We start from the raw sequence: 55,386 nt of genomic DNA on the forward strand, positions 1-55,386 counted from the left end.
CCCACTTGGGAGCGCCGGCCGCCCCCACATCCGGCAAGACAGGTCTGCGCGCTGCTTGTCCAGCAACGACGCCGGTGGCCACGTTCAGAACTTGTAGCTGAGATTGATGCCGACCGTGTTCAGTTTCACGCTCTGATCGCGGTCGTTGAAGGGGGCCGGCGCCTCATGGTTCTCTGAGCCGAAATCGTAATAGCGATATTGCGCGCCGACGACGAACTTGTCGGTCAGCGCGTAGTCGACGCCCGCGCCCACGGTCCAACCGACATTTGTGCGCGTGTTGTCAAACCCTGGCCCCGAGGTCTGCGACGTCTCGATGTCGGCAAAGGCTATGCCGCCGATGCCGTAGACCAGCAGGCGGTCCATGGCGAAGCCGGCCTTGGCGTTGACCGAGCCGAACCACTTGATTTCGGCGCCGAATGTGTCTCCCAGGACCGATTGCGCCGTGCCGTCGACCGAGGAATAGTTGAGGTCCGCCTCGGCGCCCAGCACGGCCTGATCGAACTGCCAGAGGCCGGCGACATGCCCACCGACGAATCCGCCGTCGACGTCGGGCGTGATGGAAAACGGCGCGCCTTCCGTTGTGGTGATCTCGGAGCGGCCCCAGCCATATCCCGCCTGCAGGCCGGCATAGTAGCCGGTCCAGTCGAAGCCAGGCGCGGTCATCGGCACGTCGACTGTCGCGTCGGCAGCGAAAGCCGGCACGGACAGGACTGCAAGAAGACCGGCACTTGCGACCAGGCGATGCATCGAACCCCCCGAGAAGAGTCAAATATCCTGGATCGGAACATAACCTGATCTGCGGCAAAACGGAATCGGATTTCTGCAAAGGTGATTAGGGCGAGGTCGAGCGCATCGCCGAGCGGATTTCAGCCGGCAACGCCAAGGTCGAAGTCGACCTGAAACCCGAGTAATCCGGCAATCTCTAGGCAAATCCTTTCTTCCTCGCTGGCCAAAACGCCGTCGGCTTGGCACAGTCGGGCAAACAGGAGTCTTTGATGGCCACGAAGCCGCCCGCCCGCGCGACGAAACCCAAACCGTGGACCGAAATGGCGACCGATCTGGTCGATGTCGCGATGGGCCGCAAACCCGCCGATCTCGTCATCCGCAACGGGCGCTGGGTGAACGTCCATTCGGGCGAGATCATCGCCGGCACCGACATCGCCATCTCAGGCGGTCGCTTCGCCTATTGCGGGCCGAATGCCGGCCACACGATCGGGCAGGGCACCAAGGTGGTCGACGCGGGCGGACGCTATCTCGTGCCCGGCCTTTGCGACGCGCACATGCATGTCGAGAGCGGCATGGTGACGGTCACCGAATTCTGCCGCGCCGTCATCCCGCACGGAACCACCTCGATGTTCATCGATCCGCACGAGATCGCCAATGTGCTGGGCCTGCCGGGCGTGCGGCTGATGCATGACGAGGCCGTGGCCATGCCCATCAACGTGCATGTGCAGATGCCGTCCTGCGTGCCCTCGGCGCCTGGGCTCGAACATGCCGGCGCCGAACTGACGGTCGCCGATGTCGCGGAAGCGATGGGCTGGGAAAACATCATCGGACTTGGCGAGGTGATGAATTTCCCGGGCGTCGCCGCCAACGATCCGGTGATGTCGGGCGAGATCGCCGCGACGGTCAAAGCCGGCAAGACGGTTGGCGGGCATTATGCCTCGCGCGATCTTGGTCTGCCGTTCCACGGCTATGTCGCCGGCGGACCCGAGGATGACCACGAGGGCACGCGCGCCGAGGACGCAATCGCCCGCGTACGCCAGGGCATGAAGGCAATGCTGCGGCTGGGCTCTGCCTGGTACGACGTTGCCTCGCAGATCAAGGCGGTGACGGAAAGCGGCATCGATCCGCGCAACTTCATCCTGTGCACCGACGACAGCCATTCGGGCACGCTGGTGCATGAGGGACACATGGACCGGGTGGTGCGCCACGCCATCAGCCAAGGTCTGAAGCCGGTGACCGCGATCCAGATGGCAACGCTCAACACCGCCCTTCATTTCAAGCTGGAACGTGAGATCGGTTCGATCGCGCCCGGGCGGCTGGCCGACCTGCTGATCGTCTCCGATCTCACCCAGATGAGCATCGACGAGGTCTATGCGCGTGGCGTCAGGCTGGCCAAGGGCGGCAAGCTCGACATCGATATCCCGGCCTATGATTATCCGAAGACGGCGAAGAACACCGTCAAATTGGGCAAGAAGCTGAAGGCCGGCGATTTCGATATCGCGGCACCCAAGGGCGCCAACGAAGTGCGGGTGCGGGTGATCGGTGTCATCGAGAACCAGGCACCCACGCGCGCGCTGGAGGCCGATCTGCCAGTCGAGGATGGGCTGGTCGCCATGGATCGCCGCAACGACATTTGCCAGATCGCGCTGGTCGAGCGGCACAGGGGCACGGGTGCCGTCACCAATGCCTTCGTCTCCGGTTTCGGCTACATGGCCGACTGCGCCATGGCCTCCAGCGTGGCCCATGACGCCCATCACATCATCTGCGTTGGCACCAACAAGCAGGATATGGCGCTGGCCGTGAACCGGCTGGGGGAAGTCGGCGGCGGGGTCGTGCTGTTCTCCAAGGGCAAGGAATTGGCGCTGGTCGAAATGGCGATCGCCGGGCTGATGTCGGACGAGCGCGCCGAGATCGTCGCTGCCAAGGCTGAGAAACTGACCGAGGCAATGCGCAAGATGGGCTGTTCCCTGAACAACGCCTACATGCAGCACTCGCTGCTGGCGCTGGTGGTAATTCCGGAGTTGAGAATTTCCGACGTCGGGCTGATCGACGTAACGACGTTCCAGAAAGTCGATCTATTCGTCTGAAACCAGCCGTCCGCTCTTGGTTGCTCACCCGCCGGTGGCGATGGTCAGCACCTTGAACGGCGTCGTGATGATGACTTCGGCAGCCGAGCCGACGACCTTTCCCAGGCCTTGACCGATATCGGTGAGCTGTGCCGGGTCCTCATCCGCGGCGAGGCCCGCCGGCGTGCGCAGCCTATTGCCGAGCAATTGCACCAGGAACGGGTTGTCGGCGAATTTCGCGTGGTTGAGGCCGCCGTCGCCGCCCTTGGTCTTGGTTAGGTCGACCACCGACACGCCATAGGAGGCGAGGTCGGCGGCATTGCCATAGTCGCCGACGCGCGGTTTGTCGCCAGAGATGAACGAGGACAATTTGAGAGCCCGGTCGTCGCCTGAAAGCAGCACGGCGAACGGCTTGTCGGGCTTGCCATAACGGATCATCTGCTTCTTGAACACGTCGACGTCGATATCCGGTGAGGCAAGGATGACATAACCCAGCTTGCCGCCGAGATCGCGGTCGCCGGTGATGGCGAGTTGGCGCAGCGCCTCCATCGTCAACCACGTCCCCATCGAATGGGCGATGATGTCGATGCTCTTGACCCGCGTCTTGGCGAGCATCCTCAGCGTTGCCTCGAGATCGTCACGGGCGGCGGTGGAACTGTCCTTGTCGTAGATATAGCCCGTCGTCTTGGCGCTCGACGCCCACGAGAATAGCACAGGCGTACCCGGATATTTCGTGTCGTGGGCGATCTGCGTCAGCCGGTAGATGCCGTCGTCGAAACCATTGTTGAAGCCATGCACGAAAACCAGCGCACGGTCGCCGCGCATGGCGATGTCGGCGCCGATCGCCTTGGCGAATTGCGGCGCGCCTTCGTAGAAGGTGACATCCCTGGCTGTGAAATCCTTGGCCGGGTTGCTGTTGGCCGAACCCTTGGCGCGCTCGATGTTGCCGACCTGATGGCTCTTCGGAACCGTGACATCGACCCGCGCAAAGCTGGTGGTCAGGGAACGGTCGCCGTCGAAGACCTGCCGTGGGTCCTTCGCCGCCTTCTGGCGGGTGGTGGCGACAAATATTTCATGGGCGGCCGCAATATCGGATGCCGGCACGGTGACCGTCGTCTTGTTGAGCAGATCATGCGTATTTCCAGCGCAGCCAGCGACCAGCAGCGCGAACGCGACGACACCATGACTCTTCAAGCGCAAGGCCACGCGTCGGCTCCCGCATAAGGGGACGTCAAACGCATGACGTCGCTCGATACTCCGATAAGGCCAGAGACGGGCGCGGTCCAGTTCAAAGTAGGCCAATGGTTCGGCGATGGTGAACGGGCACGGCGAAAACCGCGGCGCCGCATCTACTGTCCAAGCAGGCTGATGCGGTCGGTCACGTCCCGGTCGCTGGCGAAACCATCGTCCTCGCGCAGCCGCTGGCCGATCATCTTCACCAGTGCCGGATTGTCGGCGAATTTCGTATGATTGAAGCTGTCGCTGCCTTTGACCTTGGAGAGATCCACGACCGTCACGCCGTAGGAGGCAAGGTCGGCGGCATCCTTGTAATCGCCGACGCGCGGCCGCGAGCCGGCGATCAGGCCGGACAACCTCAGCGCGCGGTCGTCGTCCGACAACAGCAGGATGAACGGCTTGTCGGGCTTGCCGTAGCGGCGCATCTGGCTCTTGAACACATCGACATCGATGTCGGGAGAGGCCAGCACCACATCGCCAAGCTTGCCGCCAAGATCGCGATCGCCGCTGATGGCCATCTGGCGCAGCGTTTCCATTGTCACCCAAGTTCCCATCGAATGAGCGACAATATCGATGCGCCGCGCGCCGGACTGCTGCAGCATTCGCAAGGTCACTTCGAGCTGGTCGCGAGCGGCACTGGCGCTTTCCTTGTCATAGACATAGTCGGTGGTCTTGGCGCCCGAGGCCCAGGAAAACAGCACCGGCGTCCCGGGATAGCCGGAATCATGGACAATCTGGGTCAAGCGGTAGACAGCGTCGTCGAAGCCGGTGTTGTAGCCATGGACGAAGACCATCACGCGGCCGCCGCGCGCCGCTATGTCGGCGTTGAGCGCGCTGGAGAATTTCGGCTGGGTATCGTAGCCGACGACCTCGGAAGCCATGAAGTACTTTGCCGGATCGTCCGACTTGCCGCGTGAACGCCGCTCGATCTGGCCGGTCGTGTGGAGCCCGGGAACGGTGACATTGACGCGGGCGTAGTTGAGCGTCGCCGAGCGTTCGCCGTCGAAAACCTTGTTGGGATCGTCGGAGGGCTTGCGGGTCGTGGCAATGAAGATCGAGTGGTTGCCCGCGATTTCCGTCACCGGCGCCGACATGACCGCGCTGCCGAGCAGTTCCTCGGTTTTGCGGCCGCCGCAGCCCGCCACCAGCAGCGCAAGCGCAAGAATGCAAATCGTCTTCAAATGCACGATAAAAATTCCACTCGATCCCAAACAAGGGCCGTCCACCCTCCGCGATATCTCCCCAGCAGGCCAAGTGCGGCGGAAGTAAGTCGCGTCCAGCCGAAATGCGGTCGGCGCCTCGCGACGGCCTTCGCACTGTTGCGCGAAGGCCAAAGCGGCAGCAAGGCCGTAACGCCGCAGAGGGCAGGCGCCTGCATCTCGGCCGGATGTCGAATTCAGGCGCCCACCAATGCGCGGCTCGGCTCGATGCGAGAAAACATGAACAAACGTCCCCAAGTGCCTGCTAGCATTTCGGGACGGCGCCGTTGCGGGCGCGGGCTCGACCGGGCAATGGCCTTGCCGGGCCGGATGTGTAATAGGGTTATTGTCTAACTCGCCCGCGGGCGATCCCGGGATGACCTTGTCATGACCAGCTTTTCCTCGCGCGTCGCCACCGCCGCCTCTGCGATCCGCCAGATATTCCCGGAGACACCGCTGCAGGAAAATGACTATCTGTCGAAAAAGACCGGCGCCCGGGTGCTTTTGAAGCGCGAGGATTTGAGTCCGGTGCGCTCCTACAAGATCCGCGGCGCCTTCAACTTCTTCCGCAAGGCGCTTGGCGAAGGCAACCAGGCCGAGCTGTTTGTCTGCGCGTCCGCCGGCAACCATGCGCAGGGCTTTGCCTTTGTCTGTCGCCATTTCGGCAAGAAGGGCGTGGTCTTCATGCCGGTGACGACCCCGCAGCAGAAGATCGACAAGACCAGGCTGTTTGGCGGCGACTTCGTCGAGATCAGGCTGGTCGGCGATTTCTTCGACGACTGCTATCGCGCCGCCTTCGAATTCACCGAGAGCTCCGGTGGCCATATGGTGCCGCCCTTCGACCATAAGGACATCATTGAGGGCCAGGCGACGGTCGCCCATGAGATCGCGGACCAGATGCCGGGCGCGCGCATGCCCGACATGGTCATGCTGCCGGTGGGTGGCGGCGGTCTGGCTGCCGGGGTGACACACTATTTCGCCGATCAGGGCCGTGAGGCCCAGTTCGTGTTTTGCGAGCCTGCCGGCGCGCCGAGCCTGCGCGAGAGCCTTGCGGCGGGAAAACGGCTGAAGCTCGCCAAGGTCGACAACTTCGTCGACGGCGCGGCGGTCGCCGAGATCGGCCGCGAACCTTTGCGCTATCTCAAGGAGTTTGCCGCAGACAGCGTGCGGCTGGTCCCGGAAAACCGGCTCTGCGCGACCATGATCGAGATGCTCAACGTCGAAGGCGTGGTCCTGGAACCCGCCGGCGCGCTTGCGATCGATGCGCTGAAGGATTTTTCCAGGAAGGAAATCCGGGGCAAGACCATTGTAGCGGTAGTATCAGGTGGCAATTTCGATTTCGAGCGACTGCCGGACGTCAAGGAACGGGCGCTGCGCTTCGAAGGCCTGAAGAAATATTTCATCATCCGCTTTCCGCAGCGGCCGGGCGCGTTGCGCGACTTCCTCGACATGCTGGGTCCGGACGACGACATCGCCCGCTTCGAATATCTGAAGAAGTCGGCGCGCAATTTCGGCTCGGTCCTGATCGGCATCGAAACCAAGGATCGGCGCAATTTCGACCTGCTGAAGGCGAATTTCGAGGCCGAGGGCGTCCAGTATCAGGACATCACCGACAATGAGACACTGGCGGGTTTCATAATATGAGCGGCAAGATCTTCATCGCGCTGTTTTCCGGCATCAATGTCGGCGGCAACCGCATCGTCAGGATGGCGGAGTTACGGTCGTTCTTCGAGGGCCTCGGTTGTTCCGATGTCTCCACCTACGTGCAGAGCGGCAATGCCGTATTCCGCGCTGACAAGGGCGACGCCGCCGCGCTGACCAAACAGATCGAGGCGGCTTTCGAGGAAAAATGGGGTTTCCATTCGCGCATCATGGTGCGCGATTTCGAATGGTTCGAACGGCTGGTGCGCGAAAATCCCTATCCGGAAGCGGCCGCTGATCACACGAAGCTCCACGCCTATGCGCTGGAGCGTGAGCCGACCGCCGATGAGGTGGCGCGGTTGGCGGAAAGGTGCACGGGTCCCGAGCGTTTCGAGGTCAAGGGCGATGTGCTCTATCTCAGCGCGCCGGACGGGCTCGGCAAATCGGTGTTCGCCAGCCTCATTCCGCGCACGTTGAAAGTGCCGGGCACGGCCCGCAATTGGCGCTCAGTGCTAGCGCTGCTGGAAATGGCGCGCAAGTCCGGAAGCGATTGATCCACGCGTCTCGCCGGAAATGCGCGGCGACACGCATGAACGAACTACGCCGCCTCGGCGCGTTTCCAGTCGAAGGCCAGTTCTTCGCGGAACGCAAAGCGTTTGATGTGGTCGGCAACGACATTTTCGAGGCGCTCGATCGAAGCGGACTCGTCGGTCGAAACCGTGATGTGCAGCGCTGCCCCGTCGGCGTCCATGACCGTGCGGCCCAGTGAAAGGTCGATGACGCCGTGATTGGGGTCGAACTCGACGGGAAACTTGTGCGCCCAATGTTTGCACAGCTGCTGCAGATAGCGGCTTGCGTGCGCCGTGGAGACATTGGCGTGGCTGATCGGCATGAAGGGTTCTCCGAAGCTATCTCAAGACGTGGCGCTGCTCTTCAGGGCAGGCGCCATAGGCGCATAGATAGGCACAACCTGGCGAAACACCATGGAGTGGCCGCCGGCCACTTGAAAAGATGATCGATTACCAGCTTCCGGTATTCGCCATCGACGCCCACGGTTCCGCCTTGGCCTTGGCCGGACCCTTCTGCAGAAGCTCGATCGAGATGCCGTCCGGCGACCTGATAAAGGCCATGTTGCCGTCGCGCGGCGGCCGGTTGATGGTGACGCCATTGTCCATCAGTCGCTGGCAGGTGGCGTAGATGTCGTCGACCTCGTAGGCGAGGTGGCCGAAATTGCGCCCGCCCTTGTAGTCTTCCGGATCCCAATTGTAGGTCAGCTCGACCAGCGGCGCCTTGTCGGCGATGCCGCTCTGCTCGTCTTCCGGAGCGGCCAGGAAGATCAGCGTGAAGCGGCCCTGCTCGTTTTCATAGCGGCGAACTTCCTTCAGCCCGAGCTTGTTGCAATAGAAATCGAGCGAGGCATCGACATCGGCGATGCGGACCATGGTGTGCAGATAGCGCATGTTGTTTTCCTCGATCTGTTGGGTTGCGGCGCAACATAGGGTCGGCCCGGTCAAAGGGCAATCGCCGGGGTCAGGCAGCGCCGGCAAAGAACAAATCCGGTATTCCCGCAATGAACCGTGAAAAAAGGCGCGTCAGGTCTTGCACATACCGGAAGCCGCGGTGTTAATCTGGTGTCAAGAATCAGTTGCGGTGTTCTTGAATAAAGGGGGCATTCTTATGGGGGAAAAGGCCTCTTTGACGGGGCGGGCCAATACCCTTGGCGACGCCTTGACACGCGACGAGGGCGGCGACGCCGCCGACCTTGCCGAAATTGCCGGCGCCATCAAGTGGTTCGATGTGGCCAAGGGCTATGGTTTCATCCTTCCGGATGACGGTGTTTCGGGCGATATCCTCCTCCATGTGACTTGTCTTCGACGGGACGGCTTCCAGACAGCCTTGGAAGGCGCGCGCGTGGTCTGTCTTGTGAAGCAGGGCGAGCGCGGGCTGCAGGCCTTCCGTGTGCTTTCCATGGATGTCACCACCGCCGTCCATCCCGCGGAAATGCAGGAACAGCGCACCCATGTCTCGGTGACGCCGGAGAGCGGGCTCGAACGCGCTCTGGTCAAATGGTTCAACCGCACCAAAGGGTTTGGATTCCTGACGCGCGGCGAGGGCACCGAGGACATTTTCGTTCATATGGAGACCTTGCGCCGCTACGGCATCACCGAGCTTCGGCCGGGCCAGGTCGTACTTGTCCGTTTCGGCCGCGGTGACAAAGGCCTTATGGCTGCCGAAATTCACCCCGATATGGGCACCTTGCCGGTCTCGCACTAGGGCGATCCGGCCGAGGATTTCATATGAGACACAGGAACGGGCTGACGACGGGCGTGGTATGCGCTGTGGCCGCCGTCATAGTCGCTGCAGCCGCATTCTTCTATTTCCAGGTACCCAGCGCGGCCGATGGCCGGGCGATGATCCTTCCGGTCGATCCCGTGCCGCTGGTGGTTGTGACCAAGAATGGCAAACGCTCCTTCTCGATCGAAGTCGCCGATACAGAGGCCGAGCGGGAAGCCGGCCTGATGTTTCGCGAGGACATGGCCGCCAATCATGGCATGCTGTTCGTCTTCGACGAGACACGCGACGTCAGTTTCTGGATGAAGAATACGCCGATGCCGCTCGATCTGATCTTTGTCGGTCAGGACGGCAGGATCCGCGCGATCAAGCGAGGCGAGCCGCAGTCGGAGGCAATTGTTTCGCCGGGCGAGCCGGTTCGCTTCGTGCTCGAACTCAAGGCTGGCACTGCCGCCAGGGACGGCATCGCGGATGGCGACCTGCTGCGCCATCCGGCGATCGGCACGGCACCGGGTCCTGGCATGCCGCCCGCGGACAAGGGCGATTCTCCGAACGTCGATTCTGATTGAGCGCCGGGACCGCCTTCCGATGCAGTTTTTTTCCCATGGCGGGTTCGATCTAGCCTTCCTCGACCGCCAACCGGCATCGGGCGAGGGCGATCCGGTGCTGATGATCCATGGCTTCGCCTCGAGCCACTATGTCAACTGGGTGTCGCCCGGCTGGTTCAAGACGCTCAATGATGCCGGCTATCGCGCCATCGCCTTCGACAATCGCGGCCACGGCTCGTCATCCAAGAGTTACGACGAGGCCGATTATACACCCGCGAAAATGGCTTCGGATGCCGCTGCCTTGCTCGATCACCTCGGCATCGAACGGGCCCATGTCATGGGCTATTCGATGGGCGCGCGAATTGCTGCCTTCCTGGCACTGTCCGACCCGGACAAGGTGGCGACGCTGGTCTTTGGCGGCCTCGGCATCGGCATGATTGACGGCGTCGGCGATTGGGATCCGATCGCCGCCGCTCTCCTTGCCGAGGATCCGGCCGCGACAACCCATCCGCGCGGCCGCTCTTTTCGCGCCTTCGCCGACCAGACCCGAAGCGACCGCCGGGCGCTTGCCGCCTGCATCGTCACCTCACGGGAATTGCTTGGTGAAGAGGATATCGCCCGCATAGCCCAGCCGACGCTGGTCGCGGTCGGTACCACCGACGACATTGGCGGATCGCCGGACGAGCTTGCGGCGCTGATGCCCAACGCCAGGGCCTTCCACATCGAGGGCCGCGACCATATGCTGGCCGTCGGGGACAAGACCTTCAAGCAACGGGTGCTGGAGTTCTACGCCGAAAATCCGCTCTGAGGCTTCGATTTCTTTTGGACCAAGGATCTCGGGGCGCGAAATTGACCTAGGTCAGGGCCTGCAGGGACCGTGCGATATTTTGTCTGGCTTGTGGTTCGAAGCGCTGCCGGAACTCCTGCGTGTGAAAAATATGCGGTCGGGCAAGGAAGGTCTTCAGCACCGCACCGCGGTCGGCACGCCATATCGACTCCTCCACCCAGCCATATTCGCGGCGGACCGCGCGTTCATAGGCGTCGAACGCCTCAGGCGCGGCACCCAGGATCGACAGATCGATGTCGAGAAACAGGCTGGCGTCGCGTATCGCCGCCGCGTCGTCGAACAGCGGCAGCTGGTGTGTGGCGGTGGCGAGGATCATAGCGCTGATGCGGCCCATGCGGCCGGCATCGATGCGGCCGGCGAGCTTTTTCTCGGCAAGGGCGGCACTTTGCGCCTCATTGTCCCTGGCCCTGCTGTCGTAGATGGCGTCGTGGAACCAGATCGCCGCTTCGACGGCTTCGGGGTCGCCGAGCTCTCCCCGATAGTCGCGAGCAAGCGCCAGCATTGTCTCGATATGCGCGAGGTTGTGATAGTGGCGTTCCCCGGCGGCGTAGAGCGCCGAAATTTCGGTTTTCAGGGCGTCGTCGATCAAGGGTTCGTTTTCCATGGCTGCTTGAATTCCCGCGAACCAAATCCATTTGACACAGCACTAAGGAAAATTGAGTTCAATCGTGCTATGATCTGGCTTATATGTGCGGCCCCGATGACAGCAGACTAGCAGGACGCAGGACGAGACGTCGATGAACAGCATCAGCATTTCCCGCCACAGCGCGTTGCAGCCGGTCGATCCGATCTGGCGTTCGATCCGCGACGAAGCGATGGAAGCGGTCAACCGCGACCCGCTTTTGGCCGCGTTCCTCTATTCGACGATCCTCAACCAGGAGAGCCTGGAAGAGGCTGTCGTCCACAGGATCGCGGAGCGGCTTGCCCATCAGGATATCGGCTCCGATCTCATCCGCCAGACCTTCAAGTCGATGCTCGCCGACGATAAGGACTGGCCGACCACGGTGCGCGTCGACATCCAGGCCTATTATGACCGCGACCCGGCTTGCGACCGGTTCATCATGCCGGTGCTCTACTTCAAGGGCTTTCACGCCATCCAGACCCATCGGCTGGCGCATTGGCTGTGGAACCACGGCCGCAAGGATTTCGCTCTCTACCTGCAGAGCCGTTCGTCCGCGGTCTTCCAGACCGATATCAATCCGGCCGCGCGCATCGGCAAGGGTATCTTCATCGATCACGCCACCGGCCTCGTCGTCGGCGAGACCGCGGTGATCGAGGACGATGTGTCCATCCTGCACGGCGTGACGCTGGGCGGTACCGGCAAGGCCGGTGGCGACCGCCATCCCAAGATCCGCCATGGCGTGCTGATTGGCGCCGGCGCCAAGATTCTCGGCAACATCGAGGTCGGCCATTGCTCCAAGATTGCCGCCGGATCGGTGGTGCTGTCGCCTGTGCCGCACAACAAGACGGTTGCCGGCGTGCCGGCCCGCGTGGTCGGCGAGACCGGTTGCGACCAGCCTTCGCGCCAGATGGACCAGCTTCTGCCGTCGCAGAAGATGGACCACGTGATCAGTTTCGATATCTGATTTGCTGGCAGTTGCCCCGCATGATTGCGATTTGCTCGGTGGTGCTGCCGCTTCCGGTGCAATAAGGCCGGCTTGCCTTTACATCGCCATTGTCGACGTGCCAGAAGCGCCGTTCAAACGAGCAAGCCGATGATCGGAGAAGACTGTTGAAGCCGGACGAAATCAGAAAGCTGGACGCCTATTTCAAGCGCGTCTTCCAGAACCCCAAGCTTGAGGTCAAGGCACGGCCGCGCAAGGAAGATTCGGCCGAAGTCTATGTCGGTGACGAATTCCTCGGCATCGTCTTCAAGGACGAGGACGATGGCGACTATAATTTCTCGATGGCGATCCTGGACATCGACCTGGCCTGAGCCAGCAATGCCACGGCAGGCCGCGTCGAGCGCGGCCGGGCGGCTTTCAGCCGGTCAATGTCCTGTCTTGAGGATTCGCCCCGCCTCGGCCGCGATCGCCGCATCGAGCGTCTGCCAGTCGCCAAGGAATTCCTTCGGGAAGCGATAGGTAAGGCTGAGATCATCCCCGACATGGATGTCCCGCTCGCAAGGAGCCAGCGATTCGCCGGCGCTCGGCCCACTGAGGCAGCGGGCCACGAAGAGGTCCTTGCCCCCACGCTTGCCGACGACCAGCATCTCGTTCAGATAGCCTGATTTCTCATTGAAGCCGTAGACCGTCGTGCCGCCAGGTCCTGGAATGCCGGGCTGGACGATCAGCGCGCTGTAGATCGGCCCGAACCGGCCGCTCATGTCGCGCGACATCATCTGCTGCTCGAAGGACAGGAAGATGATGTTCCTGTTGGCCCCGGCGTGATTGAAATCATCGCGCGACGCCTCGCTGTAGCCGTCCATCTGGGGATAGCGCAAATAGAGGTCGAGGCGCGAGGCGATGCCGTCGCGCCGGGCCTGCTCGAACCGGATGAAATTGGCTGGCACGGTGATGATGTTGTTGCCGATCACCACCTCGCGCACGGTCGCGTCGTCGCTGTAGCCGGCCATGGCAATGGAACGGCCGAACCATTTGCCGCCAAGGCTGATGACTATCGACAGCACGGCAAGTGCGGCGAACGCGTAGAACACCCGCTTCATCAGCATGGAATCGACCACGGTGAGTTCTGGGCCGTCGGCGATCGCTGCCTGCTTCATCTCGGTCCTCGTCCCTCCGCCATCCGGGTGTCCCTCGACGGCACACATCGCACGGCACGGCTCTTGCTGCCGTCCTGAAACGACTGTGCGATTTCATGGTAAATGGAGGGTTAATATGGCCCAGATCGAGCTCTTGCTGTTCGCTTTTGTCGTCGGGCTGACGGTTTGCGGGCTGACCGGTTCGACAATGGAACTGGTATCGGGTCGCAAGGTCGCCTTCACCGAGCCCTATGTGTCGCCCTCGCATGTGCTGCGCTCGCTGGCTGCCACTGCCGGCGCCGGGCCGTTCATGCTGATCAACGATGCCCTTGATGCGCGGCGCCAGAACCGCATTTCGACAGTGGCGCTCTTGTCATGCGGTTGCACCGCTATTGCCTGGTCCCTGGCGCTGGGCATCGTCGTGCTCGCCATTGCTTCATGGGCGGTCCGTCTCCTAGGGTTCCCAGCCTGAGACGATTCGGAGACCGACAATGCCGCTTTATGCGATCGATGGAACGGAGCCGAGCTTCGCCGACGCGGACTCGAACTGGATCGCGCCCGATGCCACGCTGATTGGCGACATCAGGATCGGCCGCAATGCGGGCTTCTGGTTCGGCGCCGTTATCAGGGGCGACAACGAGCCCATCGTCATCGGCGCCGACACCAATGTGCAGGAACATACCGTCATGCACACCGATCCCGGCTTTCCGTTGACCATCGGACAGGGCTGTACGATTGGGCATCGCGCCATGCTTCATGGCTGCACGATTGGTGACAACAGCCTGATTGGCATGGGCGCCATCGTGCTGAATGGCGCCAGGATCGGCAAGAATTCACTCGTCGGCGCCGGCGCCCTGGTCACCGAAGGCAAGGAGTTTCCGGACAATTCGCTGATCGTCGGTTCGCCGGCCAAGGCGATCAGGGTGCTGGACGACGCGGCGGTCGAGCGGCTGCGAGCCTCGGCCGCGCATTATGTCGCCAACGCCAGGCGCTTCAAGACGGGGCTGAAGAAGGTCTGAACTCTCGGCCGACGCACGCCTTCGACCACCGGTTGCGCTTATGGTTCCCGGCTACCCGCTAGGCGCTCGGCAATGGCTGCTCGCAGCAGCGACACGCCCAGCTCGAATCCTGCAATCTCTGCTTCTTCAAGGGCTGTCGTACAGTCGTCGATACGGGTCCTTAACGAAGGGTCCGCGCCGCCGGCAAGAAGCAGGCGGATCGCCTCCGCGTCGCGCGTGGCGACGGCGTAGTGGAGCGGCGTCCAGTCGTTGACGCCTCGCATGTCCGGATCGGCGCCGTGATCGATCAGGATGCCGATGATGTCGAGCTTGTCCGCGCGCTTGGTGGACAGCGCCGCGATAATGGAGGGAAATCCGGCATGATCCTCGTAATTCGGGCTGGACCCGGCCTCGATCAGCATTGCGACGAAGGCGAGAGGGCTCCAGTAGATCGCGTATTCCAGTGGATGGCCAAGACCGAGCTCGAACGGCATGTGCTCGTCGAACCACCCCCCCGAGCCGCCCAAGGCGGTGCCGAGGGCCCCGAAGTCGCCAGCCTTGAAGGCATCGTCGATTGCCTTGAACAGCCTGTGGCGCTCGCATCGATCTTCCGGAATTTCCAGCATGGCAGTGATCCAGGAAACGAAACGGCCGATTGTGCATCGATCTGTTGCGCGTGGAAAGGCAGGGGCAGCGCGATGCACCACGTGTCATCGGGTCAGTTTTAGCGGCTTCCTCCAGAAATGGTGGAGCCGGCCCGGGGACGGGGCCGGCTCCTTTGACCCGGTCGTTGGGGACGGGGAGGGTGGGGACTCGACCGGGTTTCTCGTTGAGCGCGTCGTGCAACGCGCCTGACCTTGTTGGCGTCCTCAGCGGACGCTGGCGACCGCGTCGGAACGGCCGTCGTTGATCGTCACCCAAACGCCGGAATTTTCCGTCGATTGACGCTTGAGATAGGTGTAGTCGGTGTCCGTCCAAGACAGCACCTTGGTTTCCAGATTGTCGAGGATGAACTCGCCGAGGCTGGTGCGCACGGTCAGCACTGCGTGGCCGTCGCCGTTCGGCTGGCGCGCAACCGTCATCAAAAGGTCGCCGGCCGGCACGCCCACATCCATCAGCTCGCGGCGCTTTTCCAGCGCATAGTCCTCGCAATCGCCATAGCCATTGTCCGGGTAGGCCCAGTATTCCTCGACACCGTAGTTTTCCATGTCGGTGCGCGGCTTGACGCGGGTGTTGACCGAATTGTTGATGCTGACGATCGTCGCCCATAGCTTCCGGGTCAGGTCGACCGGCTCTCCCTTGGGGGTCTTCTCGTTGCATTCGCCAGGAATGCGTTGGCAGAATTCATAATGGCCAACAGGCTGCGTGGTGCGTCCGCCGGTATGCATATAGGCCGGTCCCGCGGCATATGCTGATCCCCAGGCGGAAAGCTGCATCGCCATTGCCATCAGCAACAGCTTGCCCCTCGCTTTTTTCATTATTCAGTCTCCCCGTTCGAAGGAGACATTGCCACATGTGGATTTATTCGACGCAAAAAAGCGAAGTAGGTTTTAAGTAAAACGCCAGTAGAATAAGCATAAAATTTGAATCATTTGAGTATTGAATTGTTTGGATTGCTGGGCTGGTTTTCTGCGAATTCAGCCTCGCGCGGACCATTTCTGAAACTATGGAACCTGCCGTCCGAGGATATATCGATCGCCGCACCCCGGAATCAAAAAGCCGGCCGCGAGGGCCGGCTTGATGGGCGTGCTTTGCGGCCTGATCAGGCGCGCGGCGTGTTGAATTCGGAATCGAGCGTTTCGGGGCGCTGGATGACGGCGAATTCGATGGCGACGCCGTCTTCGAAATGCCGGACGATCTGGCCGCGCATCGTGCCGAGCATGACCTGGACTCCGATCGCCGGTTTGACGTCGATCTCGATCGCGGCGCCGGACAGTGACAGATCGATGATCCGGCACTGATACTGACGGCCGTCGGTGAGCTGCAGCACGCTGGTCGGATTGCGTGGCGAGACGCGCTCGTGACGGCGGTCTTCCGGCAGGTCGAGCTCGTGTTTGTTGGCAAGCCATGTCAACTGCGCCGCGAGCTTGTCCTTCTTGCGGTCGGACGCAATCACCGTCATCGCGAAGCCGTCCGGCAGCGTGCGTGTCAAAACACCTTCGATGCGGCCGATATGGTCGATATAGGCGATGACTTTCTCGCCGGGCATGCCGATGCGGTCGGTACGAAGCGCGACGTTGCCGGGCGACATGTCGACGACCTGGCACGGGTGCTCGGTGCGGTCCTCCAGCATGAATCGTCCGTATATCTTGACCCGGACGCGCTGAAAATTACGCCTTTCAGCTTGGGACGGCGCGTAGTCGACCGCCGCTGACCTCATGACTGCCTACACCCCGTTTGGCATCCCGCGCGTCGATGCAAGGGACTTCGTCACAGAAGTACAACAAAGCGGGTTAACAAAGGGGAAAAACGAGCCCGCGGGACTGTGTGATCATCAACTATCTTCGCGCCCGCCGTCGAAGACGACGAGATGGCGAATGCGGCGCGCCCGCCCAAGCGCCGAGATCGTGTCAGGCGCCCCGATTTCGTCGGGAACGAGCGAGGGAACGTCGATCGCCGGGCGATTGTTCAGCAGCTCTTTCTCCGGATCGATGACGCGTATGGAATCAATCAAGGCGTCCGTGATCGGATCGGCGCCCAGCCAGAACGGCTTCTCAACGGCGCTGATCACGCCGAGGCAGCGCGGATTTTCAATGCCACCATCGAGCGGCAAGGCGAGCAATTCGAACTTGTTGGAGCGGCCGTTGCGGCTGAAGCCCTCGAAATTGATCAGCACGACGGATTTCTGGTCGAAGACCCCGTGGATCAGCCGCGAAACCAGCCGCTGATCCTTCTCGCGCCATAGCGAGGGGAAAGAGAACCCCTTGAGTTCGCGGCCGTAGCAGGCGCAGAGCCTGGTGCCGGCCAGACGAAATACCGGCTGCCCGCGCGTGTCCCTTTCCAGGATGAACGTATCGGCCAGCAGCGACTTGATATCGGCCGGCTCGACTTCCGATCGCTTCGGAGCGGGGCGTCCGTCACGCAGGCGGTTCCAATAGTGGAACAGCGTGATCGATCCGTTTTGGTTCATACTAAAAAGCTCCGCGCATTCTGTCGTCTGATGTCCCATCGGTGAACAGAAGGGCGCCCTCCGATGACCTACATGCGTTGGGGAGCAGGAAGCGTGCCAGCGTCGTTAACACTTGTTCACGGGTCGGGGCCGTTAAGGTTAACAATTGGTTCACGTTGCGCCCTGGCAAGCCGTGTGGCACACAAAAGCCACTCCAGAAGCGGTCGTTTCGCGACGATCGGCAGCACTTCAGTCAAGAGTTTTAGGGGAGCAGGGGCTCGACCGGCCGTCCAGGGGAAACCCTGGACGGCTTCTTTTTTGATTCGCGTCCCTGATTCGGAGCGGGACGATTCGCTGTTTGCGGTTCCATCGGCGGTGATCTAGATGCTGGCCAGACCGAACCACGCCAGACCGAACCAGCCCAGGCCGAACCAGCATCGAGTGCGATTGCAGATGAGCGAACCGCAACATCCGTCCAAGCCCGAAACGGCCGAGACCATGCCGCCACCGGCGCGTGAGCCGGTGTTCAACCTGCCGCCGATCGTGATGGCGGTGATCGGCATCTGCGCGATCGTCTATCTGCTGCAGGAATATGTGCTGAACGACGCCCAGCAGATGACGCTGCTGTATGACGGGGCTTTCATTCCGGTCCTCTATACCGGTCAATACGGCTTCGACTGGTTCCTTTTCACCCGACCTTTCACTTACGCCTTCATGCATGGCGGCTTTGCCCATATCGCCATCAACATGGTCTGGCTCGCCGCATTTGGCTCACCGCTGGCCAATCGTCTCGGCGCGCTCCGGTTCGCGTTGTTCTTTGCCGTCACCGGACTGGCTTCGGTGGCGCTCTTCTGGGCGATGCATCCCTATGGAGAAGCGCCGCTGGTCGGCGCATCGGGCGCCATATCGGGCATGATGGGGGCTGCGGCGCGTTTTGGTTTCCGCACCGACCGCTCGGCCGGCAAGGCTGGTTTCGCCGGCCCGGTTCTGCCGGTCGCGATCGTGCTGCGTTCGCGCGGCGTCGTCATTTTCCTGGCCATGTGGATGATCATCAATCTCGCCACCGGCCTTCTCGGATTCGCGCCGGGCATCGACGGCCAGATCGCCTGGGAGGCGCATATTGGCGGCTTTCTCGCGGGCTTTTTCGGCCTGCGCCGGTTCGACAGGGGATGGCAAGCACCTGACTGGGAGACCTCCGACCGGACTTGAAATGCAACCGATCACGGCGCACGATGTTCACTCTTATGTGAAAGCCGGTCAGGGCAGGAACCGGTTGGCAAAATAGAGGAGGACGCCATGACGGTTAAGGCCATTCTCGAGCAAAAAGGCCATGACGTATTGACGCTCGGGCCGAACGAAAAACTGAGCGAAGCCATCCGAATCCTCTCCGAGCACAGGATCGGGGCGCTGGTCATCACCAATGGCGATCGCAAGATCGTCGGCATCCTGTCGGAACGCGACATTGTGCGCGTGGTTGCCAGGGAAGGCGGCGCCGCGCTCGATATCCCCGTGCGTTCGGCCATGACGCCGAAGGTGAAGATCTGCAATGAAAACCACACCGTCAACGAGGTGATGGAGATCATGACCAGGGGTCGTTTCCGCCATCTGCCGGTGGAAAAGGACGGCTTGCTGGACGGCATCGTGTCCATCGGCGACGTGGTCAAGCGCCGCATCGAGGACGTCGAGCGCGAGGCCGCGGAAATCCGGGCCTACATTGCCACCGCCTGAGCGGTGACGGGAACCGCCGGCCGAATGCCGGCCGGCGGCACCAAGACTACCTGTTGTCGAGCTCGGAGCGGACGTGCCCGCGCCTTGTGACGCGGTAGCGTCCGACGACGAAACCGTTTTCTTGCATTTCAATTTTCGGTTTTCTGCCCTGCCTCGCTACGAGGTCAGGGCCTCGCCGGGACCGAGCGTAAGTGGACATCCGCTCTCCGAGACGTCCAGAAAACTCCCGGCCGTGGCTTTGCGCTTGTCTCTTTTGGCGGTTTGCACTAGCGAATGGCTTTCACGCCAGACGTGAAAGTCACGTCCCAAACATGAAACTTCCGTCAGAGTCACCGTAATTCGCAGGCTACCATGAGCATCATCGATACCCGCATGCCCGACGCCAAACGCCTGATACCAGGCGCCACCGGCGACTGGGAAATCATCATCGGGCTTGAAGTGCACGCGCAGGTGATATCGGAGGCAAAGCTCTTCTCCGGTGCCTCGACCGCCTTCGGTGCTGCTCCCAATGCCAATGTCAGCCTGGTCGATGCGGCCATGCCCGGCATGCTGCCTGTCATCAACGAGGAATGCGTCAAGCAGGCGATCCGTACCGGCCTGGGGCTGAAGGCGGCGATCAACCACAAGTCGGTTTTCGACCGGAAGAACTATTTTTATCCGGACCTGCCGCAAGGCTACCAGATCTCGCAGTTCAAACAGCCGATCGTCGGCGAGGGCACGGTCATCGTCTCGGTCGGTCCCGACCGCCAGGGCGAGTTCGAGGACATCGAGGTCGGCATCGAGCGCCTGCACCTGGAGCAGGATGCCGGCAAGTCGATCCACGACCAGCATCCGACCATGTCCTATGTCGACCTCAACCGCTCCGGCGTGGCGTTGATGGAGATCGTATCGAAACCCGACCTGCGCTCCGGCGACGAGGCAAAGGCCTATGTGACCAAGCTGCGGACCATCATGCGCTATCTCGGCACCTGCGACGGCAACATGGACGAAGGCTCGCTGCGCGCCGACGTCAATGTCTCGGTGCGCCGGCCAGGTGGCGAATTCGGCACCCGCTGCGAAATCAAGAACATGAATTCGATCCGCTTTATTGGCCAAGCCATCGACTACGAGGCGCGCCGGCAGATCGCTATCATCGAGGACGGCGGCAAGATCGATCAGGAAACGCGGCTGTTCGATGCCGTCAAGGGTGAGACGCGCTCGATGCGCTCCAAGGAAGAGGCGCACGACTATCGCTATTTCCCCGATCCCGATCTTCTGCCGCTGGAATTCGACCAGGCCTATGTCGATGCCCTGGCCAAGGAATTGCCGGAACTGCCCGATGACAAGAAAATGCGGCTGATCTCCTCGCTCGGCCTCTCGACCTACGACGCAGCGATCCTGGTGTCGGAAAAGCCGATCGCCGATTATTTCGAGAAGGTGGCGGCCGGGCGCGACGGCAAGCTCGCCGCCAACTGGGTCATCAACGATCTACTGGGCGCTCTCAACAAGGCCGGCAAGGACATTGAATCCGCTCCGGTTTCGCCCGACCAGCTCGGTGCGGTGATCGACCTGATCAAGGAAGGCACCATCTCCGGCAAGATCGCCAAGGACCTGTTCGAGATCGTCTGGAACGAGGGCGGCGATCCGCGCCAACTGGTCGAGACCCGCGGCATGAAGCAGGTCACCGACACCGGGGCCATCGAGAAGGCGGTCGACGAGGTGATCGCGGCCAATCCCGACAAGGTCGAACAGGCACGGGCCAAGCCGACGATGGCCGGCTGGTTCGTCGGCCAGGTGATGAAGGCGACCGGCGGCAAGGCCAATCCGCAGGCCGTCAACGATCTCGTCAAGGCCAAGCTGGGTATCGAGTAAAGGTATGTTCGTCCGCACCGCCGGAGACCGCGACCTCGCAGCCGTACGGGCGTTGCTGGTCGAGACCTGGCATGCCACCTATGACGCGATTTACGGTGCCGAGCGGGTCGCCGAGATCACCAATGAATGGCACTCCATCGCCTCATTGAAGGCGAGGCTGGCTAAGCCGAGCAGCGAGTTCCTCGTTGCCGATGACGGCAAGCATATTGGCGGCATGGCGTTTGCCGAAGCCGTCGGCGACGGCGGTGTGGTCATGCTCAGGCAGCTCTATGTGCTTCCCTCGCTGCAGGGCCGAGGCATTGGGGGCATGCTCCTCGATGAAATCATCGAGAGCTTTCCGGAGGCCCACCGGATTCGGCTCGAAGTGGAAGAGAAGAACACCCGCGCCGTTGCCTTCTATCAGGCCAATGGCTTCGTCCGGGCCGGGCGCACCGAGAATTGCGGCTCCGCCGGCTCGGCCATCCCGGCGCTGATCTATGAACGGGTACTTGCCGCCTGAGCACCTGATCACCTTCGCGCGAGCGCACGACCCGGGGGCTGTTTTCGTTTGACGGCCCTGACGTCCGGCACCAAAGCTGCTTAGGCCGACCCGCGCGAAGCCGGAATAAACCGGCGCGCAGGACGGCTTTGGGGGGAGCCATGCCAAGTCTGCCGGAACTGATGCCGACTGAGGTGTCGGACGAAACCTTTGGTGGCGTCACCTATCACATAGCGGGCGAACTGGTGCCTGTGCTTTCCGTCGACGTGACGCGGATGCCCGTCTATTTCGAGCACCACATCCTGCTGTGGAAAAATTCCACGATCACCATCGGCCTGAAATCGCTGAAGGGTGCGCTGAAGCGCATGATGGCCGGCATGCAGATCTTCGTGACCGAGGCCTCGGGAGCGGGCATCATCGCGTTCAGCCGTGACGGGCCGGGTCACATCGTGCCGATTCACTTGCGGCGAGGCGAGGAGGTCCAGGTCCGCGAGCACCAGTTTCTGGCCGCCACCGGCAACGTCGACTACACGTTCGAGCGCGTACGCGGCCTGGCGACGACGCTGTTCGGCCAAAGCGGCTTCTTTATCGACCGGTTTCGCGGCGACACCGGTGACGGCATCGTCTGGCTGCACGGCTATGGCAACGTGTTTGAAAAGACGCTCGCTCCAGGCGAAACCATAGACATCGAACCCGGCGGCTGGCTGTTCAAGGATGCCTCGGTCAGGATGGAAACCAAGATCGATCGGCTGTCGAGCGGCTTCTTCGGTGCCAATATGAACTTCATCGTCAACCGCTTCACCGGCCCGGGCAGGGTCGGCATCCAGTCGATGTACCTGCATATGCCGACCGAGGAGTAGGCTCGGGGAACCGCAAGCGGGATGGATGAAGGCCAGGGTCAGCGAGAGCGCAGCGGTGACGACAACTCGCGTATCAGCAGTTCAAGCTCCCGCTGGTCGCCCGTTCCCGTCTTGTCGAAGATCGTCGCTAATTGCGACTTGATGGTGCCGTCGGAAACGCCGCTGGCGGCCGCGATCTCACTCTGGCTGGTGGGCACCTCCGGCCGACCGGCAACCATTTCGCCGTTACCACCCGTGACGGCAGGGCGAGCGGGATTGCGTTCTTCGGCGGAAGCTCACATCTATCACCTGGAAACGCGGAGATCGCAGTGGGCGACCAGCACGGGCATGCGCATACAGCCGGAGCGTCGAGGCGCGGCCGCAACTGGCCCGGCCCGTGGCGCAAGACGCCCGGCCGCTTGCTCGGCACGTCGCTCGTGCGGCTTTACCAGCTGACGCTGTCCGGCTTTGTCGGCAATTCCTGCCGGCATCTGCCGACCTGTTCGGAATACGCGCATGAGGCGATCGCTCGCCATGGCCTGTGGGCCGGCGGCTGGATGGGGTTGTTCCGCGTGCTGCGCTGCGGCCCATTCGGCACGCACGGCATCGACCTCGTGCCGGAGGTGCTGGCGTCCCGCTACGTCTGGTTCTTGCCATGGCGATATTGGCGGATCGGCCGCAAGCGCGGCGAAGCCCAGGGATGAGGGCACTGGTCGCGCCGCGCCCGTTTACGATCCGGTAGGGTTAACGCAAGCCTGCACGACAACTGCGCATTTGAGACAAAATCGAGACAAGAGACATCGCTAAGCCCGCTCGCGAACCCCTCCTGGAGCGAGCATCCCATGCGCAACGTCGACCGTCTTCCTTTCATCTTTGCCGGAGTCCTGTTCCTGCTCGCGTGGCTGCTGGGATTTCCGATGCGCGCGCAGTCAGCGCCGCTCAGGGATGTGCAGTGCACGCTGATCGCCGATGCCGCAACCGGCAAGACGCTTTACCAGGAAGGGGTCTGTGACCAGCGCTTCAGCCCGGCTTCGACGTTCAAGGTGCCGCTTTCGCTGATCGGCTACGACGCCGGCATCCTGGGCGACGAGCACACGCCAAGCTGGGACTATAAACCCGAATTCAACGCGGTGAAGCGGGATCGGAAGACCGTCGATCCGGTGATATGGGAACGCGATTCCATCATCTGGTATTCTCGGGAGATTACGCGTCGGCTCGGAGCTGAGAAATTTGCCGGCTACGTATCGAAGTTCAACTACGGCAACACTGACGTTTCGGGCGATCCAGGCAAGAATGACGGGCTCACCCATTCCTGGGTCAACTCTTCGCTCGAGATCTCGCCGGTTGAACAGGTTGCCTTCCTGCGGCAACTGCTCGCCGGCACGATGCCGGTATCGGCCAAGGCGCATGACATGACACGGGCCATCATCCCGAGTTTCAAGGCCGGCGATTGGGTCGTTCAGGGCAAGACCGGCAGCACCCGGCTCGGCGAGGGCGGTAAGGACAAGCGCTCGCTCGGATGGTTTGTCGGCTGGGCGCGGAAAGACGGCCGCCAGATCGTGTTCGCCCGGCTCGTCGTCGATACGAAGCGGACCGACATGCCGAAGGGGTTGGCGACACGGGCCGCGTTCCTGAAGGAACTGCCGCAGCTGATTTAGTGAGCCGGGCTTTACGGCGGCGGCATCTGCTCATAAAAGACTGCCGCCGCCGGACGCCTCCGGCACTCTGGCAGGTCGCAGCTCCCGAACCGCTGATATCTGCATTTTTACCACCCGCGCTCGTTTGCGGGACTGGATAGGAGATACATATGCTGAATTCCGTTTCCCTGACATTTCCCGACGGCTCCGTGCGCGACTACGACGCAGCGATGACCGGTGCCGGGCTTGCCGAGTCGATCTCGAAGTCGCTGGCCAAGAAGGCCGTGGCCTATGCCATCGACGGCACCGTGCGCGACCTCAGTGATCCCCTGGGCAAATCCGGCAAGGTAGAGATCATCACCCGCGAAGACCCGCGTGCGCTGGAACTCATCCGTCATGACACCGCGCACGTGCTGGCGGAAGCCGTTCAGGAGATATGGCCGGGAACGCAGGTGACCATCGGGCCAGTGATCGAGAACGGATTCTACTACGACTTTGCCCGCAACGAGCCGTTCACCCCGGACGATTTCCCGGTGATCGAGAAGAAGATGCGCGAGATCATCGCGCGCAATAAGCCGTTCACCAAAGAGGTCTGGTCGCGCGACAGGGCAAAAAAGGTCTTCGCCGACAAGGGCGAACGCTATAAGCTCGAACTGATCGACGCTATTCCCGAGGATCAGGATCTCAAGATCTATGCGCAGGGCGACTGGTTCGATCTTTGCCGGGGTCCGCATATGGCCTCGACCGGGCAGATCGGCAACGCCTTCAAGCTGATGAAGGTGGCCGGCGCCTATTGGCGCGGCGACTCGAACAATCCGATGCTGACGCGCATCTATGGCACGGCCTGGGCCGACCAGGCGCAGCTCGAAGCCTACCAGATGATGCTGGAGGAGGCCGAGAAGCGCGACCACCGCAAGCTTGGCCGCGAAATGGACCTGTTCCATTTCCAGGAAGAGGGGCCGGGCGTCGTCTTCTGGCACGCCAAGGGCTGGAAGATGTTCCAGAACCTGGTCAACTACATGCGCCGCCGGCTCGACGAACAGGGCTATCAGGAGGTCAATGCACCCCAGGTGCTCGACAAGAGCCTGTGGGAGACATCGGGCCACTGGGGCTGGTACCGGGACGCCATGTTCAAGGTGACGGTCGCAGGCGATGAAACCGACGATGACCGCGTCTTCGCGCTGAAGCCGATGAACTGCCCCGGTCACGTGCAGATTTTCAAGCATGGACTGAAATCCTATCGCGATCTGCCCGTAAAGCTTGCGGAATTCGGCAATGTGCATCGCTATGAACCGTCGGGCGCGCTGCACGGGCTGATGCGCGTGCGCGGCTTCACGCAGGACGATGCGCATATCTTCTGTACCGAGGAACAGCTGGCTTCCGAGTGCTTGCGTATCAACGACCTGATCCTGTCGACCTATGCCGATTTCGGTTTCGACGAAATCAGCGTCAAATTGTCGACGCGGCCGGAAAAGCGTGTCGGCACCGACGAGGCCTGGGATCATGCCGAGGCGATCATGGGCAGCGTGCTGGAGACGATCAGGACGCGCTCCGGCAACCGCATCAAGACCTCGATCAACCCGGGCGAGGGCGCCTTCTACGGGCCGAAGTTCGAGTATGTGCTGAAGGATGCGATCGGCCGCGAATGGCAATGCGGCACGACGCAGGTCGACTTCAACCTGCCGGAACGTTTTGGCGCATTTTACATCGGCTCGGATTCGGAGAAGAAGCAGCCTGTCATGGTGCACCGCGCCATCTGCGGTTCGATGGAGCGTTTCCTCGGCATACTGATCGAGAACTATTCCGGCCATTTCCCGCTGTGGTTCGCGCCGCTGCAGGTGGTGGTGGCGACGATCACTTCGGACGCCGACAGTTACGCGACCGAGGTCGTCGCGAAGCTGAAGGCCGCAGGGCTGTTGGCGGAAGCCGACCTGCGCAACGAGAAGATCAACTACAAGGTCCGTGAGCACAGCCTGGCCAAGGTGCCGGTCATCCTCGTCTGCGGCAAACGCGAGGCGGAGGAGCAGACGGTCAATATCCGCCGGCTCGGTTCGCGAGACCAGGAATCGCTTGGCCTTGCCGAAGCAATCGAACGGCTGACCGAAGAAGCGACCACACCTGACCGCCGACGCAAGCGCGCTGCTTGATTCGAAGTGTTCTCGATCGAATGGCGGTGGATCGCTCCACCGCCGTTTTCATATCCCTGTCACGGCAACGTTGTAACGAGCCCTTATGCTCAAGCTGAAATCGCGCGAACGACCGTTCCCCGAGCTTTCTTACGCCAATCCGCACCAGCCGGCTCTGGCGCGCTGGTTCATTCATTCGGTGGAAGGCCTTTCGGGCCGCGACCGGTTCGCCGCGCTCTATGAATTCTGGCGCCATCAGGTTGTGCCGACCGGTGAGCGTGTGTTCAGCCGCATGCTGGACCTCATCGATGTGGGCGTGCGAAGCCCCGACCAATGGCCGCCAGCGCAATTGCCCGACACGCCGCTGGTGATCGTTGCCAACCATCCCTTCGGCATCGGCGACGGCATCGCGGTGCTGTCACTGGCAGAGCAACTCGGGCGACCTTTTCGAGTGATGATCCACAAGGATCTGCTCAGGATTCGCGAGATGGAGCCTTATTCGCTGCCGATCGACTTTTCCGAGACCAAGGACGCGGTGAAGAACAACATGGCGGTGCGCCATGAAGCGGTGCGGCTGCTGAAGGAGGGCGTCACCATCGTTGTGTTTCCGGCTGGCGGCGTCGCCACCGCGCCCAAGGGTTTTGGCCGCGCGCGCGATCTGCCATGGAAGATGTTTCCGGCCCGTCTCGTCCAGGAAGCCAAGGCGTCGGTCGTTCCCATGCATTTCTCCGGCCAGAACGGCAGGCTTTTCCATCTGGTCAGTGGTCCGATGAACATGGCCGAGCGCGACGGGCGTGTGGCTAAATTCGTCGGCAAGGCCTCGCTGACCTTGCGTACCTCGCTGCTCATCCGTGAATTCGCGCGGCTGTCCGGCAAGGCGATCGAGGTGCGCGTCGGCAATGTACTCAGCTGGAGCGAACTGGAGCCGTTGCGCGATCGCAAGGCGTTGCTCGACCGGCTTTATCGCGGTGTGTTCGACTTGGCTCCGGCCCTGCCGCGCCGTCGCATCCCGTTCCTTCCGGCTCGGACCAAGCTGGCTGCCTGAAAGCTAGTCCGCGCCTTCTTCCGGATCCATGGCCGCTGCTTCGGTAGCGAGAACCTCGATCTCCTGGTTCTGCCCGCCAACGACGGTGAAATCCTTCTGGTAGATCCGGTCGCGGTTTTTGGCGATGATGGTGTAGTCGCCTTCGGCCAGCACCATCGAGGCGAAGGCGCCGACGGTTTCCTTGATCGGATCACCGGATTCGTTGAGCAGCGACCAGGAGGTGTCGGCGATCGCTTCGCCACCCGCCTCGCGCACCAGCTTCATGGTGATTTCGGCGGCGTGATGCTCGACGGTGGCTTCGGTCAGCTTGCCGGCCTCGACACGGATGTCGGATCGGATGACGGCGTTGACCGCGCCATAGGTCGAGACGACGTGGTAGATGCCCGCATTGAGCCGCACGACGCTGTTGGGTTCGACATCGGGAATGACTAGCGCGCGATCGCCATTGGCGTCGGCGGTGCCCTCATAGATCGAAAAGCGCAGTCTTTTCGGCGGAATGCGCACGCCGCCGGACAGAACCGCGTCGAGCTTCAGGCCGCCGGCATCAAGCACCAGGCTTTCTCGCTTGGCTTCCTTGCCGACGGTGATGCGCTTGGTGGCGCCGGCACGGCCATAGGAGGCGTGGACCAGATAACTGCCGGGTTCAAGCTGGAAGACGGCGCTGCCGCCATGCGCCGAGGCGACCATCGGCAATTTGCCGTTGACGGTTTCAGGCTTGAAGACACGCCAGACGAGGCCGCGGGTGATGTCGGTGCCTTTGGTGGTCAACTGGGCCGACAGGGTGATGGCCCCACCGCCGCCAAGCGCCAGCGGGGTCTCGCTCTTCGGCGTCGCATAGCTCGAAATTCCGGGAAGTTTCAGGTCGCTGACGCCGTCCTTTTCCTGCGCGACAGCCATGGAGACCGGCAGCAGGAACAGCGCGGCGCAGAGCCGGATCAGGAAAAGACGCAGTCGCCCCTCAAACATGCCTTGCGTTGAAGCCCATGGCGGTGGCAATTTCAAGGCTTAAGAGTCCGATGCGTGACTCTTCAGCCCGGCGCTAGCGCGCCTTTGCCCGAGCCGCCCGAATTCCCGATGGTGCGCTTCAGCTCAAAACAGAGTGCCAGGAGACTTGCGCCCATGGCGTCGCCGATCATCGACTTCCTGCTGACCCGAAATTCAGCACCTATTCCCGACCTCAAGGAGCCGGCGCCCAGCGACGCCGATATCGCCACGATGATTGCCGCCGCCTCACGCGTGCCCGACCATGGACGGCTCGAACCCTGGCGCTTCATCCTCTATCGCGGCGTAGCCCGCATCGAGATCGGCAAAAAGCTGGCGGCCCTGGCCGAGCAGCGCGAAGGTCCGCTGCCCGAGGGCCGTCGCAACCAGGAACTGGCGCGGTTCTCGCGCGCGCCGCTGGTGATCGGTGTCGTGTCAATCCTCAGGGAGAACCCAAAAATCCCGCAATGGGAGATGTTCCTGTCCGGAGGCATGGCGGCGATGAACCTGATGATCGCGGCCAATGCGCTGGGCTATGGCACGAACATGATCAGCAACTGGTATTCCGACGTGCCGGAGGGCAGGGCGATTCTTGGACTGGCGCCGCAGGAGCGCGTTGTCGGTTTTATCCACATGGGTTCCTATGCCGGTCCGGCGCCGGAGCGGCCACGGCCCGATTCGGCAAAACTCTATGCCGATTACGCCGGGCCTTGGGCGGGCTGAATGTTCTACGAACCGGCGAAGGGGCATGGACTGCCGCACGATCCTTCGAAGGCGATCGTGGCACCGCGTCCGATCGGCTGGATCTCGACGCTGAACGGGGCAGGCGAGATCAACCTCGCACCCTATTCTTTCTTCAACGCGGTCTCGACCCGGCCTTTTATCGTCTGGTTTTCCTCCGAGGGCGAGAAGGACAGTGCCTCGTTTGCCCAGGAAAGCGGCGAGTTCGTCGCCAATCTCGTCGGCCGCGACCTTGCGGAGAAGATGAATTATACGTCCGTCGACGCGCCGCGTGGCGTCAACGAATTCGTCTATGCCGATCTCGCCATGGCGCCCTCGCGTCTCGTCAGGCCGCCGCGCGTGGCGGCGGCACCCGCGGCGCTCGAATGCCGGGTGACGGAAGTGTTTCGCCCAAAGGCGCTGGACGGATCTGCGACAAGCGCCGTCGTCGTCGCCGGTGAGGTGATCGGCGTGCATATCGACGATGCTTTCCTGAAAGACGGCTTGTTCGACATCACCAAGGCCGGCAATGTCGCTCGTCTCGGCTACATGGAGTATGCCAGCGTCAACGAGGTCTTTTCGATGCGCCGGCCGCGCTGGGGCAAGGAGTAGCCGTCAGGCGGATGTCTCGGCCGCCCTCGCGCGTGCCAAAAGGCGTTCGGCCAGCCGCAGGTGCGGTCGGTCGAACATCTTGCCGTCGATGCCGACGACGCCAGGATTTCCGGCTGCCTCGAACGCCGCGACGATGGCCGCCGACTGTCTCACCGCCTCGGCCGAGGGCGTAAAGGCGGCGTTGATAACGGGCACCTGATCGGGATGGATCGCCATCTTGCCGGTGAAGCCGTCACGCTCGGCCTCGGCGCATTCCGCGGCGAAGGCCGCCATGTCGCGAAAATTCGGAAACACGGTGTCGATCGCGGCGACCTCCGCAGCCCCCGCCGCGAGGATGGTCGTCAGGCGGGCGTGACGGAAGAGATCGGTGTAGGCGCCGTGATCGTCGCGGGCCGCACGCGCGCCGATCGCGGCCGACAGGTCTTCCGCGCCCCAGGTGAGACCAGCAAGCCGCGCGCTTGTCCCCGCATAGGTCGCCGCCGCCAGCACACCCGCCGGCGTTTCGGTGATGATCGGCAGGATTTTTATCGAACCGTCGGGCAGATCGTTCTCGGCCTCCCGGACCCTGAGCTTGGCCGCGAGTTGCTGCACATCCTGGCCGCTGTTCGACTTGGGCAGCATGATGCCGTCGGGCCTCGCTGCGACGAGCGCCGCCAGATCGTCATCCGTCAGTCCGGTCGATAGATCGTTGACCCTGACATAGATCGCCGAGTTGGTTTGCCCCCTGCGTTCAAGGATGAAGCGCGCCGCGATCTCGCGCGCCGGCGCCTTCTTCTGCGGCGCGACGGAATCCTCGAGATCGACGATGACCACGTCAGCGCCGGCGCCAAAACCCCTTTCGAGCTTCCGTTCGGAATCGCCGGGAACGAACAGCAGCGAACGCATCAGGCCGCCTTCTTCAGCATCATCGCCTGTCTCGTGCATTTGGCGACGAGGTTGCCATGCTGATTATAGGCGCGATGCTCGAATTCGACGATGCCGCGATCGGGTTTCGACCTGGATTCGCGTACCGAAATCACCGTTGTTTCGACGCGGATGGTGTCGCCATGAAATACCGGGTGCGGAAACACGGTTTCCTTCATGCCGAGATTGGCGACAGTGGTGCCGACAGTGATGTCGTTGACCGAGATGCCGATCATCAAGCCGAGCGTGAACAGCGAGTTGACCAGCGGCCTGCCCCACTCGCTTTTGGCGGCGAAGTCGAAGTCGATATGCAGCGGTTGCGGGTTCAGCGTCATCACCGAGAACAGCATGTTGTCGCTTTCGGTGACGGTCTTGCGCAGCGTGTGCTGGAAGACGTGGCCGACGACGAACTGCTGGAGATAAAGCCCGGCCATGTCCTGCTCCTCTGCTGCAAAGGGTTGATAGGCGCTGCTTTCCAGGCTCGCAAGCCAGTTAATGAACATGGTGAACCGTTCGTAAACCATTTCTGCCTACCGTCACCACGGGGCCAGGAACGTTCTGGCAAGGGGCGTAAGCAGGCGGCATGGTTGTTTCGCATTTTTTGAGATGGATTTGCACGGCCAGGGTGTCGGAGCGCGCCGCCGCCGCCAGTGCGCTGGCCCGGGCCTATGTCAATTCCGAATTGCCGTTCGAGGACCGCTGCGCCGCCGAGGCGGCGCTGACGCTGCTACTCGACGACGCCTCGTCAAAGGTGCGGCTGGCGATGGCCGAGGCGCTCTCGATGAGCCACCACGCGCCGCTGCAGATCATCAGCGTGCTAGCCTCCGACCAGCCGGAAGTCGCCGGGGTCGTGCTGGCGCGCTCGCCGCTGCTCACCGACGCCGATCTGATCAACCGTGTGGCGGGGAGCCAGAGGGCAACGCAGAAACTGATCGCCGACCGGCCGCTCGTCTCTATGGCGCTGGCGGCGGCCATCGCCGAGATCGGCGAGGCGGAGGCCTGCGCCGTGCTTTTGGCCAACACCGGCGCCGACATTGCCTCCCTCAGCTTCCGCCGCATGGCTGAACGCCATGGCCATCTGCCTCTGGTGCGCGAGGCGCTGATATCCGACGCGCGCCTGCCTGCCGACTGCCGGCATATGCTGCTCGTCAAGCTCGGCGAGACATTGAAGACATCGCCGCTGGTCCTGGCATTGATGGGAGCCGCGCGAGCCGACCGCGTCATGCGGGACGCCTGCGTCAAGGCCTCGGTGACGCTGATCGAAGGCACGCGCCAGGAAGAGCACGCGGCGCTGATCGAGCATCTCAGGCTGCGCGGCGATCTCACCGCGAGCTTCCTGATCCGCACCATCGCGCATGGCAAGGTCGATTTCTTCGGCTCAGCGCTGGTCGCGCTCAGCCAGCAGTCCGAAGCACGGGTGAGGGCGCTGCTGGCCGGCGGGCACGATGTGGCCCTGCAGGCGCTGTTTCGCAGCGCAGGCCTGGCTGCCGCCACGCATGCGGTCATCCTGCGTGCGCTGAAGATCTGGCGCGAGGTTGCCAACGGTAAGCGCGTCGCCGGTGTTCAGGAAGTCAGCTGGCTGATGCTCAAGGAATTGGGCGGGCAATCCGCCGAAGGCGATCTCGCCGCCCTGGTCAAGTCGATCCACCTTGATGCTCTGCGCGAGAACGCACGCGGCCATGCGCTGGCGATCGCCGCAGCCTAGGTTTTATCCCTCGCGAAGAAATCCGGGAAATCCTCCATTGCCGCGGCGATAATGCGCAGGGACGCCGCGACTTGCAGCATGTCGCCGGAGGCGTCTCGCTGGGCGATGCCTGCCGCGTACTGCCGGGCGACGGCAATGGTCGCTGTTTGCGGATCGCCGGAGGCACGGAAAAGCAGCTCGCGCGCCAATCCCCTCAGGAAGTTAGCGATTGAAAGCGTCGTTTCCGATGGGATGGCATGGTTTTGGCTCGCAGTGCGCAGCCGCAGGATTTCTAGGCCGACCGTGACGGAGGCGACGCCGCCGCCCAGCACCGCCTCACCCTTCCTGCCGGAATTCTGCACCAGCGGCATCAACTGATTGACCCGGTCATAAGCGAGGCTCTCGAAGGCCGAACGCCTCGGCAAGCGCTCATGCAGGCAAAGCCGCGCCAGATCCTCGCGCATGGCTCGCACGATGCGGTCGGCGGCCAGCCATGGGTCCGCCGGCAACACGACGATGAAGACGCCGATTGCCAGCAGGATGCCGACCAGGATCGATGCCGAGCCGGCGAAGAAGGGGCCGGGATCATAGGTCATTGCCTGGTGCGGGCTGAGGAAGGCCAGGAAGTTGATGGCGAAGGCCGTCGCCACCCCGACATAGCGCGGATTGGCCATGGCGAGTGCCGCCGGCACCATGATGGGCACGACGAACAGCATGAACCAGCCGAAGCCGGGCAGAGCGGGAAGCGCGATCTGACCGACGAGAAAGGCGAATGGCAAAGCGAGCAGCGTTCCCTTGAAGAAACCCCAGGATACCTGCACGGGGTCGGGGCGAGCGGCAAACAGGCTCGACACGACGGCAACGAGGATGACGGTGCCGGCCGCTTCCGACCACTTCGTCGTCAGCCAGAAAGCCGCGACCAGCAACGTGGCAAGGGCCGCGCGGATGGCGTTGCGCGCGGCACCGGGATAGTCGCGATGCACCACCAAGGCCGGCTGCCGGCTGCCGGGACCTCGTCGGCGGCTGACGGGCGCGCGCAAAGCGTCGAGGCCACGAAGCACCTGTTTCAGCGCCTCGGCAAAATCGGCCGCTATGGTGAGGCGGGTGATGGTGCCGACCCTGTCCTCACCCTGTTCGGTCGAAGCATCGGGTATTTGCCGTGCTCTGATCGAGATCGCGTCGAGTCGTGCCAACCAGGGCGAGGTGTCGTCCAGCGCTCCCGGCTTGGCTGCCAGTTCGCTGACAAGGGCTTGCAACTCCGAGCGCACCGGGATGAGGGCTGCGTTTTTCGGAGCGGCATGCGAATAGAGCGCGCGCGCCGCCGAAAGGGCCGAGAGCAGCTGTCCGATGGTGCGTCGCACCGGATGCGCGCGCGGCGCGAAGCTCGCCGCTTCGAGCCTGGCATAAGCGCGCATTTCGCCAAGCGTCTGGGTGTCGGCGACAAGTTTCCGGTGCAGGCCGATGAGGGTTGCCCGGTCTCCGCCGGAGAACGCACCGCCGGCGTAAGTGGCGAGGTCGAGAATGCAGCGTTTCAGCCGCGAGATAATGGCGTCGCTGGCCAGTTTTGGCAGGATCAGCCGGCTGGTGAGGCCGGCGCAAACGATGCCGAGCACGATCTCGGCACAACGCGCGACCGCGAGGTCAACGATCACATGCGGCTGTCCGAAAGCGGGCAGGCCGATGATCATGGCGGTGTAGCCGGCAAGGGCGGCGCCATAGGCCTCGGGATTGCGCAGCAGCGACGAGACGAAGGTGCAAATGCCAATCCAGACGGCAAGCACCGTCACCAGAATCCAGGGGCCGGTGCCGAACGCCGTGGTGATGCCGATTGCCGCGATACCCCCGGCAAGTGTGCCGAGCAGCCGGTAAAAGCCTTTCGCCAGCACCATGCCGGCAACCGGCTGGGCGACGATGAACACCGTCATCATCGCCCATTGCGGATGGTCGAGCTTCAGCGCATAGGCGGCGAGAAGCGCGATCATGCCGGCTAGAACGGTGCGCAGGGCGAAAATCCAGTCGGAGCGCGTCGGTTGCGTCAGCCCGGCCAGGCTCGTCTCGAAATAGGTTTTCAGCCGCGCCCAGGTCACATGCTGGTCTCCATGTCAGGAACGCAAGCTAAATTCGCCAGCGGCTAGATATCCAGCACTTCCGTCTCGGCGAATTCGGCGCGTTCCTGGATGAAGCGGAAGCGAGCTTCGGGCTTGGTGCCCATCAGCTCATCGACCCTGTCCTTGGTGGCAGAATCGATTTCGTTCACATCGACCCTGAGCAACGTGCGCTTTCTCGGGTCCATAGTGGTTTCCTTGAGCTGTGCAGCCATCATCTCGCCCAGGCCCTTGAAGCGGCCGAGCTCGACCTTGCCGCGCCCGGTGAATTCGGTGCGCAGAAGCTCGTCCTTGTGCGCGTCGTCGCGGGCGTAGGCGACCTTGCCGCCTTGCCTGATCGAGTAAAGCGGCGGCACCGCCAAGTAGAGATGGCCGCCGCGTACCAGCGCCGGCATCTCCTGGTAGAAAAAGGTGATCAGCAGCGAAGCGATGTGGGCGCCGTCGACGTCGGCGTCGGTCATGATGATCACGCGGTCATAGCGCAAATCCTCGTCACGGTACTTTGACCGCGTGCCGCAGCCGAGCGCCTGGATCAGGTCCGATATCTGCTGGTTGGCGGCCAGCTTGTCATTGCCGGCGCTGGCGACGTTGAGGATTTTTCCGCGCAGCGGCAAGACGGCCTGGCTGGCGCGGTCGCGCGCCTGCTTTGCCGAGCCGCCCGCGGAATCGCCTTCGACGATGAAGAGTTCGGCACCTGCCGCCGCGTTCTGCGTGCAATCGGCGAGCTTCCCCGGCAAGCGCAGCTTGCGCACAGCGCTCTTGCGCGACACCTCTTTTTCCTGGCGGCGGCGCACCCGCTCATCGGCGCGCGCGATCACCCAGTCGAGCAGCTTCGAGGCTTCCTGCGGATTGTCGGCCAGCCAATGGTCGAACGGGTCACGGATCGCGGTCTCGACGATGCGTATCGCTTCGATCGTCGCCAGCCTGTCCTTGGTCTGGCCGACGAATTCCGGCTCGCGGATGAACACCGACAGCATGCCGGCGGCCGAGATCATGACGTCTTCCGAGGTGACGATCGAAGCGCGTTTGTTGCCGATGAGGTCGGCATAGGCGCGCAGGCCGCGCGTCAGCACGTTGCGGAAGCCGGCCTCGTGGGTGCCGCCTTCACCGGTCGGGATGGTGTTGCAGTAGGAATTGATGAAGCCGTCGCCGCCGAACCAGGTCACCGCCCATTCGAGCGAGCCATGGCCGCCTTGCTTGTCGCTCTTGCCGGCGAAGATTTCGCGCGTCACCTGGAATTCGTCGCCGAGCGACGCTTTCAGATAATCCTTGAGGCCGCCGGGGAAATGGAATTCCGCCTTGGCCGGTGTCTGATCCTTTTCCTTGATCAGGGAGGGATCGCAGGTCCAGCGGATTTCGACGCCGCCGAACAGATAGGCCTTCGAACGCGTCATGCGGTAGAGACGCGCCGGCTCGAATGCCGCGCCTTTGCCGAAAATCTGCTCGTCGGGGTGGAAACGCGTCCTGGTGCCGCGGCGGTTGTGCACCTCGCCCAGGTGCTCCAGACCGCTTATCGGAATGCCACGTGAAAAGCGTTGGCGATAAAGCTGGCGGCCGCGCGCGACTTCGACCTCGAGATGATCCGACAGGGCGTTGACTACGGAAACGCCGACGCCGTGCAGGCCACCTGATGTCTCATAGACCTTGGAATCGAACTTGCCGCCCGAATGCAGCGTCGTCATGATCACTTCGAGCGCGGGCTTCTTGAATTTCGGATGTGGATCAACCGGGATGCCGCGGCCATTGTCGGTGACAGTGAGATAACCATCGGCTGAAAGCTCGACATCGATGAAGGTGGCGTGGCCGGCAACCGCTTCGTCCATCGAATTGTCGATGACCTCGGCGAACAGATGGTGCATCGCCTTGTCGTCTGTGCCGCCAATGTACATGCCCGGCCGCCGGCGCACCGGCTCCAGGCCTTCGAGCACCTCGATGTCGGCGGCGCTGTACCCCTCGCTGCCATCCTTGGCAGCGGCCGGGCGCCTGGCGGCCGCTTGCACCAGCGGGTCGGCCGGGCGCGCCGGCGTGCGAACCGGTTGCTGCTGCTTGCCCACATTGCCGAAGAGATCGTTGTTGTCGTCCATGCCAACCATAGGGTCCGGTGCTGCGAATCACCCGTCGATATTGCCACGCTTTTCGGCGCCAGGCGACGGAGGTTCCTGTTACGTTCGGGGATTTAACCCCTCTTACCCTAAAACCATTCGATAACCAAGCAGGCGGAAATCGGTCGAATGCCACCGCACAAGATTCCCGATTCTTTACCAATGCGGACTAGCGTGAGCCCAACATAACAAGAAACGACGGGCATCAGGGGTTTCGGCGTGAGGGGCAAGGCCATAACGATGATCGGCATCGCCGCCGTTTTCGGCGCGATCTCGATCTTTGCCGCGGATTTCTGGGTCAAGAGCCAGGCCAAGGCCGATGCCCAGGAGAAAACGGCGTCGATCTCCGCTCCAGCACCCAAAATAGAGTTCAAGACCATCGTGGTGGCCAATGCGCCGTTGCGTTATGGCATGGAGCTCGACCGCGCCAAGCTCAGCGAAATTCCGTGGCCGCAGGAGTCCCTGCCGCAGGGGGCCTTTGCCACCATCGATGGATTGCTCGGCGAAGGGGGCCGGGTCGTGCTGTCGCCGATCGAGGTCAATGAGCCGTTGCTGCTCACCAAGCTGTCGGGACCGAACGGTCGCGCGACGCTGTCCAATATGCTGACGCCCGGAATGCGGGCGGTCACCATCCGCACCGACGAGATCGCTGGGGTCGGTGGCTTCGTCACGCCGGGCGACCGGGTCGATGTCGTGCTCACCCGCGATGCCGGCGAAATCCAGGAAGTCGCCAAGAACGCGCAAGGCGCGGCCGGCTCGACCATCACCTCGGAGATCGTCGTTGCCGACGCCAAGGTGCTGAGCGTCGGGCAGGGCGCCGACGAGCGCCAGACGACGCCGCAGGTGGCCAATTCCGTGACCCTCGAGGTGACGACCGAAGGCGCGCAGAAAGTGGCGCTTGCCCGCACGGTAGGCACGCTGTCGCTGTCGCTGCGCTCCGCCAGCGAAGGCGGCGACGGCAAGAACGGCGTCACCACCATCTCGTCCTTCGGCGGATCCGTGGCTTCCAATGCCCAGGCCGCCGCCGGCTCCTTATTCGATGCCATCGCCAAGGAGCCGGAGAAGCCGAAATTCAAGACGGTCATCGTGACGCGCGGCACGCAGGCCGAGGAATACCAAGTCCCTTCGCGGGACCAGAAGTAAAGACCGGTGGGGACCGGGCGGGACGGGATCATGGTGATGCACACCCTATATCGAATGACGAATCTGTTGCGTTTCGTGCGCGCCTTGGCCATGGCGGCTTCACTGGCCGCGAGCGGCATGCTCGCCTTCGTTGGCGCGGCCAGGGCGGACAACGACATCGTCTATGTCTCGTCGACCAGGAATGCCTCGATCAAGGTCGCGAAGGGCAAGCCCAAGACGATCATGACGAGCGCGGCCTTCTATCAGATCGTCATCGGCGATCCGGAGATCGCCAACGTCAACCCGCTGACCGACAAATCCTTCTATGTGCTGGGCAACAATCTCGGCACCACCGGCATTGCGCTGTTCGACGAGAAGAAGCAGCTCGTCGGCACCGTAGACATCGAAGTGACGCTCGACACCGACCAATTGGCGAGCACCATCCGTGCCAGCGTGCCGGACGCCAAGATCAAGGTCGGCTCGGCCAATGGCCGCGTGGTGCTGTCGGGCGAGGCGGATGACGCGGTCGCCGCCGAAAAGGCCAACAAGATCGCCACCCGCTTCTCCGGCAATGAGGAGGTGATCAATTCGGTCAATATCTCCTCGTCGCAGCAGGTCCAGCTCAATGTCCGCTTCGTCGAGATCAACCGCCAGGCCGGGCAGGACCTGGGCGCGAAATACAGCGCCAATTTCGCCTACGGCTTCGGCGGTCGCGATGTCTCTCTCGATCCGGGCTCGGTGCCGGCGGCGGGGACTGGCGAGATCATTGGCCGGCTGCTGTCCAATGGCGTCTCGATCGACATCGCCATCAAGGCGTTGGAGGAGCGCGGCCTTGCCCGAAGGCTGGCCGAACCGAACCTGATTGCCCGATCCGGCGAAACGGCGAGCTTTCTTGCCGGCGGCGAATTCCCGATCCCGGTTTCCGAGGACAATGGCAAGATCTCCGTCAGCTACAAGAAATACGGCGTCAGCCTGGACTTTACGCCGACCGTGCTGAAGGACGGGTTGGTCAGCCTCGACATCGCGCCGGAAGTCTCCTCGATCGACGCTTCGGCGTCCTACAATATCGGAAACATTTCGGTGCCGGGGTTCATCGTGCGCCGCGCCAAGACCTCGGTCGACCTGAAGAACGGCCAGAGCTTCATGATCGCCGGGCTGCTGCAATCCCAGAACGACATCACCACGTCGCGCATTCCCGGTCTCGGCAAGATGCCGGTGCTGGGGTCGCTGTTCTCGTCGAAATCCTATCAGCGGCGCGAGACCGACCTGGTCATCATCGTCACACCCTATCTGGTCAAGCCGGTCGACCCGTCGAAGAAATTGGCTGTGCCGACCGATGGCACGCAGCCCGCCAGCAACGTCGACTATTTCCTCAACAACACCGAGGAGGTGAAGGCGTCGGACACCAACCGTGCGCTGGCGCTGGCTGACGGCAGCGCCGTGCGGGGCGCTTCCGCGACCAAAGTCGGTCATTTCCTCGACCTGCCGAAGGACTGAAATCATGCGTCTGGTCCTGAGATCGAGCATCGCCCTGCTTCTTGCCGGTTTGGCAAGCGGCTGCACCAGCGACGACTATCTGCGCAGCGAAGGCGTGACGTCAGCCGCCGGTGAGGCGCAGGCGGCCAACACCGTCATGCAGATGGTGGACCCGTGGAAGTATGGGGTCCAGAACACGAGGCTTCTCGTGCCCGCCAAGCGCGGAACCGCCGAACCGGTCACGCCCGATCAGGCGGCCGGCGCCAAGGCAGCGCAAACCACCACCGGCAACTGATCCAGACGGCGATCGACCTCACAGGCGGCGAGAATGGCAAACAGCACCAAGAAGATCCTGCTCGTATCGACAGACCGGACCTTCGCGCAGGACACGAAGACTGCCTTTGCCGCCTCCGAGATCATCCAGCTCATGACGGTTGAGAAGAACGTCACCGAGCTGCGCGGCGAGGTCCAGGAAGCCGAGTTCGGCGTCGTTATCGTCGACATGGATGCGGCGAAACTGGAAGAAATCGAGTCCCTGCAGCGCGTCATGCGCCGGCTCGAGGGCAAGGCACCGGTGGTCGTGGTCACCCAGGAGTTCAACGCCGCCGCCGTGCGCATCCTGGTGCAGCTCAAGGTCGCCGACTTCCTGGTCAAGCCGATCACCACGGCCGACCTCGTGCGTTCGGTCGTGCGAGCGTTGCAGGGGCCCGGGCGCGAGGAAAACACCGAATCGCAGATCTATACCTTCATGCCCGCCGCCGGCGGCGTCGGCACCACGACGCTGGCGCTGCAGACCGCGTTCCAGCTGCATCATTCGGTGACGCGCGGCGCCTCGACCTGTGTGGTCGACCTCAATTTCCAGCAAGGTGCCTGCGCCGAATATCTCGATCTGGAGCCGCGTTTCGACATCACCGAGATCGAGAACCAGCCCGAGCGCCTCGACCGGCAATTGCTCGATGTGATGCTGTCCAAGCACGCCAGCGGACTTTGCGTGCTGGCGGCGCCGACGCATCCGGCTGAAATGCGCTCGTTCAAGACCGATGTCGTGGTGCGCATGCTGGACCTCGTTTCGGCCTATTTCGACAATGTCGTCATCGACATGCCGCGCACCTGGTTTCCGTGGACGGAAACGGTGCTGCTCGGTTCCAACAAGCTCTACATCGTTGCCGAAATGACGGTGCCGTGCCTGCGCCATACGCAGCGGCTGATCCAGGCCGTCTACGAGACCGCGGGCAAGGAAGTGAAGCCGAACGTGATCGTCAACCGTTTCGAGCAGAAGATGTTCGACAACGGCATCAAGCAGGCGGATGTCCAGGAAATCCTTGGCGAGCATTTTGTCGGCGGCATCGCCAACAACTACCGGCTGGTGCGCGAGGCGGTCGATCGCGGCGTGCCGCTGCACGAGATCGATCCCAATGCCAATGTCGTCAACGACCTGAAGAAGATCATCCTCCCGGAAGAGGCACTGGCGACGGCGAGCAAGTCGAAGTCGCTGTTCGGTTTCGGCAGGGGCCTCTTGAAAAGGAAAGCTGGATGACCAGCCGTTTCTCAACCCTGCAGAACCGTGACGCGCGCCCGCAGCGTCCGGCGGAATCAACACCGGTCGCGCATCATGCCGTCGTCATCCCGACCAGCCGAAAGGCTTTGCCGGCGAAACCGGAAGCAGCACCGGCAAAGAATGCCAACAAGGTGCTCGATGCCCGCGTGCGCATCCACCGGATGCTGCTCGAGGAGATCAATCTGGTCGCGCTGGAGCGCTTGCCCAAGGATGAAATGCGCCGGCAAGTGCATGATTTCGTGTCGGAAAAGACCCGCCAGGAGCGGATGGCGATCAACACCGCCGAACTCGACGCGCTGGTCGACGATATCGTCGACGAGATGGTCGGCCTCGGCCCGCTCGAGCCGCTGCTCAAGGATCCCGACATTAACGATATCCTGATCAACGGTCATCAGAACTGTTTCGTCGAAAAGAAGGGCAAGCTGCAGCAGGTCCATATCCCGTTCAAGGACGAGGCGCATCTGCTCAGAATCGTCAACAAGATCGTGGCCGCCGTCGGCCGCCGGGTCGACGAATCGCAGCCGATGGTCGACGCTCGCATGCTGGACGGCTCGCGCTTCAACGCAGCCATCCGCCCGGTGGCCGTCGATGGCCCGCTGGTGTCGATCCGCAAGTTCTCCAAGAACAAACTTGGCCTGCACAGGCTGGTCGAATTCGGCGCCATCACACAGAACATGGCCGAAGTGCTGGCGGCGGCCGTGCATGCCCGCAAGACGACAATCATTTCGGGCGGTACCGGCACCGGCAAGACGACGATGCTCAACGCACTGTCGGCCTTCATTCCGGAAGACGAGCGGCTGATCACCATCGAGGACGCGGCGGAGCTTCAATTGCAGCAGCCGCACGTCGCGCGCATGGAAACACGCCCCGCCAATATCGAAGGCCATGGCGAGCTCAAACAGCGCGACCTGGTCAAGAACGCGCTGCGCATGCGTCCCGACCGGGTCATCCTCGGCGAGTGCCGCGGCGAGGAAGCCTTCGACATGTTGCAGGCGATGAACACCGGCCACGAAGGCTCGATGGCGACCATCCACGCCAACACGCCACGTGATTGTATTTCGCGCCTGGAGCAGATGCTTGGCATGACCGGCATGCCAATGACGGTGCAGTCGATCCGCAGCCAGATCGCAAGCGCCATCGACATCATCGTCCAACTGACCCGGCTTTCCGACGGCAAGCGCAAGGTGACGAGCGTCGCCGAGGTGACCGGCATGGAAGGCGATGTCATCCAGATGCAGGAGATCTTCCGCTTCGTGCGCACCGGCATGGAGGCTGATGGCAAGATCCTTGGCTACTACGAGGCGACCGGCATACGACCGCGTTTTCTGGAAGATCTGCGCGCGATGGGCATCGAGTTTCCCGGACGTTATTTCGAACCCGGCCGGCCGCAGGAGTAGCCGGGGTGTTCGATGGGTTCAGCGCGATCTATGTCGTCTATGCCGGGGCCGCATTGACCGGCATCATGGTCGCCGAAGCGGTCTACCTGCTCTATGCCGGTCGTAGCGACAAGCGAACCGCCATCAACCGGCGTATGAAGCTGCAGGAAAACAAGATCAGCCAGGAACAGGTGCTGATCCAGCTGCGCAAGGAGCGCGGTCTCGACGCGGGAACGTCGCTGTTCTCGCCCGGCCGGTTCCGTGCCCTGCGCACGCAGTCGGGCATGGTCATGCCGCTCTCGAAATTCCTGATGATCACCTGCGGCGTGGCGATGGCCGTGGCCCTGTTCGCCATCTCGCGCGGCTTGCCGCTGTTGATGGGGCTCATCCTGGTTGTCGTGCTGATGCCGCTGCTGCCGGTCATGGCGATGCGCTCCATGCGCAAGCGCCGGCTCAAGCGTTTCGGCATCCAACTGCCCGAGGCACTGGAACTGATCACGCGCGGCCTCAAGGCCGGTCACCCGGTGCCGGTGGCCATTGCCATGGTGTCGCGCGAGATGCCCGATCCGATCGGCACGGAATTCGGCGTCATTGCCGACGAAGTCACCTATGGCTCCGACCTTGTCTCGGCGCTGAACTCGCTTTTCGACCGGGTCGGCCACGAGGATTTGCCGCTGTTCGTCACCGCCGTCTCGATCCAGACCAGCTCGGGCGGCAATCTGCGCGAAATCCTCGATGGGCTGTCGACGACGATCCGCGAACGCGGCAAGCTGCGCCGCAAGGTGCGGGCCATTTCGAGCGAGGGCCGCCTGTCGGCCTACATTTTGACGGCCGTGCCGGCGCTGCTGTTCACCGCGATCATGGCCATGATGCCGGGATATTACAGCGACGTCTGGGGCGTTCCGAAGACATGGTACATGATCGGCGGATCGGTTAGCTGGCTGATGCTGGGTAATCTGATCATGTTCAAGATGTCGAACTTCAGGTTCTGACATGCAAGGCGTCATCGAATTCCTCGCCTCCCTCGCGCCGACGTCGCTGATGCCGGTCGCCATGCTGTTGCTGGCCGTGGGGGCCGCGGCGGTCGCCTGGCCGATGGTGGCGGCGAGGGGCGACCGCAACGAGGTCATGCGCCGGCTCAAGGTCGACCACGGTCCGGTGGTGGCCAAGCCCGAACCCGCGCAGAAGAAGAACAGCGGCGTCGTGCGCGAAAAAGCGGTGAAGAGGGCGCAGGAATTCTACGCCAAGAGCGACCCGGAAAATGTTGCCCGCCTGCGTTTGAAGCTCATCCAGGCCGGTTACATGGAGCCGCGCGCCGTCGGCATGTTCTTCCTCATCCGGTTCACGGCAATGATCGGTACGACGTTGGCCGTCTTCGTGCTCAACCGGTGGATGGCCAGCCCGGACGCGACCATGACCAGCCGGTGGACCTTCATCATCCTGTCGGGCGCTGCCGGGTATTTCCTGCCGGGCCTGGTCTTGACCCAGAAGGTGCGGGAAAAGATGCGCGAATACCGCAACGGCTTCCCCGATTTCATGGATCTGATGATCGTCTGCTCCGATGCCGGCATGAGCATGGAAGCGGGCGTCGAGCGCGTTTCGAAAGAACTCGCCAGGACCTATCCTTCGCTCAGCCAGAACCTGCAGCTCGTATCGCTCGAGCTTCGGGCGGGGCGCAGCCTCGACGACGCGCTGAAGGCGCTCGCCGATCGCCTCAGCCTCGACGAGGTACGCTCCTTCGCCACGCTCCTGCAGCAGTCGAAGGAACTAGGCACCAGCCTGTCGGGCGCGCTCAGGGTCTTTTCCGATGAAATGCGCCACAAGCGCATGTCGCTGGCCGAGGAGAAGGCGCATGCCTTGCCGGCAAAGATGTCCGTGCCGGTCGTGGTCTGCATCCTGCCGGTGGTTCTGATGATCGCCGTCATTCCCATCATCGTCAAAATGACGGGTCACTAAAGGGCGCCGCGTCGACGTAATCAGGCATGCAAACATCCGTCGAAGTGACACATCGGACCCGCAAAGTCCGCGAATAGACGAGAAGTCCATGCGAATACTGTTGCCCACCCTCTTGCTGGGCCTCGCCGCGGCCAGCTTGCCGCCGGCCCAGGCCGCGGCCGGCGATTGCGGCGATGCTGCCGCCTTGGTGCAGCAGGCCTATCCCAAGGCCCGCAAGAGCGCCGACGGCGCCTCGTTCACGCTCGAACCTCACACCAGCATCGCCCTGACGCCTCCGGGCTACGACACGCCAAGGCTGGTCTGCAAGATCTGGCCCGCCCATGACCAACTGCTGTTGGTCGCGGTACCGCTGATCGACAGCGCCCAATCCGTCGACGACATGCATATAGGCGATATCGAGCTTCTGGTCGTCGACAGGAAGAACCAGCAGGTGCGCCAGCGCCTGCTCCAGCCCGGGCTGATGAACGATGATGCCATCGCCATCCGCGGCATCGGATTCGATACAGGCCGCTATCAGCTGGCGTCCAAAATCACCGCCTTCGGCCTGCGCATCGACATGGCAACTCATTCGCAGGCCAATCCCTTCAGGGAAACCGACCTGCGACTCTATGCCCTCGAGGGCGATGCGCTACGGATGGTGCTCGATGGCTTCGACGTGGCCGGCTTTGGCGGCGAAGGCGATACCAATTGCGCCGGGTCCTTTCATTCTAGCCAGGTCAGCCTGGCGATGAGCCGGGCGAGCCATCAGGGCTATCACGATATCACCGTGACCGCGCAAATGAATACCGACGAACCCGCTCCCGACAAGAATGGCGAGTGCCAATCCCACCCCGGCAAGTCCGTGAAGCGGACTTACCGGCTGCGCTATGACGGCAACCGCTATCAGCTTCCGGCGACGCTCAAGGCCCTGGAGCCGTGAGAACGCCGCTGGCGATGGTTAATGGCTGGTGTGCCGGAAACCAAAACTTGGGCGCATTTCGGCACCGAAGCTTAATCGCTGTGCTGTAGTGTCTTTCCCTGAAGAACGACCCGGCAAATCGGGCGACGGGGCAGGGTATGCGTCAGATAAAATTTGCGGCGGTGGTCACGATGGCGGCCGTCCTGATGATCACCGGGTGCACGACGAACAATAACGTCGACACGACCAAGACCACCGCGATCCGGCCGGCAGCGAAGGATGTCGACACATCCGACCTGGCGCAAGGCAAGGCACAGTTTCGCGATGCCAACTACGGTCTTGCCGAAGCGCATTTCCGCAAGGCCGTCGAACTGAAGGCCGACAATGCCGAGGCCTGGATGGGGCTTGCCGCTTCCTATGACGAACTCGGCCGCTTCGACTTCGCCGACCGCGCCTATGGCCAGCTTGTGAAGGTCGCCGGCCGCAAACCGCAGATCGTCAACAACATGGGCTATTCGCAACTTTTGCGCGGCAACAAGAAGAAGGCCAGGGCGCTGCTGCTGGAGGCGAAGGCCGGCATGGCCGACCCCGCCGTCGTCGACGCCAATCTCGCCTTGCTCAACAAGGGCTGATGCCGTTTGATCCTCGCGCCGGCCAGGGGTGCGGTTTCGGGACAGGTGGCATCGACGCTTTGTAAACCGTATCCGCAGGTTGGGTCGAGAGATCGCCTGAAAACCATGTCCGAGGGCTGCCGCTGACCTAGGATGCGGCGCAACCGCCGATGCTCGAGAGGCCCCCGCCCGATATGCTGGATTTCAGTTCGCTCCTGCTCGCAGCCGCGCTGTCGGGCGTCTGTCTCAGTGTCACCATGTTAGCGATCTGGGCCACCGCGCCGCAGGCCAGATTCGTGCTGACGGTGGCATGCGGCATTCTCGTGCTCGTCGCGCATGTGATCCTGTTCTGGCATTATACCAGGGAGCCAGATCCGCTGCTTTGCCAGGTCGCGCTGGCGCTGCTCAGCCTGGGTTTTCTGATTATCTGCATTTCGGCCATGCAATATCTCGGTGTGCCGGACCACAGGCGTGCGATTGCTCCGACATTTGCCGCCATGGCTATCTGTGCGGCCGTGACCTTCATGGGCCTTGACGGTATCGGTTTCGTGATCACCTACGCGACGGTTACCGCGCTGCTCTCGACGATCGGAGCCATGTTCTGGATCAACGGCAGTCATGATCGCCGCATCCTGCTGGTGGTGTCGTTCCTGAGCGGCACCTGTGCGCTGTCGTTTGCCCTCTGCGGCGTGGTTCTGATGACCAAAGGGCAGTGGACGCTCGGCGTCGCGCCCGACAATTGGGCCGAACGCCTCAACTCGGTCGTGGCGGTGGCCTGTATGACCGGCCTCGGCGCATTGACGCTTTCGCTCCATCATTTGCAGGCGCAGATCGAGCTCAAGGCCGAGACCATGACCGACCCGTTGACCGGACTGATGAACCGTCGCGGTCTGACGTCGCTTTATGGCGAGCGCACCTTCGGCCCGTTCATGGCGATCGTCATGTTTGACCTCGATCACTTCAAGCGGACGAACGACATCTATGGACATCCGGTCGGGGATCAGGTCCTTTGCCGCTTCGCCGCCGTCATCAGGAAATATGCCAGGACCGGGGTTGACGCCTTTCGCTTGGGCGGCGAGGAGTTCGCGATCGTCATGTCGAGGATGACGGAAGAGCGCGCCTATGATCTTGCCAGCAAGATCGGCGTCGCTTTCGGCACGGAAATCGTGCCCACCCCGCTCGGTCCTTTGCGCAGCACGGTCAGCGGCGGGATTGGATTCGGCGAAGCCGACGGCAGCACCCTCGACGAGGTGCTGGCCAGGGCCGACTCCATGCTCTATGCCGCCAAGCGTGCGGGACGAAATTGCGTCATCAGCCGCAAAGGCATGGACAAGGCCGACCCGGTCAAATCGGCCTTGCGCTCCGCGTAGCTATTCGGCCGCACCCAGATAGTCCGACAGCGGCGGGCAGGAGCAGACCAGGTTGCGGTCTCCCGCGACATTGTCGATGCGCGATACCGGCGGCCAGTACTTTGCCGCTGTGTCGGCGTCGCCGGCGGGATAGGCCGCCTCGAGGCGCGAGTAAGGGTGGTTCCATTGACCGGCCAGCGCCTCAGCCGATGTATGCGGGGCGTTGACCAGCGGATTGTCGGCCAAAGGCCATTCGCCTTTGGCCACTTTCGCCGCCTCGCCGGCAATGGCGATCATGGCCTCGCAGAAGCGGTCCAACTCGCGCTTGGGCTCGGACTCGGTCGGTTCGACCATAAGCGTGCCGGCGACCGGAAACGACATGGTCGGCGCGTGGAAACCATAGTCGATCAGGCGCTTGGCGATGTCCTCGACGCTGATGCCGGCGCTCTCCTTGAGCACGCGGGTATCGAGAATGCATTCATGGGCGACACGATCGCTCCTGCCCTTGTAAAGCAGCGGGAAGTGCGGCGCGAGCCGCGTCGCCACGTAATTGGCGGACACGATCGCCGTCTCGGTCGCCTGCTTCAGGCCGGAAGCGCCCATCATGCGGATGTACATCCAGGTGATCGGCAGGATGGAAGCGCTGCCGAAGGGAGCTGCTGCCACGGCATGCGCCGAGCCTTCGGTGACATGGCCGGGCAGATAGGGTTTCAGATGCGCCCTGACGCCGATCGGACCAACGCCCGGTCCGCCGCCGCCATGCGGGATGCAGAAGGTCTTGTGCAGGTTCATGTGGCAAACGTCGGCGCCGATGTCGCCGGGACGGGCAAGTCCGACCAAGGCATTGAGGTTGGCGCCGTCGAAATAGACCTGGCCGCCATGCTCATGGATGAGCGCGCAGAGGTGGCGCGCGCCTTCCTCGTAGACCCCATGCGTGGATGGATAGGTGAACATCAGCGCCGCGAGATTCCTGGAATGCTCGTTGGCCTTGGCGCGCATATCGTCCATGTCGATGTTGCCGTCTTCCAGGCAGCGCACGACGACGACGCTCATGCCGGCCATCGCGGCACTCGCCGGATTGGTGCCATGCGCGGAGGAGGGGATCAGGCAGACGGTGCGATGACCCTCACCGCGCGAGCGGTGATAGGCGCGGATGGCGAGCAGCCCGGCATATTCGCCCTGGCTGCCGGCATTGGGCTGCAACGTCACGGCGTCGAAGCCGGTGATCTCCGACAGCCAGCCCTCCAGTTCGCCGATCATGGCGCGGTAGCCGGCCGAATGCGCTGATGGCGCGAAGGGATGCAAATTGGCGATTTCCGGCCAGCTCACCGGCGTCATTTCCGCCGCGGCGTTGAGCTTCATGGTGCAGGAGCCCAGCGGGATCATGGCGCGGTCGAGCGCCAGGTCCTTGTCGGCCAGCCGGCGCAGGAAACGCATCATCTCGGTTTCCGACTTGTTCTCATGGAAGACCGGCTGGGTCAAAAACTCCTTGCCGCGCGGCTTGCCGGGCACCGTGCTATCGGCGGAAGAAGCAGCCTTGGCGTCGAACAGAGCCGCGATCGCATCGAGGTCGGCATCGGTCGAGGTCTCGTCGAAACTGATGCCGACCTGGTCGGCGTCGAGCACACGCAGCAGCCGGCCGGTCTTTTCGGCGGCGGCGGCGATCCGGGCGGCCTTGCCTTTGACCTCCACCGTCACCGTATCGAAACGGCTGGAGCCGAGCACCGATACACCCGCGGCCTTGAGGCCGCTCGCCAGGCGGTTGGCCAGCGCATGGATGCGCCCGGCGATCGCCTGCAGGCCCGCCGGGCCATGCCAGATGGCGTATGCGGTCGCCATATTGGCAAGCAGCGCTTGCGCGGTGCAGATGTTGGACGTCGCCTTGTCGCGGCGGATGTGCTGTTCGCGTGTCTGCAAGGCGAGGCGATAACCGGGACGGCCCTTGCTGTCGGTCGACTGACCGACCAGGCGGCCGGGCATCAGCCGTGTCAGCTTGTCGGAGACGGCGCAATAGGCGGCGTGTGGGCCGCCAAAGCCCATCGGCACGCCGAAGCGCTGCATCGGGCCGACGGCAATGTCGGCGCCGAGTTTCGCCGGCGCGTCGGTCAGCGTCAGGCCAAGCGGGTCGGCGATGAAGACGATAATGGCGCCGGTGGCGCGCGCTTTTTCGATCGCCGCCTTGTGGTCGCCATAGACGCCAAAAGTGTCCGGCCAGGAGACGAGCAGGGCTGCGGTGTTGTCGTCGATCGTCTCGCCGTCGATCTCGATGCCGAGCGGCTCGGCGCGGGTGCGCACCACATCCAGCGTCTGCGGGTGCGGCGTGCCGGCGAGTGCCACCTTGGTGCGCTTGTCGCGGTGATGGCGTAGCGCGATGCCGACCGCTTCGGCGACCGCTGTCGCCTCGTCGAGCAATGAAGCCGATGCCACCGGCAGGCCGGTCAGTTCCGTGACCAGCGTCTGGAAATTGAACAGCATTTCGAGCCGGCCCTGGCTGATCTCGGCTTGGTAGGGCGTGTAGGCGGTGTACCAGGCCGGATTCTCGAACAGATTGCGCTGGATGACCGGCGGCACGTGGACGCCGTGGTAACCGGCACCGATAAAACTCTTCAGCACGGTATTCCTTGCCATGATCGTCGACAATTCGGCGAGCGCTTCGGCTTCGCTGGCCGGCTCCGGCAGGGCCAGCGGCTGGTCGAGGCGGATCGATCTCGGCACGGCCTGGCTGATCAGCGTCTCGACCGAGGTAACACCGAGGACGGCGAGCATGGCTCTGACGTCGGCAAGGCCGGGCCCGATGTGGCGGGCCGAGAAGGGGTAGGGTGCTGCGGTCATGTCGGTAAATTCCTGATGTCAGGCGATATGGGCTTTGTAGGCGGTCTCATCCATGAGGCTGGCGAGCTGGCTTTCGTCGGCGAGCTTCATCTTCCACAGCCAACCCGCGCCGGTTGCCGCCGAGTTGACCAGCGATGGGTCGGACGACAGCGTGCCGTTGGCCTCGGTGATCTCGCCATCGACCGGCGCGTAGACGTCGGAGGCCGCCTTGACGGATTCGACCACGACGGCGGTATCGCCCTTGGCGAGCTTCTTTCCCGTTTCCGGCAGTTCCACGAAGACGAGATCGCCGAGCTGCTCCTGCGCGTAGTCGGTGATGCCGACCGTGGCGATGCCGCCCTCGACGCTGAGCCATTCGTGATCGGCGGTGAAATAGATCTTTGCCATGGGGGTCTATCCTTTGCGGTAGCGATGAGGAGTGAAGGGCAGGGAACTGACATCGATCGGGATCTTCGTGCCGCGCACGTCGGCGAAGACCCGCGTTCCGGGCTTGGCCAGCGGGGTGGCGATATAGCCCATGGCGACCGGATGGCCGGCCGAGGGGCCAAAACCGCCCGATGTGACATGGCCGACGGGGTTGCCGTCGGTGTCAAACAGAGAAGCGCCGGCACGCACCGGCTGGCGACCCTGCGGTTTCAGCCCGACACGCTTTTGCGCCGGGCCTCGTTCCACGACGGCGCGCAAGGCATCGGCGCCGATGAAGGTGCCTGAGGCTCGGATCTCTTTCGGGATTGCCCACATAAGCGCCGCCGCGGCCGGGTCGGTTTCCGGCGTGATGTCTTGACCGTGCAGGCAGAGGCCTGCCTCCAGCCGCAGGCTGTCGCGCGCGGCAAGGCCGATCCAGAGCACACGCTCGTCCTCGAGCAGCTTCGCGACGAGTTCTCTTGCATCGGCCTCCGGCAGGCCGATCTCGAAACCGTCTTCGCCGGTGTAACCGGACCGGCTCATGAACCAGTTCTTTCGCGGCTCGATGCCGTGCATGAACAGCAGCGAGCCCGTCTCAAGGCCGGCGCGGGACAGTGCCGCCCACGCTTCCGGACCCTGGATGGCCAGGAAGATGCGGTCGAGTGGTTCGACCTTGACGTCGAAATCGGCTGCCAGCGCGCGCAAATGCTTTTCGTCGGCGACGGCGTTGCCGGCGTTGGCGACCACCATGAACCTCGTATCGCCGAGCCGGGTGACGATCAGATCATCCAGAATGCCGCCCGCCTCATTGAGGAAGAAGGTCAGCTTGGATTGCGAAATTTCGAGCGCACCGGCGTCTAGCGGGCAGGCGCGGTCGAGCAGCGCGACGGCGTCTGGCCCGCTGAGCTCGAACAGCTTCATGTGCGAGATGTCGAACAGGCCCGCATGTTCGCGGGTGTGAAGATGCTCCTTCATGACGCCGGCCGGATAGGTCAGCGGCATCGACCAGCCGGCAAAGGCGCCGAAGCGCGCACCGGCCGCTGCATGGATATCTTCGAGGGGAAGGTGTCTATCGTCGCCCGTCATGTTGTCTCCAGAGTCGCACGCAATCGGCCGCGAATGGCGACCAGTCCGTGCCCCTCTGTCTGAAGCCTGAGAGACTCGCGCAGCCGGAACTCTGTCAGCGGCGCTTACACCTTCGGCGCGGGGGCAAGCCCCGACTTTCCAGAGTGTCTTTCCCGTCTACGGTTCTTTTGCCTGAGAGATTTCGGGCGATTTCCCCTTCGGCGGCAGCTCTCGCTGCTCTCTCCCGCAAACAGGTAGGACTCAAACCCTGAGCCCTCGACGCGCCATCCATAGCCCGTCGGCGACACCTTGTCACCTCCCAGCGACATTGTTCTGACAAGTCTTCGCTAACCACGCCGTTTGCCGGTTTTTCAAGATACTCCTGATATAGCAGGCCAATGTGACGCGTTGGGGCGGACGGGGACGACAGATGGGCGAATTGATCATGAGCGCTGCGGTGGCGGGGCTGACTTCGAAGAACCGCATCGCTTCAGAGGATGTCGTAATGCTGCGCCGCGACGTGTTCGCCGACGGGGTGGTGACCCGGGGCGAAGCCGACGCGTTGTTCGCGCTCGACCAGACGGCGCGGGACAAATGCGCTGAATGGGCACCGTTCTTCGTCGAGGCGGTCACCGACTACATCGTCCACCAGGAAAAGCCCTCGGGCTACATTTCGCAGGAGAATGCCGATTGGCTGGTCCGCACGATTTCGCGCGACGGCTTGGTCGACAGCCGGACCGAACTCGAATTGCTGGTCCATGTGCTGGAAGAGGCGAAATCCTCGCCGAGCCGGCTTTGCGTCTACGCGCTGGAGCAGGTCGCCCACGCCGTCGTTGACGGCAAGGGACCGCTGATGCTCGGCGGTGCGCTGGTGCCCGGATTGATCGCCAGGGCCGAAGTCGAGCTTCTGCGCCGTATCCTCCATGCCCATGGCGGCGACGGCAACATCGCCATCACCCGGGCCGAGGCCGAGGTGCTGTTCAGGATCAACGAGCGGACGGCCCAGGCCAACAACGATCCGTCCTGGAATGACCTGTTCGTCAAGGCGATTGCCAATTTCGTCATGTGCTCGGCCGGTTACGGGGCGCCTACCCGCGAGGTGGCCCTGCGCCAGGAAACCTTCCTCGATCATGCCGATCCGGAAATCGGCGGTTTTTTCAGCCGCATGGTCTTCGGCGGCCTTGCCGGCATCATAGAGGCCTACCGGTCTCCTGACGACGTAGAGACCGAATGGGAAGCCAAGAACAGGGCAGCCGAGGCGCTGGCCCGTCGGGCCGAGACGATCGATGCTGGTGAAGCCGGATGGCTAATCGAGCATATCGGGGCGGACCGGCCTTTGTACGAGAATGAGCGCGCGTTGCTGACCCTGATCAAGCATGCCTCGCCGGAAATCCATCCGGCGCTGAAGCCGTTGCTCGACAAGGTAGCCTAAGCCGCACCGTCCGCTGCTATCGTTCTGCAAAGAATGATATTGAAATGGCCTTCGGGCCATCCCGCCAGTTCGGCCATCCGCTTGAAGCCAGCCTTTTCATGGAGGCCTGGTGCCTGGAAGTCGTGGCTGGAGACCCAGATCTTCTTGACACCGCGATCCGCGGCCTCGGCGACAAAAGCGTTGAGCAGTCGTCTTGCGTAGCCGCGACCGCGGTGAGCCTCGTCAATCCACATCAACGTGAGCTCGGACGCGCCCGCCCAGGAATAGCCGGCGGCAACTCCGATCGCGTGTCCCGCATCATCGCGGATGACAAAGGTCAGCCTTCGGTCATCGTCGCGGTCCGTTACACGCCGATTGTCGCGATGGAGACGTTCCTCAAGCGAACTCAATTCGACGGGCGACAGGTCGTGCTCGGCCTGTATGCGGGGACCATCAGATGCCGCCATACCAGTCGTAGCCATTGTCCTCCCAATAGCCGCCGCGGCCACCGCCGACATTGGCGAAGCCGTCGACCAGTTCGATCTTGTAGAGATATTTCGGCATCTTATAGCCGAGCTGGCGCTCGACGCGGACACGCAGCGGTGCGCCGTTCTCGACCGGCAGCGGCTTGCCGTTCACGCCATAGGCGAGGATCGTTTGGGGATGGCGAGCGTCGATCAGGTCGATGGTGCCGTAGTATTTGATGTCGCCCGACAGGCTGCGGTCGATCGTGTCGAGGCAATGGAACATGACATAGCGCGCCTGCGGCTTGACCACCGCCTGGTCGAGCACCAGCGCCAGCGGCGTGCCGGTCCACTTGGCGATGCAACTCCAGCCTTCGACGCAGTCGTGACGGGTGATCTGGGTGCGGCTCGGCATGTTCATCAGTTGCTCGCGGGTAAGCGACAGCGGCTTTTCCACGAGGCCTGAAACCTCCAGACGCCAGTCGGAGAAGTTGTTGGCGAGCAGGTTCTTGTAGCTGTCGTCATCGGGCGCGGTCACGCCGTTCGGCCGTTGCGGCTGGCGGATATCTGCCTCGGTGAATTCCGGCGCCAGCGAATTGCCGCCGCCGAGCAACCGCTGTGCCCTGTGGGTCAGGCCGTTGGCATTTTCGAGGAAACTGCGCAGGCCGCTGCCGATGCTGAGCTGACTGTCGAAGGCGTCGCAGCCCGACAGCATGACGCCGGAAGCGCCGAGGCTGGCTGCGGTCAGGAATTTCCGGCGGCTGATCTGAAATTTCGTCATTTCAGGCACTCCTCTCGGGCGTTTTGTCGTCATGCACGGGAGGATCGGTGCGGTACCAGCCGGTGATGATCGAACGCAGTTCGTTGATTGGCCCGGCGGCCACAATCATCAGGATGTGAATGATGAAGAAGGCGACCAGCAGAACCATGACGGTGAAATGGATGGTGCGGGCGGTCTGCCGTCCGCCGAGCAATTCATTGAGGAACGGCAGCACCGAATTCATGCTCGGCGACATGGCGAGGCCGGTGATGATCATCAGCGGCAAGAGTACGAACAGAACGCCGCCATAGGCCATTTTCTGCAGCGTGTTGTATTCGCGCGTGTGGTGGAATTTCAGCCTGGCGTGATTGGCGATGTCCCGCGGCAAGCGTTTGAGGTCATCCAGGCGCGGCGCCAGATCGCGGCGGATGTGGCCGTTGATCAGGCTGGCGACCAGCCAGACGATCAATGTCGTCGTCAGTATCCAGGCAAAGAAGAAATGGATGACGCGGGCGGTGCCGAGATCATAGTAGGAGGGGATCGTCGCCCAGGATGGGAAACCGCGCGCCGTCTCGTTACCTGCCGGACCCGACCAGCCGAGTACGCCTGTCGTGTCGAAACGGTGCCCGAAGATTTCGGTGTAACCGCGCGGCCCGGCATTGGTGTTTTCGGCGCCTATAGCGAAAACGGTGTTGTTGTAGGCGAAGCCGGATTGCTTGCCGATGTAGAGCTGAGGCCGGGCATTGAAAATCTGCAGGCCGGAAAGAAGCATGAAAAACAAGGAGATGGCCCAGAGCCAGTGTGTCAGCCGCGTCCAGCTCGACTGCCGGTAGATCAATGGTTTCTCTTTTGAAGCGGGGAGACCCGGTCCAATTTCGGATTGGCTTCTGGCAACCGATTCCATCTTGTCTGGTCTCCCGGCCTTGCGGCTTGTCCTACGTGTTCATTGTCCTCCTGATACGTCGCGATCCAAACCGATGTTTCATCCGATCACGGATTTATTATGGACGGACCGCCCAGGCTGACGGCGAGATTGACGGCCGCGGCGACGATGACCGTGTTGAAGAAGAACGACAGGATCGAGTGGACAAGCACGACACAACGCATATGCGTCGTCGAGATGTTGGTGTCGGCGGTCTGTGCCGTCATGCCGATGACGGTCGAGAAGTAGAGGAAATCCCAGCCCTCCGGGCGTCTGTCGCCCGGGAACAGCAGGCCACCGACCGGGATCTTCTTGTTGGTGCCGATGTCGACCGCGTCGCCGTCCATCCAGTAGACATGGGCATAATGGAGCGCCGCCATGGCATGGATGGTAAACCAGCCGAGCGGGATCGACAGCAGTGCGAAGCCGAGTTCGATCGGGTGATCCCCATCCTTCCGATTGATCAGCAGGAACAGCGAGATAAGCGCAACGCCGACAACAGTGAGGGTCACCGCGAAGATGACCAGAACCGGCTGGTCGGTGGCGCGTGCGTTCTTGCTGAGATATTTGCCGGTGAACTTGGGCATCTGACTGACGACAAGAACGACGTAAGCAGCAAAAAATGCGTTGGCGCCGATCGAATAGGCGAGCGGGGCGTGCAGCAGCAACGCCATAAGCAGCGCAAACGCACCGATACAGGCCGACACCGCGAACAGCATATGGCGCTGCATCGGTTTCTCGATCGGGGTTTCGGCGGCCATGGCGGTCTCCACCTGGATGGCGCGTGGTTGCTACTCCGGTGTGACGGATTTCAGCGCCCGCCGCAAGATACGGTCGAGTTCGCCGAGAAACCGGGAGCGATCCTGCGGCGCGAAGCTGGCATTGTAGCCCTTGCTCTCGCCAGTCTCGCGCAGGTGCTGCTTGAGGTCGCGCATCGCCACCGCCATGCCGATCGTCTCGGGCGTGAATGGCCGCCCGGTCGGTCCCAGCACATGGGCGCCGAGCGC

General features: G+C 62.7%; 58 protein-coding genes and 1 riboswitch (1 of these 59 only partly in view). Of the genes, 33 read left to right on the forward strand and 25 right to left on the reverse strand.

Annotation, left to right across the window (positions count from 1 at the left end; all coding sequences use genetic code 11):
• Positions 1 to 84: 84 nt before the first annotated feature.
• A complete protein-coding gene (locus FJ960_RS27240; RefSeq protein WP_140503478.1) occupies positions 85 to 747 on the reverse strand; it encodes an outer membrane protein in 663 nt (220 codons plus the stop codon).
• A gap of 248 nt (positions 748 to 995) precedes the next feature.
• Between FJ960_RS27240 and ade the strand changes: the two genes are divergently transcribed.
• Positions 996 to 2,813 (forward strand): adenine deaminase, encoded by a 1,818-nt coding sequence (gene ade / locus FJ960_RS27245; protein ID WP_140718191.1) that lies wholly within the window; start codon positions 996 to 998, stop codon positions 2,811 to 2,813.
• 24 nt (positions 2,814 to 2,837) lie between these two features.
• Here ade and FJ960_RS27250 read toward each other — a convergent pair whose 3' ends face one another.
• Both FJ960_RS27250 and FJ960_RS27255 read right to left on the reverse strand, forming a co-directional pair.
• Positions 2,838 to 3,998 carry an alpha/beta hydrolase gene (locus tag FJ960_RS27250; protein WP_140718192.1) on the reverse strand — a complete coding sequence of 387 codons (1,161 nt, stop codon included), beginning with the start codon at positions 3,996 to 3,998 and terminating at the stop codon, positions 2,838 to 2,840.
• A 143-nt stretch (positions 3,999 to 4,141) separates the two neighbouring features.
• Complete coding sequence (locus FJ960_RS27255; protein WP_181166122.1) at positions 4,142 to 5,239, reverse strand: alpha/beta hydrolase; 1,098 nt, start codon at positions 5,237 to 5,239, stop codon at positions 4,142 to 4,144.
• Between the two features lie 375 nt (positions 5,240 to 5,614).
• Between FJ960_RS27255 and ilvA the strand changes: the two genes are divergently transcribed.
• Both ilvA and FJ960_RS27265 read left to right on the forward strand, forming a co-directional pair.
• Entirely contained in the window at positions 5,615 to 6,871 is a 1,257-nt protein-coding gene (gene ilvA, locus FJ960_RS27260; protein WP_140718193.1) for a threonine ammonia-lyase IlvA, read from the forward strand.
• Positions 6,868 to 7,422: a DUF1697 domain-containing protein gene (locus tag FJ960_RS27265; protein ID WP_140718194.1), complete on the forward strand. Its 555-nt coding sequence runs from the start codon at positions 6,868 to 6,870 to the stop codon at positions 7,420 to 7,422. The genes ilvA and FJ960_RS27265 overlap by 4 nt, the downstream gene beginning before the upstream one ends.
• A 44-nt stretch (positions 7,423 to 7,466) precedes the next feature.
• Here the strand turns inward: FJ960_RS27265 and FJ960_RS27270 are convergent, their stop codons facing one another.
• Positions 7,467 to 7,760, reverse strand: coding sequence for a DUF2218 domain-containing protein (locus FJ960_RS27270; RefSeq protein WP_140718195.1), 294 nt, complete (start codon positions 7,758 to 7,760; stop codon positions 7,467 to 7,469).
• 127 nt (positions 7,761 to 7,887) lie between these two features.
• The gene (locus FJ960_RS27275; protein WP_140503492.1) at positions 7,888 to 8,328 is read right to left on the reverse strand and encodes a VOC family protein; all 441 of its coding nucleotides are present in this window, start codon (positions 8,326 to 8,328) and stop codon (positions 7,888 to 7,890) included.
• 217 nt (positions 8,329 to 8,545) lie between these two features.
• On the opposite strand from FJ960_RS27275, the gene FJ960_RS27280 reads away from it, so the two are divergent.
• From FJ960_RS27280 to FJ960_RS27290, 3 genes are read left to right on the forward strand one after another with little or no spacing between them, the layout of a single operon-like run.
• Positions 8,546 to 9,142: a cold-shock protein gene (locus tag FJ960_RS27280; RefSeq protein WP_032935881.1), complete on the forward strand. Its 597-nt coding sequence runs from the start codon at positions 8,546 to 8,548 to the stop codon at positions 9,140 to 9,142.
• Between the two features lie 23 nt (positions 9,143 to 9,165).
• A complete protein-coding gene (locus FJ960_RS27285; protein ID WP_140718196.1) occupies positions 9,166 to 9,729 on the forward strand; it encodes a DUF192 domain-containing protein in 564 nt (187 codons plus the stop codon).
• 19 nt (positions 9,730 to 9,748) lie between these two features.
• A complete protein-coding gene (locus FJ960_RS27290; RefSeq protein WP_140503496.1) occupies positions 9,749 to 10,516 on the forward strand; it encodes an alpha/beta hydrolase in 768 nt (255 codons plus the stop codon).
• A 46-nt stretch (positions 10,517 to 10,562) separates the two neighbouring features.
• Here FJ960_RS27290 and FJ960_RS27295 read toward each other — a convergent pair whose 3' ends face one another.
• Entirely contained in the window at positions 10,563 to 11,159 is a 597-nt protein-coding gene (locus FJ960_RS27295; RefSeq protein ID WP_140718197.1) for a hypothetical protein, read from the reverse strand.
• A 133-nt stretch (positions 11,160 to 11,292) separates the two neighbouring features.
• Between FJ960_RS27295 and cysE the strand changes: the two genes are divergently transcribed.
• Positions 11,293 to 12,141, forward strand: coding sequence for a serine O-acetyltransferase (cysE, locus tag FJ960_RS27300; protein ID WP_140503499.1), 849 nt, complete (start codon positions 11,293 to 11,295; stop codon positions 12,139 to 12,141).
• A 146-nt stretch (positions 12,142 to 12,287) separates the two neighbouring features.
• On the forward strand, positions 12,288 to 12,491 hold the full coding sequence (locus tag FJ960_RS27305) for a DUF3126 family protein (RefSeq protein WP_006200852.1): 204 nt from the start codon (positions 12,288 to 12,290) through the stop codon (positions 12,489 to 12,491).
• Between the two features lie 54 nt (positions 12,492 to 12,545).
• Here FJ960_RS27305 and FJ960_RS27310 read toward each other — a convergent pair whose 3' ends face one another.
• Positions 12,546 to 13,277 carry a hypothetical protein gene (locus FJ960_RS27310; protein ID WP_140718198.1) on the reverse strand — a complete coding sequence of 244 codons (732 nt, stop codon included), beginning with the start codon at positions 13,275 to 13,277 and terminating at the stop codon, positions 12,546 to 12,548.
• Between the two features lie 115 nt (positions 13,278 to 13,392).
• On the opposite strand from FJ960_RS27310, the gene FJ960_RS27315 reads away from it, so the two are divergent.
• Both FJ960_RS27315 and FJ960_RS27320 read left to right on the forward strand, forming a co-directional pair.
• Positions 13,393 to 13,728: a hypothetical protein gene (locus tag FJ960_RS27315; protein ID WP_140718200.1), complete on the forward strand. Its 336-nt coding sequence runs from the start codon at positions 13,393 to 13,395 to the stop codon at positions 13,726 to 13,728.
• Between the two features lie 19 nt (positions 13,729 to 13,747).
• Positions 13,748 to 14,275 (forward strand): gamma carbonic anhydrase family protein, encoded by a 528-nt coding sequence (locus tag FJ960_RS27320; protein WP_140718202.1) that lies wholly within the window; start codon positions 13,748 to 13,750, stop codon positions 14,273 to 14,275.
• Positions 14,276 to 14,313: 38 nt separating this feature from the next.
• On the opposite strand, the gene FJ960_RS27325 is transcribed toward FJ960_RS27320, so the two are convergent.
• The 4 genes from FJ960_RS27325 to FJ960_RS27340 form a co-directional block, all read right to left on the reverse strand.
• The gene (locus tag FJ960_RS27325; RefSeq protein WP_140718204.1) at positions 14,314 to 14,880 is read right to left on the reverse strand and encodes an ankyrin repeat domain-containing protein; all 567 of its coding nucleotides are present in this window, start codon (positions 14,878 to 14,880) and stop codon (positions 14,314 to 14,316) included.
• Positions 14,881 to 15,123: 243 nt separating this feature from the next.
• Positions 15,124 to 15,732 (reverse strand): transglutaminase-like cysteine peptidase, encoded by a 609-nt coding sequence (locus tag FJ960_RS27330; protein ID WP_140503508.1) that lies wholly within the window; start codon positions 15,730 to 15,732, stop codon positions 15,124 to 15,126.
• Between the two features lie 284 nt (positions 15,733 to 16,016).
• On the reverse strand, positions 16,017 to 16,634 hold the full coding sequence (locus FJ960_RS27335; RefSeq protein WP_015318053.1) for a PilZ domain-containing protein: 618 nt from the start codon (positions 16,632 to 16,634) through the stop codon (positions 16,017 to 16,019).
• A 114-nt stretch (positions 16,635 to 16,748) separates the two neighbouring features.
• Positions 16,749 to 17,384, reverse strand: coding sequence for a PAS domain-containing protein (locus FJ960_RS27340; RefSeq protein WP_027145032.1), 636 nt, complete (start codon positions 17,382 to 17,384; stop codon positions 16,749 to 16,751).
• Between the two features lie 432 nt (positions 17,385 to 17,816).
• Here FJ960_RS27340 and FJ960_RS27345 point away from each other — a divergent pair, with 432 nt between their 5' ends.
• From FJ960_RS27345 to FJ960_RS27365, 5 genes are all read left to right on the forward strand, one after another.
• Positions 17,817 to 18,572, forward strand: a complete 756-nt coding sequence (locus FJ960_RS27345) for a rhomboid family intramembrane serine protease (protein WP_140718206.1) — start codon at positions 17,817 to 17,819, stop codon at positions 18,570 to 18,572.
• A gap of 87 nt (positions 18,573 to 18,659) precedes the next feature.
• Entirely contained in the window at positions 18,660 to 19,091 is a 432-nt protein-coding gene (locus FJ960_RS27350) for a CBS domain-containing protein (protein WP_027145030.1), read from the forward strand.
• Positions 19,092 to 19,442: 351 nt separating this feature from the next.
• Positions 19,443 to 20,942, forward strand: coding sequence for an Asp-tRNA(Asn)/Glu-tRNA(Gln) amidotransferase subunit GatB (gene gatB, locus FJ960_RS27355; RefSeq protein ID WP_140503512.1), 1,500 nt, complete (start codon positions 19,443 to 19,445; stop codon positions 20,940 to 20,942).
• Positions 20,943 to 20,946: 4 nt separating this feature from the next.
• On the forward strand, positions 20,947 to 21,441 hold the full coding sequence (locus FJ960_RS27360) for a GNAT family N-acetyltransferase (RefSeq protein ID WP_140718208.1): 495 nt from the start codon (positions 20,947 to 20,949) through the stop codon (positions 21,439 to 21,441).
• A 140-nt stretch (positions 21,442 to 21,581) separates the two neighbouring features.
• The gene (locus tag FJ960_RS27365) at positions 21,582 to 22,280 is read left to right on the forward strand and encodes an AIM24 family protein (protein ID WP_140718211.1); all 699 of its coding nucleotides are present in this window, start codon (positions 21,582 to 21,584) and stop codon (positions 22,278 to 22,280) included.
• 38 nt (positions 22,281 to 22,318) lie between these two features.
• Here FJ960_RS27365 and FJ960_RS27370 read toward each other — a convergent pair whose 3' ends face one another.
• A complete protein-coding gene (locus tag FJ960_RS27370; protein WP_140718213.1) occupies positions 22,319 to 22,498 on the reverse strand; it encodes a hypothetical protein in 180 nt (59 codons plus the stop codon).
• A gap of 90 nt (positions 22,499 to 22,588) precedes the next feature.
• Between FJ960_RS27370 and yidD the strand changes: the two genes are divergently transcribed.
• From yidD to FJ960_RS27390, 4 genes are all read left to right on the forward strand, one after another.
• Positions 22,589 to 22,963, forward strand: a complete 375-nt coding sequence (gene yidD / locus FJ960_RS27375) for a membrane protein insertion efficiency factor YidD (protein WP_140718215.1) — start codon at positions 22,589 to 22,591, stop codon at positions 22,961 to 22,963.
• Between the two features lie 138 nt (positions 22,964 to 23,101).
• Positions 23,102 to 23,917, forward strand: a complete 816-nt coding sequence (gene blaOXA / locus FJ960_RS27380) for a class D beta-lactamase (protein ID WP_140718217.1) — start codon at positions 23,102 to 23,104, stop codon at positions 23,915 to 23,917.
• Positions 23,918 to 24,066: 149 nt separating this feature from the next.
• Complete coding sequence (gene thrS, locus FJ960_RS27385) at positions 24,067 to 26,043, forward strand: threonine--tRNA ligase (protein ID WP_140718219.1); 1,977 nt, start codon at positions 24,067 to 24,069, stop codon at positions 26,041 to 26,043.
• Positions 26,044 to 26,128: 85 nt separating this feature from the next.
• Positions 26,129 to 27,067 carry a GNAT family N-acetyltransferase gene (locus FJ960_RS27390; RefSeq protein WP_140503526.1) on the forward strand — a complete coding sequence of 313 codons (939 nt, stop codon included), beginning with the start codon at positions 26,129 to 26,131 and terminating at the stop codon, positions 27,065 to 27,067.
• 3 nt (positions 27,068 to 27,070) lie between these two features.
• On the opposite strand, the gene FJ960_RS27395 is transcribed toward FJ960_RS27390, so the two are convergent.
• The gene (locus FJ960_RS27395; protein WP_140718220.1) at positions 27,071 to 28,033 is read right to left on the reverse strand and encodes a hypothetical protein; all 963 of its coding nucleotides are present in this window, start codon (positions 28,031 to 28,033) and stop codon (positions 27,071 to 27,073) included.
• Between the two features lie 153 nt (positions 28,034 to 28,186).
• Here FJ960_RS27395 and FJ960_RS27400 point away from each other — a divergent pair, with 153 nt between their 5' ends.
• A complete protein-coding gene (locus FJ960_RS27400) occupies positions 28,187 to 28,771 on the forward strand; it encodes a nitroreductase (RefSeq protein ID WP_140718222.1) in 585 nt (194 codons plus the stop codon).
• Complete coding sequence (locus FJ960_RS27405; protein ID WP_140718224.1) at positions 28,772 to 29,380, forward strand: flavin reductase family protein; 609 nt, start codon at positions 28,772 to 28,774, stop codon at positions 29,378 to 29,380. It abuts the gene before it with no gap.
• A gap of 3 nt (positions 29,381 to 29,383) precedes the next feature.
• On the opposite strand, the gene FJ960_RS27410 is transcribed toward FJ960_RS27405, so the two are convergent.
• Both FJ960_RS27410 and FJ960_RS27415 read right to left on the reverse strand, forming a co-directional pair.
• On the reverse strand, positions 29,384 to 30,265 hold the full coding sequence (locus FJ960_RS27410) for a CoA ester lyase (RefSeq protein ID WP_140718226.1): 882 nt from the start codon (positions 30,263 to 30,265) through the stop codon (positions 29,384 to 29,386).
• Positions 30,265 to 30,717, reverse strand: coding sequence for a MaoC family dehydratase (locus tag FJ960_RS27415; RefSeq protein ID WP_140718258.1), 453 nt, complete (start codon positions 30,715 to 30,717; stop codon positions 30,265 to 30,267). Before FJ960_RS27415 ends, FJ960_RS27410 begins: the two co-directional genes overlap by 1 nt.
• Before the next feature lie 149 nt (positions 30,718 to 30,866).
• Here FJ960_RS27415 and FJ960_RS27420 point away from each other — a divergent pair, with 149 nt between their 5' ends.
• Positions 30,867 to 31,988 (forward strand): DUF2336 domain-containing protein, encoded by a 1,122-nt coding sequence (locus tag FJ960_RS27420; protein ID WP_140718228.1) that lies wholly within the window; start codon positions 30,867 to 30,869, stop codon positions 31,986 to 31,988.
• Here FJ960_RS27420 and FJ960_RS27425 read toward each other — a convergent pair.
• Together FJ960_RS27425 and parE are read right to left on the reverse strand one after the other, a co-directional pair.
• On the reverse strand, positions 31,985 to 34,054 hold the full coding sequence (locus FJ960_RS27425) for an FUSC family protein (protein ID WP_140718230.1): 2,070 nt from the start codon (positions 34,052 to 34,054) through the stop codon (positions 31,985 to 31,987). The two genes, FJ960_RS27420 and FJ960_RS27425, sit on opposite strands and share 4 nt — an antisense overlap.
• 44 nt (positions 34,055 to 34,098) lie before the next feature.
• Positions 34,099 to 36,156, reverse strand: coding sequence for a DNA topoisomerase IV subunit B (gene parE / locus FJ960_RS27430; protein WP_140718232.1), 2,058 nt, complete (start codon positions 36,154 to 36,156; stop codon positions 34,099 to 34,101).
• 237 nt (positions 36,157 to 36,393) lie between these two features.
• Between parE and cpaB the strand changes: the two genes are divergently transcribed.
• The 10 genes from cpaB (at position 36,394) to FJ960_RS27480 (ending at position 46,541) form a co-directional block, all read left to right on the forward strand.
• Complete coding sequence (gene cpaB / locus FJ960_RS27435; RefSeq protein WP_246672981.1) at positions 36,394 to 37,317, forward strand: Flp pilus assembly protein CpaB; 924 nt, start codon at positions 36,394 to 36,396, stop codon at positions 37,315 to 37,317.
• A gap of 90 nt (positions 37,318 to 37,407) precedes the next feature.
• Positions 37,408 to 38,793, forward strand: a complete 1,386-nt coding sequence (locus FJ960_RS27440) for a type II and III secretion system protein family protein (protein WP_246672983.1) — start codon at positions 37,408 to 37,410, stop codon at positions 38,791 to 38,793.
• Positions 38,794 to 38,797: 4 nt separating this feature from the next.
• Positions 38,798 to 39,067, forward strand: coding sequence for a hypothetical protein (locus FJ960_RS27445; protein ID WP_140718234.1), 270 nt, complete (start codon positions 38,798 to 38,800; stop codon positions 39,065 to 39,067).
• A 33-nt stretch (positions 39,068 to 39,100) separates the two neighbouring features.
• Positions 39,101 to 40,309 (forward strand): response regulator, encoded by a 1,209-nt coding sequence (locus FJ960_RS27450; RefSeq protein WP_140718236.1) that lies wholly within the window; start codon positions 39,101 to 39,103, stop codon positions 40,307 to 40,309.
• The gene (locus FJ960_RS27455) at positions 40,306 to 41,727 is read left to right on the forward strand and encodes a CpaF family protein (RefSeq protein WP_140718238.1); all 1,422 of its coding nucleotides are present in this window, start codon (positions 40,306 to 40,308) and stop codon (positions 41,725 to 41,727) included. The genes FJ960_RS27450 and FJ960_RS27455 overlap by 4 nt, the downstream gene beginning before the upstream one ends.
• Positions 41,728 to 41,732: 5 nt before the next feature.
• Positions 41,733 to 42,698: a type II secretion system F family protein gene (locus FJ960_RS27460; protein WP_140503546.1), complete on the forward strand. Its 966-nt coding sequence runs from the start codon at positions 41,733 to 41,735 to the stop codon at positions 42,696 to 42,698.
• 1 nt (position 42,699) lies between these two features.
• Positions 42,700 to 43,662 carry a type II secretion system F family protein gene (locus FJ960_RS27465; protein ID WP_140718240.1) on the forward strand — a complete coding sequence of 321 codons (963 nt, stop codon included), beginning with the start codon at positions 42,700 to 42,702 and terminating at the stop codon, positions 43,660 to 43,662.
• Between the two features lie 88 nt (positions 43,663 to 43,750).
• The gene (locus tag FJ960_RS27470) at positions 43,751 to 44,581 is read left to right on the forward strand and encodes a hypothetical protein (protein ID WP_181174340.1); all 831 of its coding nucleotides are present in this window, start codon (positions 43,751 to 43,753) and stop codon (positions 44,579 to 44,581) included.
• A 137-nt stretch (positions 44,582 to 44,718) separates the two neighbouring features.
• Complete coding sequence (locus tag FJ960_RS27475; protein WP_140718242.1) at positions 44,719 to 45,192, forward strand: tetratricopeptide repeat protein; 474 nt, start codon at positions 44,719 to 44,721, stop codon at positions 45,190 to 45,192.
• A gap of 149 nt (positions 45,193 to 45,341) precedes the next feature.
• Entirely contained in the window at positions 45,342 to 46,541 is a 1,200-nt protein-coding gene (locus FJ960_RS27480) for a GGDEF domain-containing protein (protein WP_246672982.1), read from the forward strand.
• Here the strand turns inward: FJ960_RS27480 and gcvP are convergent, their stop codons facing one another.
• The 3 genes from gcvP to gcvT are packed head-to-tail and all read right to left on the reverse strand — an operon-like array spanning position 46,542 to position 50,843.
• Positions 46,542 to 49,352 carry an aminomethyl-transferring glycine dehydrogenase gene (gene gcvP, locus FJ960_RS27485; protein WP_140718244.1) on the reverse strand — a complete coding sequence of 937 codons (2,811 nt, stop codon included), beginning with the start codon at positions 49,350 to 49,352 and terminating at the stop codon, positions 46,542 to 46,544.
• 18 nt (positions 49,353 to 49,370) lie between these two features.
• Entirely contained in the window at positions 49,371 to 49,739 is a 369-nt protein-coding gene (gene gcvH, locus FJ960_RS27490) for a glycine cleavage system protein GcvH (protein WP_027145002.1), read from the reverse strand.
• A gap of 6 nt (positions 49,740 to 49,745) precedes the next feature.
• Positions 49,746 to 50,843, reverse strand: coding sequence for a glycine cleavage system aminomethyltransferase GcvT (gene gcvT, locus FJ960_RS27495; protein ID WP_140718246.1), 1,098 nt, complete (start codon positions 50,841 to 50,843; stop codon positions 49,746 to 49,748).
• 149 nt (positions 50,844 to 50,992) lie between these two features.
• Positions 50,993 to 51,079, reverse strand: a riboswitch (glycine riboswitch).
• Positions 51,080 to 51,252: 173 nt separating this feature from the next.
• Here gcvT and FJ960_RS27500 point away from each other — a divergent pair.
• On the forward strand, positions 51,253 to 52,254 hold the full coding sequence (locus tag FJ960_RS27500) for a hypothetical protein (protein WP_140718248.1): 1,002 nt from the start codon (positions 51,253 to 51,255) through the stop codon (positions 52,252 to 52,254).
• Here FJ960_RS27500 and FJ960_RS27505 read toward each other — a convergent pair.
• The 5 genes from FJ960_RS27505 to FJ960_RS27525 form a co-directional block, all read right to left on the reverse strand.
• A complete protein-coding gene (locus FJ960_RS27505; protein ID WP_140718250.1) occupies positions 52,251 to 52,700 on the reverse strand; it encodes a GNAT family N-acetyltransferase in 450 nt (149 codons plus the stop codon). The genes FJ960_RS27500 and FJ960_RS27505 overlap by 4 nt on opposite strands.
• Positions 52,687 to 53,478, reverse strand: a complete 792-nt coding sequence (locus FJ960_RS27510) for a molybdopterin-binding protein (RefSeq protein ID WP_140718252.1) — start codon at positions 53,476 to 53,478, stop codon at positions 52,687 to 52,689. The genes FJ960_RS27505 and FJ960_RS27510 overlap by 14 nt, the downstream gene beginning before the upstream one ends.
• 1 nt (position 53,479) lies before the next feature.
• Positions 53,480 to 54,361: a cytochrome b/b6 domain-containing protein gene (locus FJ960_RS27515; protein WP_140718254.1), complete on the reverse strand. Its 882-nt coding sequence runs from the start codon at positions 54,359 to 54,361 to the stop codon at positions 53,480 to 53,482.
• An 86-nt stretch (positions 54,362 to 54,447) separates the two neighbouring features.
• Entirely contained in the window at positions 54,448 to 55,140 is a 693-nt protein-coding gene (locus tag FJ960_RS27520; RefSeq protein WP_140503561.1) for a DUF1345 domain-containing protein, read from the reverse strand.
• Positions 55,141 to 55,170: 30 nt separating this feature from the next.
• Positions 55,171 to 55,386: the final stretch of a YaiI/YqxD family protein gene (locus FJ960_RS27525; protein WP_140503563.1), read on the reverse strand. It continues 252 nt past the right edge of the window; 216 of the gene's 468 nt are visible here — the last part of the coding sequence; its start codon lies beyond the right edge, outside the window; it ends in the stop codon at positions 55,171 to 55,173.

Origin of the sequence: Mesorhizobium sp. B2-3-11 (genome assembly GCF_006442215.1) — a bacterium.
Taxonomy (GTDB): domain Bacteria; phylum Pseudomonadota; class Alphaproteobacteria; order Rhizobiales; family Rhizobiaceae; genus Mesorhizobium; species Mesorhizobium salmacidum.

Bases quoted from the DNA above. Each gene is read 5' to 3' on its own strand.
- FJ960_RS27240 (WP_140503478.1), bottom strand. From the start codon at position 747: ATGCATCGCCTGGTCGCAAGTGCCGGTCTTCTTGCAGTCCTGTCCGTG.
- ade (WP_140718191.1), top strand. From the start codon at position 996: ATGGCCACGAAGCCGCCCGCCCGCGCGACGAAACCCAAACCGTGGACC.
- ilvA (WP_140718193.1), top strand. From the start codon at position 5,615: ATGACCAGCTTTTCCTCGCGCGTCGCCACCGCCGCCTCTGCGATCCGC.
- FJ960_RS27265 (WP_140718194.1), top strand. From the start codon at position 6,868: ATGAGCGGCAAGATCTTCATCGCGCTGTTTTCCGGCATCAATGTCGGC.
- FJ960_RS27270 (WP_140718195.1), bottom strand. From the start codon at position 7,760: ATGCCGATCAGCCACGCCAATGTCTCCACGGCGCACGCAAGCCGCTAT.
- FJ960_RS27275 (WP_140503492.1), bottom strand. From the start codon at position 8,328: ATGCGCTATCTGCACACCATGGTCCGCATCGCCGATGTCGATGCCTCG.
- FJ960_RS27280 (WP_032935881.1), top strand. From the start codon at position 8,546: ATGGGGGAAAAGGCCTCTTTGACGGGGCGGGCCAATACCCTTGGCGAC.
- FJ960_RS27285 (WP_140718196.1), top strand. From the start codon at position 9,166: ATGAGACACAGGAACGGGCTGACGACGGGCGTGGTATGCGCTGTGGCC.
- FJ960_RS27290 (WP_140503496.1), top strand. From the start codon at position 9,749: ATGCAGTTTTTTTCCCATGGCGGGTTCGATCTAGCCTTCCTCGACCGC.
- FJ960_RS27295 (WP_140718197.1), bottom strand. From the start codon at position 11,159: ATGGAAAACGAACCCTTGATCGACGACGCCCTGAAAACCGAAATTTCG.
- cysE (WP_140503499.1), top strand. From the start codon at position 11,293: ATGAACAGCATCAGCATTTCCCGCCACAGCGCGTTGCAGCCGGTCGAT.
- FJ960_RS27310 (WP_140718198.1), bottom strand. From the start codon at position 13,277: ATGAAGCAGGCAGCGATCGCCGACGGCCCAGAACTCACCGTGGTCGAT.
- FJ960_RS27315 (WP_140718200.1), top strand. From the start codon at position 13,393: ATGGCCCAGATCGAGCTCTTGCTGTTCGCTTTTGTCGTCGGGCTGACG.
- FJ960_RS27320 (WP_140718202.1), top strand. From the start codon at position 13,748: ATGCCGCTTTATGCGATCGATGGAACGGAGCCGAGCTTCGCCGACGCG.
- FJ960_RS27325 (WP_140718204.1), bottom strand. From the start codon at position 14,880: ATGCTGGAAATTCCGGAAGATCGATGCGAGCGCCACAGGCTGTTCAAG.
- FJ960_RS27330 (WP_140503508.1), bottom strand. From the start codon at position 15,732: ATGAAAAAAGCGAGGGGCAAGCTGTTGCTGATGGCAATGGCGATGCAG.
- FJ960_RS27335 (WP_015318053.1), bottom strand. From the start codon at position 16,634: ATGAGGTCAGCGGCGGTCGACTACGCGCCGTCCCAAGCTGAAAGGCGT.
- FJ960_RS27340 (WP_027145032.1), bottom strand. From the start codon at position 17,384: ATGAACCAAAACGGATCGATCACGCTGTTCCACTATTGGAACCGCCTG.
- FJ960_RS27345 (WP_140718206.1), top strand. From the start codon at position 17,817: ATGAGCGAACCGCAACATCCGTCCAAGCCCGAAACGGCCGAGACCATG.
- FJ960_RS27350 (WP_027145030.1), top strand. From the start codon at position 18,660: ATGACGGTTAAGGCCATTCTCGAGCAAAAAGGCCATGACGTATTGACG.
- gatB (WP_140503512.1), top strand. From the start codon at position 19,443: ATGAGCATCATCGATACCCGCATGCCCGACGCCAAACGCCTGATACCA.
- FJ960_RS27360 (WP_140718208.1), top strand. From the start codon at position 20,947: ATGTTCGTCCGCACCGCCGGAGACCGCGACCTCGCAGCCGTACGGGCG.
- FJ960_RS27365 (WP_140718211.1), top strand. From the start codon at position 21,582: ATGCCAAGTCTGCCGGAACTGATGCCGACTGAGGTGTCGGACGAAACC.
- FJ960_RS27370 (WP_140718213.1), bottom strand. From the start codon at position 22,498: ATGGTTGCCGGTCGGCCGGAGGTGCCCACCAGCCAGAGTGAGATCGCG.
- blaOXA (WP_140718217.1), top strand. From the start codon at position 23,102: ATGCGCAACGTCGACCGTCTTCCTTTCATCTTTGCCGGAGTCCTGTTC.
- thrS (WP_140718219.1), top strand. From the start codon at position 24,067: ATGCTGAATTCCGTTTCCCTGACATTTCCCGACGGCTCCGTGCGCGAC.
- FJ960_RS27390 (WP_140503526.1), top strand. From the start codon at position 26,129: ATGCTCAAGCTGAAATCGCGCGAACGACCGTTCCCCGAGCTTTCTTAC.
- FJ960_RS27395 (WP_140718220.1), bottom strand. From the start codon at position 28,033: ATGTTTGAGGGGCGACTGCGTCTTTTCCTGATCCGGCTCTGCGCCGCG.
- FJ960_RS27400 (WP_140718222.1), top strand. From the start codon at position 28,187: ATGGCGTCGCCGATCATCGACTTCCTGCTGACCCGAAATTCAGCACCT.
- FJ960_RS27405 (WP_140718224.1), top strand. From the start codon at position 28,772: ATGTTCTACGAACCGGCGAAGGGGCATGGACTGCCGCACGATCCTTCG.
- FJ960_RS27410 (WP_140718226.1), bottom strand. From the start codon at position 30,265: ATGCGTTCGCTGCTGTTCGTTCCCGGCGATTCCGAACGGAAGCTCGAA.
- FJ960_RS27415 (WP_140718258.1), bottom strand. From the start codon at position 30,717: ATGGCCGGGCTTTATCTCCAGCAGTTCGTCGTCGGCCACGTCTTCCAG.
- FJ960_RS27420 (WP_140718228.1), top strand. From the start codon at position 30,867: ATGGTTGTTTCGCATTTTTTGAGATGGATTTGCACGGCCAGGGTGTCG.
- parE (WP_140718232.1), bottom strand. From the start codon at position 36,156: ATGGACGACAACAACGATCTCTTCGGCAATGTGGGCAAGCAGCAGCAA.
- FJ960_RS27440 (WP_246672983.1), top strand. From the start codon at position 37,408: ATGGCGGCTTCACTGGCCGCGAGCGGCATGCTCGCCTTCGTTGGCGCG.
- FJ960_RS27445 (WP_140718234.1), top strand. From the start codon at position 38,798: ATGCGTCTGGTCCTGAGATCGAGCATCGCCCTGCTTCTTGCCGGTTTG.
- FJ960_RS27450 (WP_140718236.1), top strand. From the start codon at position 39,101: ATGGCAAACAGCACCAAGAAGATCCTGCTCGTATCGACAGACCGGACC.
- FJ960_RS27455 (WP_140718238.1), top strand. From the start codon at position 40,306: ATGACCAGCCGTTTCTCAACCCTGCAGAACCGTGACGCGCGCCCGCAG.
- FJ960_RS27465 (WP_140718240.1), top strand. From the start codon at position 42,700: ATGCAAGGCGTCATCGAATTCCTCGCCTCCCTCGCGCCGACGTCGCTG.
- FJ960_RS27470 (WP_181174340.1), top strand. From the start codon at position 43,751: ATGCGAATACTGTTGCCCACCCTCTTGCTGGGCCTCGCCGCGGCCAGC.
- FJ960_RS27475 (WP_140718242.1), top strand. From the start codon at position 44,719: ATGCGTCAGATAAAATTTGCGGCGGTGGTCACGATGGCGGCCGTCCTG.
- FJ960_RS27480 (WP_246672982.1), top strand. From the start codon at position 45,342: ATGCTCGAGAGGCCCCCGCCCGATATGCTGGATTTCAGTTCGCTCCTG.
- gcvP (WP_140718244.1), bottom strand. From the start codon at position 49,352: ATGACCGCAGCACCCTACCCCTTCTCGGCCCGCCACATCGGGCCCGGC.
- gcvH (WP_027145002.1), bottom strand. From the start codon at position 49,739: ATGGCAAAGATCTATTTCACCGCCGATCACGAATGGCTCAGCGTCGAG.
- gcvT (WP_140718246.1), bottom strand. From the start codon at position 50,843: ATGACGGGCGACGATAGACACCTTCCCCTCGAAGATATCCATGCAGCG.
- FJ960_RS27500 (WP_140718248.1), top strand. From the start codon at position 51,253: ATGGGCGAATTGATCATGAGCGCTGCGGTGGCGGGGCTGACTTCGAAG.
- FJ960_RS27505 (WP_140718250.1), bottom strand. From the start codon at position 52,700: ATGGCGGCATCTGATGGTCCCCGCATACAGGCCGAGCACGACCTGTCG.
- FJ960_RS27510 (WP_140718252.1), bottom strand. From the start codon at position 53,478: ATGACGAAATTTCAGATCAGCCGCCGGAAATTCCTGACCGCAGCCAGC.
- FJ960_RS27515 (WP_140718254.1), bottom strand. From the start codon at position 54,361: ATGGAATCGGTTGCCAGAAGCCAATCCGAAATTGGACCGGGTCTCCCC.
- FJ960_RS27520 (WP_140503561.1), bottom strand. From the start codon at position 55,140: ATGGCCGCCGAAACCCCGATCGAGAAACCGATGCAGCGCCATATGCTG.